Below are 54,379 nucleotides of genomic sequence, written 5' to 3'. Positions count from 1 at the left end.
CATGGCGTACCTCCCGGTGCGGGCCGCTGTAACTGGTCGAGCCGGTTTGGCACGGGATCACCCTCGTAGATGCCCCGTGAGCCGGCGGCGCGAGTGCTATGGCGCTGGATGATCGCCATCGGCGAGTTGTTGGCGAGTTCGCGGCGCAGTTCGAGCTCGGTCTTGAGATTCAGGATCTCCCGATCGAGCGTGTTGCTTTCTTGATCGACGGCGGCGACCGCCAACTGGTTGGCCGCGACGTTGGGTTCCTTCCTCCCGGTCAGTAAGGTGCGTTGCAGCAGTAGCGCCTTCTCCAGCACGGAGGCCAGTGCCACTTCCGAGGCCAGGCGCTGCGCCAGGATGTTCTGGTCGGGTTCGTCGCGCAGCGCTTCGATGACGCCGCGCGTGATCGGCAGCGAGTTGCTACCGGCTTCGCGCAGGTTATCGAACGAGGTGTTGCGCGCGCCGCTGACCAGCTCCTGCAGCACTTGGAGCTTGGTGTCGTACTCTTCCTGAATCAGCGGCGTCAGGCCTACGCCGGGCACGGTCTGGGTCTTGGTGCAGGACTCGCAGGTGCGTTGCTCCTGCTCGCCCAGCACGCGGGTAGCCCATTCGACCGCTTCCTGCGGCGAAGCCCAGGTCTGGCAGGCCAAGCTGTTGCAGCTCGCGGGTGCGATCGACGAGGTGTCAGTTACGCTGCGGCCGTTCACCAGGTTGTAACCGGCTCTTGTCACGTCGCCCACCACCTTTATTGAGTTCTGTCCTGCGCCGCCCGCATTGCTGCCGCCGACCCAGGGAACACCATCATTGCCTCGGCTGGTTTCAGCTTGCTCGATCGCCGAGACGGCATCGGTGCTCGACACCGCCTGGCGCAGGGCCATGCCTTCGGCGATCTGGTTCCAGCCAAGCTGGCCACCAGCTGCGTCGGCCATCCGCTCTGCCATTGCGCGGCACGTGAGTTTGGAGCGGTCGAAATCAAGCCGGGCCTGCAGCACGCCATTGGTCAGCAGGTTGTAGAGGCCTGGATCGGCACGTTGGATGATCAATGCGGGCAGCGATGCGACCGCGCTCGTCGCGCTCTGGATCACGTTGCTCATGATGTTCTGGAATCCATTGGTCAGCCCATTGAGCTGGTTCTGGATCGTGGTACTGATGCTCATGTCCCCGCAGATCAGGTTGCTGTTCCAGCCGACGCCGACGCCGAGGGAACGCATACCGGCGGCACCGCTCATCGAGACGGCATTGCCGCCGCCGATCGAGTACATCACCTCGTCGCCGATCACGCTGCCGCTGTTCTGGAATCCGCCGCTCTGGGCGTATGCAAGCCCGCAGCCAAGCGCGAGCGCGCAGGCCAGTGCGCCGGAAGGCCAGGCGCGGGCGAGGCGGGCACGCGGTTTCGTCAGGTCGGGATGGTTCATGGTCATGCCCTCAGTTGAAGTCCACGCTGCCGAGGAACACCTGGCCGCGGCGTTCGCAGCAGCTGTACGGACGCCACAGCGCCCAGGCGTAGTCGCCCTGCTGTGCCTGCTGCAGCGGTCCGGCGTGGGGGAATACGGCGCAGGTGTTGGAGAGGCGTGGGGCCAGTTGCTGCCATTTCCCAGTGGAAGCGTCGCTTTCCACCAGCGCCCCGGCTGGCCAGTAGCCGTCGCGCGAGTTCGCCAGCAGCGGCTGGTACACGTGCAACTGGCCGCGACGGGTCACCACATCGCCGGCGCGCTGGGCGCCCACCGCGCCGGCCTTGAAGTCGTCGGTCTGGTGCAGGAATCCGCCCCTGGGGTACACGTTGCCCCAGAGGTTAAAAGCGGTACGTGTGCCGATTTCGCGCATACCGGGAATCAAGGCCTCGGGATACACCGCTTCGGGCACGTTGTAGCGCCACGCCAGGGTGTCCAGTGTGCTGAGCAGGTACGGCATGAAGGCGGTACCCGCGCCCTGGCAGATGTAGCCGGAGGCCGAGGAGAACTGGCTGAACACCTGGCCGCCAGGATGACCGATCACGTCGGCGTTCTTGAAGCGCGCCAGATTGTTCTCGTTGTCGTGATTGGTCGTGCCGTCGCCGCCGCCCTGTGCGGTCGGGTTCGAGGTGCTCATCGCGCGAACTTCGATCCACGGGCTCTCGCCGGTGTTGCTATACGAGGACACCACGGCATCGGGCACGTAGTGCCGAACCTTGATTGATGTACGTACCGAACAGCCGAACTGCGTGCAGAACAGCCAGTAGCAGATCCCAACCACTCGGTATTCGAGACAGTCGGGAGACAAGGTCGAGGCGACAATGGTGGCGGTGTTGAGGGCGAAGCTCGATGTGGCCCCGCACAGCAGCGCAGTGGCGGCGGCAAGCCACAGGCGACGGGAAATCATGGCTGTTCCCTGCGGTGCTGCGCGATACGTACCAGCGCCTTGTCGAGATCGCTTTCGCCATAGACGATGTAGCGTTGATCGACGACCACGGCTGGAATGCTGGTGATGCCGAGGCTCCAAGCGTTGGTCACGCCCTGGTACGAATCGCGTAGGCGCTGCTGCAGCGCCTGACCGCCGTCGTGGAGCCGCTTTTGGACGACCGCAGCGGCCTGCTGTGGATCGGCAGGCAGCTTGGCGGACAGTTCTGCTTCGATGGCCTGGGGGGCATCGAGCCTGATGATGCGGCTCGCCGCCTGGGCGCCGGTCACGGGGTGCTGGGCATCGGTCACGATCCAGACGTCGGCCGCGTCAGCCGCGCCCGTGATCAGCAGCAGCGCCGGTAAGGCAAGGATCTGGCCAAGGTGTGCAAGAAAGGTTCGCATGCGGTTCGCCACTGGTGGGTTGAATGACCCTGATAGTCGAACGCAGGACGCAGGCGCGCACCACGAACAATGCGGATTGCCGCTTTCCCTATTTTTCGGTGCCGACTGGATCAGGTTCCAGCGCGTTGATCGTCAGGAGATCCAGCGCCGAGAGCAGCGCGTCGCCTTCGACCGGACCTTGTAGCAGCAGTGACTGACCGCTCTGACGGTCGATCAGGCGCAGGCTGGGCGTGGCGGTGACGCCGGCATGTGCGCTTTCCTCAGCCTGGGCGCGCACGACGGCCCGCGATCGGTCGCTGTCCAAGCAGGTCTGGACCGCTGGCGTCATGCCGGGATAGCGCAGGCCATCGGGCAGGCCTTGGCCGTCGCTGCGGGTATGCTGGTACAGCCAGTCGATAGCCTCGAAGAAGGCGGCATGGCCGCGGGCCTCACCGAGGCATTCGGCAAGCCGGGCCAGCTCGGTCGCCATCGGTTCGTGCGCAGGCAGCGGCAGGTGGTGCCATTGCAGACGGGCCTCGGGCTGCCCGGCGATCCACGCTTTCAAGGTGGGGTAGTACGCCTTGCAGTACGGGCATTCCAGGTCAGCGTAGAGCACGATGGTGAAGCGCGCGTCGGCCGAGCCTTGTTGCCACGGTGGTCCAGGCTCTTGGCGGGCTTCGGGTGTTGGCGTCGACAGGGCAACATCGTCCTTTGGCATCACCCAGAGCAGCATCAGCAGCACGATCAGCGCTGCGACGGCGAATAGAATCCGCCGCGCGCGCTTGCGGCGGGTAGACAACGCATGGATGGGCAGTCGTGAAAGGGTCATGGCAGACTCCGGTGGTCAATAGAACACGCTGTCGTAGGCCGGGGGTTCGATGCCGCGGGCGCGGTCGATCTTCTCGGCGACCTTGAACGCCGCTTCGAGTTCGCCGACGCCGTGCTGCTGCATGAGCTGATGGCGCTCGAACTTCTCTTCGGGCTCGGTCTGTGCAAGTGCTAGGTAGAGGCTAGGCGGCACGGCACGGAACAGCACTTCCATGCTCTTGGAAAGGATGACGCCCTCGGAGAACTTGTGGGCCTCTTTGCGCGCCGACAGCATCAACGCTTTCTGCGCGGGTGACAGCTCGCGGAAGCGCGCGATCTTCTCGACTTCATCTGGCGGCATCGACAGGCAGATCCACCACTCGATCATCGACAGCATCGGCTCGGCCGCCTTCGGCAGGTCGTCGATGTTTTGCGTGGCCAGCCAGAACCATGCCCCCAATTTGCGCCACATTTTTGTAACCTTGACGACGTAGGGCGCCAGCAATGGGTTCTTCGTGATTACGTGGCCTTCGTCGGTCACGTTGAGGATCGGCCTGCCGAGGAACTGGTCGCGTTCGGCGATGTTGTTCACGGTGTTGATCAGCGAGACGTAGGCGATTGAGAGCTGCGCGTTGTAGCCCTCCCGGGCATACGTCGCCAGGTCGACCACGGTGATGTCCGCCTCCGGCCAGGGTGTGCCTGGGCGGTCGAACATCTCGCCGTCGCTTCCTTGGCAGAATATATCCATCGCATCGGCCATCTCCAGCAGCCGCGTGCGCCGCGTCTCCGGCAAGGTCGTATCGCGGCCTCGCTCGCGCAGCGCGTCGCGCACGTCGCGCGTCAGCACGGTGCGGTCGTCGGCGACACAGTGCTGTGCAGCGTCCAGGATGCACTGGCGGATCAGCGAGCGGTCGGCGCGCGTCATGCGCGCTTCTTCCTTGTCTTCGCCGCCGGTGATCATCAGGCGCGCGGTGATCTCCAGTTCACCCAGCACATCACGCTGCTCATCCGTATCGGTGGTGGCCGGATCGGCCGGCTGCTCTTCGTCCAGCGTATCGGCGTCCAGCGTTTGCACGTCGCTGGGGGTCTCGATCAACCGACGCGCATCCGCGAACGGCGCCAAGCTCACCCCCGAGCCGGGCGCCAGCTTGACCCGGTTTACCGACAGACCCAACTGCGCGGCGAAGTCGCCCAGTAATCCGAAGGAATTGCCCGCTTCGACAATGAACATGCGCGGTCGGTAGATCGCTGCGACCTGGTTGAGGATGTTGTTGAGCGTGGCGCTCTTGCCGCTGCCAGTCGGCCCGAACAGGAACAGATGCGCGTTCATCTGCCGGTCCAGGCGGTTGAACGGGTCGAACGTGATCAGCCCGCCACCGCGATTGAACACCGTGATCCCGGGATGGCCCGTGCCCTGGCTGCGCCCCCAGGTAGGCGAGAGGTTCGCGGCATGCTGCGCGAACATGAGCTGGGTGTACCACTGCCGGCGATCCTGGCCGGGGTTATAGACGCACGGCAACCAGCGCAGGTAGCTGTTCAGGGGCGCCACTTCATCCTCTTCCCGCACCGGCTGCAGCCCGGCATTGAGCATGACGTTGGCCAGGTGCAGGCCGCGCCGATCCAGATCATCCTCGTTGTGGCCGCGCAGATAGAAGGCCAGTGTGCCGCGGTAGAGCTTGTGGGCGCTGCCGATCAGCGAGCGTGCTTCCTGCACGTCCTTGAGCGTCTGCTCGGACGCGAGCGTTTCGCCGACCGCCTTCTTCGCCAGTTGGTTGAGGTGTGCCTCCAGGATGTCCTGCGGAGTCGCCACCATCGTCAGGCACATCACCGTGTCTTCGGGTAGTTGATCAAACAAGGTGTTGATCGCATCGCCCTTTCGCGTTTCTCCCGTCAGGTGGCCCACGGCGGGCGGCGTGCGCAGGCGGTCGGTGACCATGACCCGGTGCGGCAGGCCGTCGAAGTACCACAGACCTTGATCGACATCCGAGCGAGGTTGGCCGAAGAACAGCCGCCGCGAGAAGTCTTTGCCGCTGGCGAGTTCGATCTCGTCGGGCTCCGGCGTCTGTGGATAGGCCGCCAACTTGTAGAAGCGCTCGCGATCTTCGGCTGATGGTCCCAGCGAGGTGGGGTGCGGGTTGAACCAGCGCAGCAGCCAGTCATGCACCTGGCCAGCGTCCAGGCGACGGGTCTGGATGCCGGCATTGGACAGCCCGCCGACCAGGCGGTCGCAGACGGTATTGAGCGCCTGCTCGGGTGTCTGGCCCCGGCGGCTGGATTGACCCGTGGCACGGCGATAGACCACCATCCGCACGCGCCGGCTCTGCCCGCGCCATGCCAGGCGCGTGACCACGGTGTCCTCGAACAGGCCGCCGGGTTTGGCGACGGCGCGCAGGTGATGGACGAACGAGTCCAGGTAGAACTCGGTGAAGTACGAGCCCTGGGCTCGCGGCTGGACATAGCGGCGCAGGGTATCCAGGTACTGGTCGAAATTGGCCTCGTCCTGCGCGTAGAGCTGGAGCACCCACGGGTTTGCGTCGAGCTCTTCGAAGCTGTCCTGCAGCGCATTCTCCAGCGCGTCGCGCGCCTGGGCCAGCCACGTAGCCTCGCGGCCTTCGGTGCCCAGCGGTGTCAGTTCGAAGAAAGCCGCGACCGAAATCCCATCCTCCAACAGCATGCACTGGGATTGCGGCAGGTATTCGACCCAGGGCAGCAACTCGACGAACGATGGCGGCGCGTCGTAGAGCGACTGATCGTCGGCCTGCGTGGCCGGACGGTCCTTGTCGAGCGCAGCGCCGGGTTCTGGAATGCCGGCCTCGCGCAACGCACTGATGTGGCGCTTCCATCCGTCCTGCGGTTCTTCCCCTGCGGGTGCGGTGTCGGCAGGCGCGGGGCGACGCCAGGGCAGCGTCCAGGCCATCAGTAGTCCTCCACACGCTCGCCAGGCATGGCGTACTGAACTCGTTGGTACAAGGGGAACAGCGTCGTATAGCCAGGTACTGGCACCGGGTCCGTGCCTGCGAGATGCGGAAACACGTACATGGCGAGATCGGGGTTGGGCAGCCGCTGGAACTGGCTGCGCACCTCATTGGCGGCGGTACGGGTGTAGCGCGCCTGCTCACTGGGCGCTGCCTGCACGTCGGCATCGGTCAGCGGTCGGCGCAGGCTCTGGCGCGCGTCGAGCAACTGGCGGCGCGCCACCTGACCCGCGCTGCCGCCATCGCCGGCCGCCTGGTGCCAGATGTCCTGCATGGTGCGGCCGTTGTGTGGCAGCAGCTCTTCCTTACTGGTGGCGCAGCCTGCCAGCGCCGTTGCAGCGATCGCCAGCAGCAGCGGTTTAGTCCAGTTCGAGTGCATGGGAGTCTCCTACGCGGTGATCGACACGGCGACCTTCGGGGTCGAAGTCGATGGCAAGGGGTTTTTCGAGATGGACGGCGACCTGGGCACCCGGCTGCACGTAGACCGCCGCGAAAGCCTGGCCATAGAGCTTGTTGACCCAGTCGGACATATCGCGCACGCCACCGGCCAAGATGCGGCCCACCGCCTCGTTGCTGTTGATGCCTACCGTGCCGATGGAGCCGTCGGAGCCGGCATACGACATCTGCCCGCTGTCTGAATCGATCAACGAAGCGGCGCCTGCGCCGGCGGCGGTGATCAGCGCCTGCGTACCCAGGTACTGCTGCGCATTGCTGCGGCGTTCGCCGCTGACGCAGGGAATGCCGAACGGGTCGCTGATCCAGCCCAGCCCGTCCTGCTGGTTGCTCTGCTGGTTCCCGCGTTCGCTGTCTTCTGGGATGGTGCGGATCGTGCCGTCATGGAACACGAATGTGATCGAACGCACTTGTCCCCTGACACACGAGAGCGTCCAGTCGCCGCTGGCGGTACCGCTGAACACGGCGCCGGCCACATCGGGAATGTCGATGCCATTCGCCGTCAGATTGTCCGGGCCGACCAGGACTTTGAACGGGAACGGGTCGTTTACCGTCCCGTCGATGGGTACGCGACCGATCAGTGCGGTCATGGCGACCGAGCCCATCAGGGTCGAATTGGTCGGCACGGTATAGACCGGCTTGGCCGTCTTGACGCCCGTGGCCTTCGCACCCGCGTCGGCGACTTGCCCGACGGTGGCTTCCAGCGTCTTCTGTGCAGGGCCGAAGCTGGTCGGGAAACTCAGGGACGAACCTGTGCCGCTGCGTTCGTCGGTTTGCCGGGCATCCTCCGGCTCCACCCAGCGGATGCCAGCTCCGCTGGCCAAGCCATCGCCGTCGCCCTCGCGCAATCCGAGGCCCACGGGCAAATCGGCATGGCTGCCGCCACCGATGCCTTCCAGCCGACGTTGCAAGTCCTGCAACAGGCCTTCGGTCTGCTGGCGCTCGCCGGCAAGCCGTTCCTGGTCGCGGCGCAGGGCCGTGCGCTCTGATTCCAGCGCGGTGCTGATGCGCTGATCGATCGCGCCTTCGCGCTGGCGCAGGCGCTGATTTTCATCGCGATGGGTCTTGTTGTCGGTCATGGCTGTCTGCAATTCCGTGCGCAGTTGCTTGACCTGCGCGACCAGTGTCGCCACGGTGTCGCGCGGCGTGTCACCCTCGATGCCGAGTGTCTGCATCTCCTCCGGAGTGAGCTGAGTGCCCGCATCGACAGTGGTGCGAGGTGAATCGCTGCCACCGGAAAACAGGCGGATGCCGAATAACAGCACCAGCCCTGCGACCGGAAGCACCAGCCACTTGAGCAATCCGTTACTGCGCATCGTTGCGCTCCTTGTCGTCGTGGCCGTCCGAAGCGGGACGGACTTCGGGCAGCAGCGCCGCCGGGTCGAAACGCTGAATGGCCGGCAGCAGCGACTGTGGCAAGCCGCGCCCGCGTGTGACCAGATACAGCACCGTGGTGTCTTCGGGTGTGCCGCGCGGGCCGAGCGCTGAATGCTGAAAGGTGGCGGTGAGGAAATCGCCTTGCAGTGCGCGCGGATCGAGGTCGAGCCAGCCGCTACCGCCGTGGCTCAGCCGCACGGCGGTGACCCACTGATCGTCCAGGCGCCATGCGGCGAGCGCCGTCGCCGTCACTGGCAGCGTGGGCAACAGCGTGTCGAGCGCCAGGTCGCGACGCAGGTTCACACGCATGATCCCCGGCACAGGCTCCACGGTGCGCAGCGGCGCATACAGGTTCTGTACGGCGTAACGCGTCAGCACCACGGCCACTGGCGTATCGCGCCTGGGCGGCCGGGCCTGCTCCGTAGCCGGTGCTTCGGTTCCCGTGTTCTGCTGCTGGCCGTAGCGCTGCGGCGCGGCGTCACCTTCGACGATGCGAACCGGCTCCAGCGGCGGTACGCCGTCCCGGGCCGGCTCGGCAGCGATGTCGAGCAGGATCAGCGCGCCGCTGTCGGCGTCCTGCAATTGCAGTCGCGTTGGCTCGATCGGTTCGCTGGCTCGCAGGTAGATGGCGCCGCCCGCGCTCTGCACGCGCAGCCGCTCGCCAACACTGGCCGGTACGCCGACGCGCACGTTGCGATCCACGAACACAATGCGCTCCTGGCCGACCGCGAGCGGTACGGCCAGCGGCAGACGCTCCCAGCGCAGAATCTCCATGGCCTGGGCTACTGGAGTCAGTACCAGGGCCAGCAGGCCCAGCCTGGCGAGACGGTGATGTTTCATGGTCTTCATGGCGTCTCTCCTTGCGATCCCAGACCGCCGCGGGCCGGTGCCTCTGGCGTCGGCGTGGCGATGCGTTGCGGCGCACCGTCGTAGCAGTCCAGCACCAGGCCGAACGGATTGCGCGTGGGATCGACGTCCACGCGTGTGACCTTGATCGGGTAACGCACCAGGGCGCGCTTGACCTGTTCGGCCGCGTGGTACTCGTCGGCGCTCAGGTCGAGCGTCACCACCCAGTCGCGGTCGGACACAACCCGGACTCGTGCGGCGGGGTTGTCACCGTAGCCCCGGCCCGGGATCTCGTAGATGCCGCGCACTCGTTGGCGAAGTTCGCCAGTGCTGCGGCGGTAGTCGTAGTCCGCCTGCAAGAAGGCCCGGCAGGCCGGGGTGAAGTACGGCGACAACGCATGCAGGTTGCGGCTGTAGTCCTCTTCTCCGTTCGTGGGCCAGCGGTTGAGCTGCTGGAACACGTAGAAGGTGAAGGCGTAGACGCTTTCCGGCGGGACCTCCCACCACTTGCGCGTGCTGCCAGAGCGCAGGTCAGGCGGGACATGGATGGTGAGATCGCGCGGGGCGCTCCACCAGCCACCGCCCATCACCAGGGCGACCACCAGCAGTGCGAGCACGCCCAGGCGCAGGGTCTTGATGTGCGACTGCAGGTGCGCGACTTCGTTTTTGAAACGGCTCATCGCGCAACCCTCCGATTGGACCAGTAACCGGAGCGCGCGATCAGCATGTGGCCGCCGATCCAGCCTGCGGTCAACGGGTAGCGGGTGGAGAACCGCCATTGCAGTTCGCGGTACAACCACGTGTCGGGTCTACCGCGCTTCTGGCGGCGCAGGATGCCGCCGCCGACGAAGATACCGAATGCGACACCCAGAACGATGAAGGTCGGTGCCAGCGCGATGGTCGAGAACAGCCAGGACAGTGGCGTGCCGACCAGTAGCCCGCCGGCACCGGACAGGCCGCAGCAAAGCCAGAGCTCGTCCGCCGTCAGCCCTCGCACCACCACGGGATGCCGGTTGAGTCGATGCGGAAGAAACGCTACCGTGCCGTCCGCCCGGACGTGCTGATACTCGGCCATGATCCGGTCCTCAAAGGATGCCGGTGGCTTCGGTGAGCAGCCAGATGCCGATCACTAGCAGCACGGCGCCGATTGCCACGGTCAAGCCGAATTGGCCCCAGGTTTTCTTCCCGGTATGGATCTCCGCATAAGTGCCGTAGGCGTGGTAGCAAACGCCGATGAACATGCTGGCGACGACCAGCAGCGCTACGAGCAGAATAATGTCGTAGCCATAGTTGCGGATGGTTTCCATGATGCCGTTGCCCGTTCCGCGCGAGGGGTTCTCCAGTTGCGGAAGGCCCTGCGCGAACGACAGCGCGGGCAGCGTGGCGAGGCCCAGCGCCAGCGCGGCGCTCCGGGTTGAACGGAGACGGGAAAAGCGAGTGGTTGCCATGATCTGACCTTTCTGGTTACGAGAGGAGGAAGAAAGTCAGCACCAGGTACATCGCCAGAAAGCGGACGACGACACCGAGGAACTGACGCTGATTGAGGTTGTTTTCCGCCCAGCCGACGTAGGCGGTGCGGATGGCCCAGGCGCCCCACAGCAGGAGCACCGCGAACACCACGCCCACGAGTACCGACGCCATTGCACTGGGCGCGATACTGCTGTTGGCCTGGAACGCGCTGGTCTGGGCGGGAGTCATGGTTGCGCCTCCGGTGTCTGGGACGCGTCGGGCGTGGACTCGTGGCGGTAGTCACCGCTCAGCGCGGCTGGATCGCGCGGCTGGGCGCGGGACGGCGCGAGATGGGTCTGGATGCCAGCGCGCACGCGCGCCAGGTCATCGAGTAGCCTGGGGTAGTCGAAGTGGTAGCGTTCGCCTGGCGCCAGTGGTGCATTGGATGCGCTCTGCGCGACGAAGCGCTCCAGTGCGTCGAGCTGGCGCAAGGCTGCGGCCAGTTCCTGGCGCTGGGCCGGCGCATCGGCGCGGGCGGCCAGCGGAAGGCCCATGCCCAGAACCATCAGGAGCAGGGTGACCGGGCCACAACGCGTGCCGCGGCACTGAATCGAAAACACCATCGCGCCATTCCTCGGGTCGATCTGCAATGGCGTGATGGTGGCGAGGTAGGCCGATTCGGGCCGCAAACAATGGGAACTGGGGCGCAACCGTTTTTTAGTCTTGATGGCACCGACCAAGTCGACTCGCAAGCTATGCCCGACCACCATGGCATTGGTCTGGGATGGGAGACCTGCTGCGCAGCCGGTAGCCTAGGCGACGAACGAGCGTTTCTTCAGCGACGGAAAAGTGCCTTCCGCGCCGCAGGACGAGCGCACAGCAATACCGTCACCACGTTCATCGGTCGCTATGTGCTGACGATGGTGGCGCGCTTTCTCACGGGTGTGTCGGCCGGGTTGCTGCTGGCTGGCTATGCCGCGCGTCTGGTACCCGAGCATCAGAAGGGCCGCGCCATTGCCATGGCGATGATGGGTAGGCAGTACCGCCACTCACGCATCACGCCTCAATAAAACCGTCGCAGCATTGGTCAGTCTCGAAGGCCGCGCAGATTGAAACGACCCTGCCCGGCGCGGCGGGCGGCCTCGATGAGCGCCGCACTGACGGGACTATCCTTGCCGGCGAAAGCGTAAAAGCGCGCCGTCGGCAGTTCGGGCAAGCCGTCCTCGCCGCCCAGCACGCGCAAGCCTTCGCTACGCTGGCTTTCGGCAATGACCGTGATGGCGAAACCCGCACGTGCCGCCGACAGGCACCCGGCCATGCTGCTGCTTTCAAAGACGATGCGCCAAATGCGATCGGTCTTTCCCAATGCTGTGACTGCCGACTCGCGATAGACACAGCGCTCGGGGAAGACAGCTAGCGGCAGTGACTCGCCAGCCGGCAGAGGCTGATCCACCGCAAACGCCCAGATCAGCGGTTCTTCCCACAGCAACGCGCCGATGTCCCCAACGCGGCTACATTGCTTGCCAAAGACAAGATCCAGGCGGCCCCGTTCCTGCTGCCGCAGCAGCTCGGCGGTGATGCCAACCTTCAGCTCGATCGTGGCATCCGGATGCCACTGTCGAAAGCGTTGCAGCACCTGCGGCAGCCAGGTACCGGCGAAGTCCTCGGAAGCACCGATGCGCAGGTGCCCGTGCAGCGGGCTACCCCGCAGCTTGGCGCGGGCTTCGCGCTCCAGATCCAGGATGTTGCGGCCGTAGGCATACAAGGTGTCGCCAGCCTGGGTCAGTTCCAGGCGGCGCGTGGTGCGCGCCAGCAGGCTGGCGCCCGCGATCTGTTCCAGTCGCCGGATATGCCCGCTGACGGCAGAGGGGGTCAGCGCCAGCCTCTCAGCGGCCGTTGCGAAGCTGCCGCTGTCCACGATTTCGAGGAAGGTGCGCAGCAGCACCGTATCCAGTGGTGGGCCGTCTGTGATGAGAGAGGAATTCATTTGGGCATTAAACGCAAAATATCATCAATGATGGATGATTATTTGCTAATCGAATGGAGTCGTCCAGCTACGCTGCATCATCTTCAAAGGCACGAGACAACCCCATGAACAACTACCGCTTTGCTTCGACCGAACGACTCGACATTGCCTATCTCGAATGGAACCCGCAGGGAGGCCGAACGGCCATCCTGCTTCACGGCTGGCCGGACAGTCCTGAGTGCTGGAAGTCCGTTGCTCCTGTCCTAGCCGATGCGGGCTACCGTGTGCTGGCTCCGGCGCTGCGAGGCTTTGCGCCGACGCGGTTCCGCAACACTGCCACGCAGCGCAGCGGCCAGTTGTCCGCCCTGGGCCGCGATCTGCTGGAGTTCATTGACGTGCTTGGGCTGGCGCAGCCGGCTCTGATCGGCCACGACTGGGGCGCCCGCGCCGCCGCCAATGCCTGCGGCCTGCGCCCAGGCGTGGCGTTGCACCTGGTGATGCTGTCCGTGGGCTACGGCACCAACGCGTCGGATCAGCCGCTATCACTGCCGCAGGCGCGCAACTAGTGGTATCACTGGTACATGGCCACGCCGCGCGGAGAGCAGGTGGTGCGTGACGAGCGCGAAGCCTTCACCCGCATGATGTGGGACACCTGGGCGCCGGCCGGCTGGTACAGCCAGGTCGACTTCGATGAAGCGGCGCAGGCGTTCCAGGGTGACGACTGGGTCGACATCGTGCTCCATTCCTACCGCCACCGCTGGGGTTTCACCGAGGGCGACCCGGCCTATGCGGAGGACGAAGCACGTTTGAATCCTGCGCCTGTACTGTCGTTGCCAACGCTGGTCCTGCATGGCGGCGCAGATACCTGCAACCACCCCGACAGTTCCAAGGGCCGGGAGACGTTCTTCCAGGGCAGCTACGAGCGGCAGGTGCTCGATGGGATAGGGCACTTCCCGCAGCGAGAAGTGCCGCATGCTGTCGCTGAGGCCATCCTGACGTTCTGTCAGAAATGGTCAAGGTAGCTACAGGTCTTGCCAAAGCGCTGGCACCGCTGCGCCTGGTGGTAAGCCTAGTTCCGCCAGTAAGATCTGTTTGTCGGGCCATTCATCCATATCACGCACTGCGATGATCCAGCGTGCCAGGGCTACGCAGGGTTGAGCGAGCAGCGCCTTGAAGTACACGGCATCGACGGCTGACAGCGAGTGGCCGAGCACGACCATCTGTTCGACGGTGTCCAGGGAGTTGAAGAAGTCGGCGTTCTGGGCTATGAGCTCGGCCGAGCGCTTGAAGGTCGCCGAAAAATAGTCGTCGATGATGCCGTTGGCTTCCATCAGGCGCGTGTCAATTTCTTCTATATCGGGGCGATCATTCAGCGAGCTCCGGGTCGAGGGGCTCCAAGCATGGCCTAGTATCAGCGCATCGTCTGGTTGTGTCGCACAGCCATGGATGAACAGTACCTGTTGGAGGGCGACGTTATAGACGGCATTCAATGTGCTGGTGTAGTTAAAGCTCAGGAACAGCGCGCGCCGATCCAGTTTTGACAGCCGTCTCGGTGTGGTATCGCGTGTTGGAATGGGCAGCGCACGAACCCAGTCGGCGAAATGCGCCTGCAGTTCCGTCGAGAGCCGACCAACGACGTTCTCCACCTCATACTGGAAATCGTGATGCCCTGAATCGCTCCAATCCTCATCACTGTAGGACGCCATGAAATGGCCGAGGTTATCGATCAGCATATCCGCATCCAGCTCGGCCAGCGCCAGTTCCAGTCCGTTCCAGTTTTCTCCGGCCGGAAGGTACTCTTCTACTTCACGGTAGACGTCGCTGGCTGTGTCTTGCACATACTCCTTGAAGTCTACTAGACCTGATGGGATGCCGTGCCAGAGGTCAAAGCCGTTTCCGATGATGTAGAGCGTGGTGGGCGCCATCTTGTTTCCTGTCGTTTTTTGTGTTGATGGGTTATGAGCCGGAAAGGCATTCAATCTATATTAGCAGCGCAATGCGGGATATCTGGCATGGGCAGGTGGTGCGCTGTCATGCTCGAGGTAGTGACGGTATTTGATGTGTTAAACATTTTGAATTTGGGGAAACAATGAACTGCCTGATTAAGCACAGCCTTAGTTTTGTTATTGATAGTGCCGTCAAGCGGTTGATCGAGGATATCAATGATTATTCTCATTTGCTGACAACGGAAGATTGGCGTCTGCTGATGAACTTGGGTAAGGCTGTCGGTGATAGGCAAATTTGCCAACAGGAATGCCTGGGGTGTTTGGAACTCGCCAGGATGGAGCGTATGCTTTTCAATTTCATCAATGGTATTTCAAGAGCAAACAAAGAAAACGAAGGGATAGTCACTGAGTTGTGCCGTATATTTTCCGTTCCGAACGATTTGAATTCCATTGTTCTTGCACTGGATTTGGTTGTTTCCCCTGACTATGTAAAGTCAAAAATTCCTGAAAAATCCATCCCGTCCTACGAGAAATATGTGGATGCGGTCAAGGGCGAGATTTCTCGTTTGGCGATGGATCATTTTTACCATGAGCAGGCAAAGTGTCATGACGCCATTCTCGCGCACGGAAGGGTGGAGAAAAAACAAGTTATTGCTTATAAGCCAGTAGAAATATCTGCCGGTGTAGAATTGTTTTACGTTGATCAGAATGTGGTTAGCAAATATGGGAGCGATCAAAGTTTCAGCAGGCAGGTTGAGAGCTTCAAAAAGAAGGTTGGTTGCAGGTTTGTCTATAGTCCCTATGTAATTGAAGATGGTTTCAAAATGAGCCGCGTTCGGCTTGCTGAATACTTTGAAGCGATTGAGGTGTTTACAGAAAACACCATGCTGGTGCGATCCGAGGATGGAGTGATGCTTGCCAAGGAAGATGTCCAGGTCACGTTTGATCGCGTTTTACTCTGGAGAAATGCAACAAGGGCTGCTGAGGATTTGAAGGTACAGAAGATGTACTGCAATCACTGGGGATATCCTCATTATTCAAGGGGATCAAGGCTGTCGAAGCGGGCCAATGAAAATATTGATGAATTCTTGGATTCTCTACGCCCCTATCTTGATGACAGAAGCGGGGAGGTCGATTTCAATGACTATGAGAGCGATCGTGCCTTGTGTCGGAGACTCAGTGCGGCAACCATCGAGAAATCATTTTCCTTGCAGGAACTTGTTGATAAGTCGATTAAGTATGATGGAGATTCTGAATGCATGAGTCATATTGAGCACCTTTGTGACTTTCTGGACTTAATAAACTTTCAGACAGAGCCTCTTTCTGAGCTGAGCAAGATTCGGAGCAGCCTTCAGGATACAGAACACTTGAAGCATGCCTGGAAGGCCGATTATTTCGTGACGGATGATAAGAGGCTGCGTATACGTGGTACTTTTATTTACTCAGCGCTCGGGTTAGGTACAAAGTTCATAAGCATCAACGAACTTAAAGAAAAAATCATTAGTGAATTCAAGAAGTGATTAGCCCAGACGTTGGCTGCGGTCGAAGCTCTGTATTGGAATGATGTCGATCACAAATACTTCTTGAAGCTGCTTGCCGTCAGCGCCACGGCAAGCCCCAGTAGCGCGGCGCTGGGCAGCAGGATCAGCAGTGGATGGGCCGAGATTGGCATCGCCAGGTAGATCACCCAAGGCAGCACGGCCAGCGGCATCAGCGTGGCCTTCGCACGGTGATAGACGAATCCAGATTCGCGCCCGGCGCCGAACCGACGCACGTCGCGGCGCACTAGGCCATCCACCAGACCAGTGAACACGGCCGTGAGCATCAACGGCAACGTCAGCACCAGGATCAGCAGACGCACAAGGAAGGTTAGCGTGGTGAAGCCGGCGGCGATCAGGTAGCGCTCGGTCCAGACGTACGCTTGGCTGATGAAGTAGCGGAAGTCGCGCGTTTGCACCTGGCTCGGTGCGCGAGCCTGCTCGGCCGTTCTCTCGATCCGCTCCAGCAGTCCTGTCCTGACGAAGACCCATTCGTGGCCTGCATCCACTAATTGGTGTGCCGTGCGCCCTGGTTCCTGCACGACGACGCTGCGCGTGAAATGGTTCGATAGATGGCCTAGTTCGTACTGCAGCATGGCTTGTGAGTGGCGCCAACCTTGATCCTTCCAGAACAGGTGCATGCCGACACACTCTACGACGATCGAGATCAGCAGCGAGCCGATCAGCACGCCCAGCAGCCGAAACGGCAGGCTGATGGCACCGGCGATCAGGCCCTGTCGGCGGTTCTCCTGCCGCTGAGCGGTCGATGCCGGATCACTCATGGCCTGCCAGCCTGGTCGACAGGTGCCGCCGCTTCATCATCAGCCAGGCCTTCCGGCAGCGGCTTCTCCTGTAACGCCGGAGAACCGATGTTCTCCCACCACTGGCTGCTCTCGGTGTAGCTCTGGCGCATGTAGCCCGCCAGTTGCTGCAAGTCCTTGGGCATGACTTCGTCTGGATCCGGGGCCGGCAGCGGCATACGGATTTTCCAAAGATTGCCACCTTGCATCAGCGCGAAACACTGTCCCTTGGGCAACTGCACGATGTGTGCAGGCTCGATCATCGGCACGCTGGACATGCTGATCCGATCCTGCGTGTTGCTGGTGAAATCGGTCGCGCCGCGGATATCGGAACTGTCGGTTGCACCGGACACGATGGTGGTGGTGTAGACCTCAACCTTTGGTAGTTGCCGCGTGAGAAGCTCGGCGGTGGCTGTTTCGCGCACGCGCAGCATGAACACGTTGTTGAAATTGCCGACCACTTGACCCGCTTTCGCGCGATTGCCGATCCGAGCCTCAATGTCCGAAAGCGTCTGGGTGTAGGCCGTGACCTGGATCCCGGCACCGCCGCCCTTATTGATCATCGGAATGAATTCATTCCCCATGAGTTCGTTGAACTCATCGGCATGCACGTTGATCGGAACCTTTGAGTCGGCCGTGGCGTCGGGCAGTCCGTCGTCGATGCCGAACTTGTAGATGTGACCAGCGACCGACACTAGGTCGCTGAACATTGAGTTGCCCACTGCAGCGGACACCTCGGCGTCGGACAGTGCATCCAGGCCGACATAGACCACCGCGCGCTTCCTGATGATCTGCATCCAGTCGAAAATAGGCCTGGGATCGGCCAGGTCCGAGTAGTTTGGCGCCAGGAGCTGTGCGATCTTGCCAGTGGTCAGCTTCTCCAACAATGGCAAGAGGCTCGCAACAATCTTGTCGAAATAGGTCTTGTCGTAGCGCACCGCAGAGCGCAGACCATCCAGCACCGGGTCATAGTTGCGCACTTGGCTCAGGTACTGTTCCAGTGCGACGACGCGCTTCTCGCGCCCGATCATGTTGCGGGGGATGTTCTTCTCGTTGAGCTTCGCCTCGATCTGGACGATGACTTCCCAGGCTTTCGGCTCGGTCTTGGCGAAAAAGTGCTGGGCGTACTCGATGAACAGGTTGTCGATGTTGATGACGTGCCGCTGGATCAGCAGGTAATCCGGCCGCTGCCCCAGTTCGATCAGAGCCCTGGCGATAATGTTGACGAAGCGCCACGCGAACTCCCTGAAGGCGGCAGAGTTGCCCTCGCCGGAGAGTTGGCCGGCGATGCGGGTGGCGACCTCGCTGATGCGACCGAAACGGCCCACCGCGTTGTAGCGCGAGGAAATTTCCGGCCAGCCAAGATGGAACACGTAGAACTCGTTCTCGCGGCCCGCGCGCCGGGCCTCCACGTACATCCGCTTCAGGAGGTCGGCATCCCCCTTGGGATCGAAGACGATCACTACTTCGTGCTCACCATGGATCTTGCGGCGGATATCCTGGGTGATGAACAGTTCCGCCAAGCGGGTCTTGCCGACGCGGGTGGTTCCCAGCACCAGTGAGTGCCCGACGCGCTCGCCCAGCGGCAGGCTCACATCGATCTCGTCCGGCTCGATGCCGTGCAGACGCGGCAGGCCGCCGACCGGTGGCAAGGGGCGCATCGGATTGAACGGGACGTCCCAGCGGGTCAGATGCGGCAAGCGCGACAGCGGGAACGGCGCAAACTCCAGGCGCTCCTCCAGCCGCCGGGCAAATTGATAAGCCGGTGTCGGCTCAACATAGGGGCGAAACTCCGGCCGGTACGTCTGCATCAGTCGGTGGGTGTGCTTTTGTTCCCACAGGAAGCCCTTGCCGATAAACAGCCGCTGCCCGCTGACAGGCACGTCGCGGCTGGTCATGACGTAACGCGGTAGGCGCCGGATGTTGCGGCGGTAGCGCACGATCACCCACGCGTCGTGCAGGCGCAGCGCGCCGTAAGCCGAGAAGGCCAGCGCGCTGCCGATCCCCATGCCTGGGCTCAGCGCGAGCGACCACGGTGCCACGATGGACAAAAACGCGGCGCCGGCGCAGACCGCCACGGTGTATAGCTCCACCGCAGGGCGCAGTAGGACTTCAACCGGCTGTGCCCGCGCCATGGCGTCATTGCTCGATGCCGGTCGCCGTGATCAGCGCCGGGTAATGCTGCAGGCCCAGGCGCTCGGCCAAGTCGTCGGCAGCTACCGGCGCCAGGGTGATACCGGGTGCAAGCGCACGCAGCTGCGCCAGTGCCTGCGGTGTCTCGACATTGACCACCAGACCTGCCGCGCTGCGCTCGCGCAGCGCGGCCGCGTGGCGGCGTAGCCAGGCCCTTGATGCATCGTCGTCGCCGACCAGGAAGAATGGTTGTAGGCCCGGTGCTTCGATGACACGACGCGCGACCATCCCAGGGGACAACCTAGCGCTGCGCACCGGCAGCATGGCTGCTTCATTGGCGGCTGCGGCGGGGGCTTGGGGAACAACGATGGCCGGACGCGGTAAGTTGGCGGCGCGTGGTTGCAAGTTCAGCGCTTCGTAGTACGGCAAGGCGGAGGTACCACCGCGGTCTTCCACCATGATTGGCGGATCTGCTGCATGCAGGAGCGGTGAGGAGCCGGCAAGCAGCAGGAACAGGCCGCGCGCGACCGGAGTGTGGAGGGTCATGGATAGGTTTCCTTGCGTTCTGCGCGTGAGGGCGTACCGGCTTGTTGTGGTCCTTGCACGCGCTGGAGGTGTTGCGAGACGCTGCGCCGGTAGCGAGCGGCAGGTGCGCCGCCGGCAGGCCGGTGGTAGCGACCGATGGCCAGCAGCCAGTCTTCGCCGGGCTGGTGCTGCTCTTTAAGAATGTCGGCGGCGATGCGGAGGTTGCTGTACGGGTCCAGTAGATCGCAGGGCTGGCGGTAGCGCTGGGCGTGGTAGCCGAGGTTGATCTGGCTCAGCCCGACGTCGATTCGGGTGGCCGGCGCTTCGCGAAGTGCCTGGCGCAGTCCCTCGCAGGCCTGCACACGCGTGGCGAAGCGGCGCGAGGCGCCTGCCACGTTCAGCGACCACGGCCAGGGGACGATGCGCCCGTCCCGTCGCACGCCGCTTTCCTGCAAGGCGACGGCGTAGAGCACGGTCGAGGGAATTCCGGCCCGCTGCGCCGCCAACTGGTAGGCGGGCGGCGGGATCTCCTGGGCCAGGACCAGGCCAGCGGTTAGAACGACTGCCAGCATTACGCCACGCCGCATCGCCATCAAGGTAGTCGCTGCCATTGGCCGTTCACCTGGCGTACGACTGCGGGCAGCTCGCCGGGCAGGCCCAGTGCCAGCCAGTGACCTCCATCATGGTTCAGCGTGATGGCGCCGCTGCGCACCTTTGCCGGGTCGATCTGAGCGCGCTTTGCCCAGCCGCGGATACGTGCGTCGTCCTGTCGGCTACCAACCATGTACAGGTCAAACGCGGTACCCGCGCGTTGCAGGTTCTGTACCACTGCGCCGCAAGGCGCGCAGCCGTCCCGGATGAACACTGCGGTGCGGCCGCTGCCGGTAATGGCTGTACCGCCGGTGGGCTTGGCGTCGGGCAGGTTCACCCGCTGAGCGTCGGGATGCAGGCTCTGCCAGGCCTCGTCGTAAGCACGCTGGTAGGCCAGCAGCTTCTCGACGCGGCGCGCCTCGGCCTGGACTTGCAGTTCGGCGTAGCGTCGACGCTCGTCGTCGCTGCGCGCCTCGATCCCCAGCGCCGACAGCGGATCAAGGCCGGGCGACTGAATGCCCAGTGGACCTTCCATCACTTCGCGGTAGCGTGTCCATTCGTCGTCGTGCAGGCCCCATTCGCGCGCCACGCGTACATCGCGGGCTTGGTCGACCTGGCTTTGAGCGATCCGAGACGGCTGTACGGGTGCCTTCTGCGCCGGGGACTGTTGGGCGAAGGCCGGCACATGCAGTGCGGCCAGCAGGGGCAGAACGAGAAGCGTCTGGCGTGGCATGGCGCACCCCATCAAGGAATCGCCAGCCGGCGCGTCTGCTCGGCGGACTGGAACGTGGCGGTGTTGCCGTCGATGCCTAGCAGCCGCCAGCAGCCGATGGCCTCGCCGGGCAGGAGCACCTGGATCTGGTCGGCCGAGAATTCGCTGGTGGTTGGTGCGATGGACACACTGCGCTGCCCTGCGCGTAGTTCCGCGCCGATAACCCGGAACGCAAACGGCACTTGCTGGGGTTTCGCAGGCGTTGCCTTGGCCGCGCGCGACGGTGGGGACGTGCGGGCAGCGGCCTGGCGCAGGCTCTTGAGCTGCTCGACCTCGGTGCGCAGTGCTTGCACATCCGCCAGGGCTGCATGATCCGCCTGTGCCTGTTCGAGCTGGGCAATGCGTGCGTCGATCTGCACACGGGTGTCGCGCAGGGTCGTTGCCGTGGCCGCTTGTGGCTGTGCGCGCAATGCCTGCGTGTCATCGGCCAGTTCGCGCACCCGGGCTTCGAGTACCTGGAGCTGCCGTAGGCCGGAATCGAGGTGTTCGCGATCAGCGAGTTCCGTCATGACGCGGTAGCCCAGTCCGGCGCACACGCTCAGACCGATCAGCCATGCCCACAACAGGAGCTGCGTGACCACGGTGGCGGTGGAGCGCGAAGCCGATGGCGCAGCGTTCATGGCTGGCCTTCCACGGCGACCGGGAAGGTCTGCGCCGCGTCAGTTGTTGGGCTATCGGAACTTGGCGTGGTATCGAGACTTTCGCTGGCAGCAGGTCGGGTGAAGCACACCTGCCGGGTGCGGTCATCCACTTGGAGATCCCAGGCCGGACCGGCCAGAGTCAGCAGCGCGTCGCGTAACGTCAGCGGTCCCAGGTGGAGGTGGGCCACGGGCAGCGGCAATGCGTAGAGCGCGATGACCGCGTGTGCCGTCTCGCAGAGCTGGTAGCCGCTGCGCTTGAGGGTATGACGCAGGCCATCACCGACGGTGGCGCGAGCGCCTTCCGGCATCGCCACGTCGACCACTTGCAGCAGCAGGTCGCGCTGCGCCACCGTGGGCACCAGCTCGACCAGGGTATAGCGGCCGTTGCGTACGACCAGAATCGACTCCTGCTCTTGGTAATCAGGGGCGGGGTCGACCTCTTCGAGCGGCGGCGCGTTCAGTGCGGTGGTTGTCGCGCAGCCGCTGGCCAGGGCTGCTACGACCAGGAAGCTGCTTACGAACAGTTGCCTGGATGAGTGGGTTGCTGACATGGATCGGCTCTCTGTTGCGATGAGCCGATACCATGGATGGACACTGCTTTAAGGGCAGCCAAGAATACGCATTGGCTAGAAACCGTATTAACGGTACTCCCGCCACTCACCAAGCCTCTTCGGGGTCAGGGACCGCAATTAGTCGTTGACAATGAAGCGCTATACAGCACTCTAATGGAAAACAAGCGTACTTAATTCACTCCAGCTGTCCACGTTCAATGGAATGTGGACAGCTGGAGGCAAAACTCAAGCGGTGAGCATTGTAGATAGCAATTCTGATCAGAAAAAAACGAGAGCACTTACGAATTTATATTTTAGTATCTGAAAATGGATTCGAATCCATTTTTGCAGGATTAGCTACCTCTCTTGAATATCCTTGGGATCCACCGAGCAACCTGCCCCCTGCTCCTCGCGAAGCCTTGCCAGACGCGCACCCTCTTGGGAGGTCACTGTGTAGAGCTTTTCAGGATCATGAACACGTAAATGCAAAGCCATCGCTTCCATGCCATCGGCCACAGGTATTTCCCGGCTGTTGCTTTTCAGTCCGTTCAGAATCAGATCGGCGGCAGTCCCCACAGACATGCCGTTTTCTATATTGGCATCGGATCGGCCTCGCAAAGTGCCATTGCCTTCCAGTGAGTTAACAGCAATCGATGTCCGAACCGACCCCGGCAGGATGACGCTCACCTGTATGCCATAGGCTTCTTCGACTTCTGCACGCAACGCATCAAAATAACCGACAACCGCATGTTTGGCTCCGCAATAGCCGGCACGCATTGGTGCGCCGACTTTCCCAGCAACCGAACTCACCACTGCGATTTGTCCGCTGCGCCGCTCGACCATCAGCGGCAACAACTGCTGGGTCAGGGCCACCGGCGCAAGGTAATCGACCTCAATGAGTTGACGATAGACGTTCAGCTGAGTATCGAGTGCCAGGCTTCTTTGGCTGACACCAGCGTTATTTATCAAGCGGTCAACTCGACCCTGCCAGCGCCATGCGCGTTCGACCAAATCGGGAAGGGCAGCATAGTTGGTGGTGTCAAACGGCAGCACCAGCGACCGATCCGGGGCTTGAGCCGCGACCCTTTCGAGTTCACTGCTTCGCCGCCCAGAAAGGATCACGCGTGCCCCTTCGCGCAAAAAGGCAGTGGCCAATGCTTCGCCTATCCCCGAGGAGGCGCCGGTGATCCATACGACATTTTCTGCGAATAACATAGTTGACTCTCTTTGGCTAAAATCAGGATGATTGTTCGGCAAGGGTTCGACTGCGCAACATGACCAGACCGCCCAACGCCATGAGAGCGGCGACGGCGTAAAAACCCGGCGTGAAGCTTCCCGTAGAGGTTTTGATCAGGCCGATTGCAGCGGGACTCACAACACCGGCGAGGCTGCCCAGACTGGTGATTACTGCGATACCTGCTGCAGCGGTTTTTTTAGACAATTGCGCAGTTGCGGCAGCCCAGAACACTGGATAAGCGGCGACGATGCCGGCGGTGGTGATCGCTAGCAACATCAGCGAAGTCCACAAGTGCCCGATGGCCAAGGTGCTCAGCACCAACCCTGTCGCAGCGCAGAATGTTGCGATCGCAAAATGCCAATGGCGCTCCTGACATCGATCAGAGCGGCGGCCATACCAGACCATTGCGACAGCACCGAAGGTATAAGGGATTAACGAGTACAAGCCGATCTGTTGGGCGTCGCGAATCCCGAGGTCTTGGATCATCGAAGGAAGCCAGAAACTCAGGGCATAACTGCCAAAGTTGATTGAGAAATAGAGCACGGAGAATAGATATACCTTTGGGTCTTTGAGGGCAGTAGCGAGGGAGTGATCAGTGGCAGCAGCCTCGGTCGGCGTGTCCTGCAAGGCAACCTGAATCAGCTGGCGTTCCGCCGCATCGAGCCACTGGGCATCGCCTGGGCGGTCGACAAGGCGCAAGTAGACAACAATGCCGAGCAATGAGCTGGGTAGGCCCTCTAGCACATATAGCCACTGCCAGCCGCGTAAACCGTTGAAACCGTCGAGGTTCTGCAGGATCCACCCCGAAACTGGGCCGGCGATAATCCCAGCAGACACCGACGCCGTCATGAACAGCGCAATCACCCGACCGCGTCGTTCCATCGGATACCAGTAGGTCAGGTAAAGTACGATGCCGGGAAAGAAACCAGCTTCGAATGCACCCAGCAAAAACCTCACGGCGTAGAACTGGATCGGCGTCTGCACGAACAACGTGGCGGCGGATACTAATCCCCAGCAAAGCATGATGCGCAGCAACGTTTTGCGCGCACCGATCTTTTGTAGGGACAGATTACTCGGCACTTCAAAAATGAAATAACCGATGTAGAACATACCCGCACCGAAACCATAGACCGCATCGCTGAAGCCGAGGTCGGCACGCATCTGCAACTGGGCGTAACCGATATTGATGCGATCCAGGTAGTTGAGGACGTAACACAAGAAAAGCAGGGGGATTAGTTTCCGGGTGACCTTGCGATATACCGCATTAAGGTTTTCGGTAAGTCCCGCACCGACAACACCAGGAGTATCGAATAGAGTCGTCTTCATAAAGTCACTGGCGGCCGAAAGCGTGGTGCGTTCATGAGCTATATCTCGTTATTGTTAGAATGATTGATCATGATGTTTCTTGCAGGGTTATGTACGGTAGTCGCTGCCCATCCGATCGAGCTTGCGCAGTAGCGCTGGCCAAACAAATCCACCGCCTTGACCCTCGGATTGCATCTTCGCCACCTGCTCCACGCTCTCGATAATGGAGCGATCAACCTCAACCAAATCGCCACCGGCTTGAGCGGCCAACTGGATCTGACATGTGGTCTCAAATAGGTACATCGCTAAAAACGTATCCGGAATTGACCGCCCTACGGTGAGTAAACCGTGATTGCGCAACATCAGGAAACTCGAGTCGCCGAGGTCTGCTTGTAGGCTTGATCTCTCCTCATCTCGCACCGCCACCCCTTCATAGTCGTGGTAGCCCAATGAATTCAGGACGAAGGTGGACTGCTGGGAGATTGGTAAGACACCGCACTTCTGGGCACTGACTGCGACACCGGCGCGAGTATGGGTATGCAGTACGCACTGAACGTCATCGCGAACCGCGTGAATGGCGCTGTGAATCACGAAACCGGCACGGTTCACCGAAAACTCCGAGTCGTTGAGCTTGTTGCCCAAATGATCGACGATGATCAACGAAGACGCAGTGATTTCATCGAACAGCAAACCATAGGGATTAATCAAGAAGCGATGCTCATCACCGGGCAGCCGCGTACTGATGTGGGTGAAAACGAGATCAGTCCAACCGAAATAGGCCACCAGTCGATAGCAAGCGGCCAAGTCACAGCGCAGTTTCCACTCTTGGCTGCTAACGAGGTTTTTTAGCGAAGGTATGTGCATGGGAATTCCTTATTTTTGTTTGATATATGGAACGTCGAATCGAAGTGCTACTCAGTAACCTCAGCAGGCATGGCCGAGCTGTAGAGACTGCGCAACGGTTGGCGAAAGACATTACGGAGCATGGGCTCAAAGGCTTCGAGAGGGAGAGTGTCGTAGTCACGGTCGAAGGCGGGGCTGTCATACAGTTCGCAGAATTGCGCCGTGTAATCAAAATGCTGACTGCCGACGAATTGATCACGCAGATCGCGATCTAGGCCGAGATAATGAAAGAAGTAGTGGCCTTGGAAGATCCCGTGGTGGGCGACCATCCAGTGGTTGGCCTCGCTAACGAAAGGCTTGAGGATAGCGGCCGCAATATCAGGGTGGTTGTAGGCACCGAGCGTATCGCCAATGTCGTGGAGCAGGGCGCAGACCACATACTCCTCGTCGCGTCCGTCTCGCAGTGCGCGTGTCGCGGTTTGCAATGAATGCGCATAGCGGTCGATTGGAAAGCCGCCGAAGTCACCCTCCAGCAGTTTCAAATGGCTGATCACTCGTTCAGGTAGGCCTTGGGCATAGGCCATGAATTCTGAACCAATCAGCCTCCAGTCTTCGCTGGTGCTTTCTTGAAAGCTTTTGAATGTCGCGTGGTTATGGTTGCTCATGATTTCCCCCGTGAGTCGTTGCTCGGTGCTTGAACGACGAACAGGAGCAGCTTAGAGTTTTGTGTCACCGCAAACTGCAAGGGATATTGCATTTGACTAAGCTTTTCGGTCTATAAACGTAGTTATTCGTGTTTTGATGCGGCCCCATAATGCAAGCTGACTAAAGGGGGTGGAGCCAATGTTCGTCAATGATCAGCTCCTGAAGAGGATGAACGCCAATCCTTGGTTCGGGTGCATTGAACCCGCAGTGCAACGAGAAATGCTGGCCGACAGTCGAACCCAGCGACTGAACCCAAAGGAGTTTCTTCTACGAAAGGGCGATGCACCCGGCAGTTTTTACGGGTTGGTTCGGGGGTCGCTGAAGATGTCGACATTGCGAGAGGATGGCAAAGAGGCCATCTTGACGGTATTCGAATCTGGTAACTGGTTCGGCGAGACCTCATTACTTGATGGTCTGCCCCGGATGCATGACGTGAGCGCCGTTGATGCAGTGGAGGTGCTTTGCATCGACCCACATGTTTTCGAGAGCCTAATGTGCAACAACGGCTTCGCTCGGTCGATCGCGGTGCTGCAGGCTATGCATGCTCGGCTCCTCCTCAAAGTGTTTGAGGACATCATGCTACATTCGACCCGCACACGCATCGCCCGTCGCCTGGAACACTTGGCCCATGGAGATACTACCCTTTCGCTTACTGGGCGCCACGAACTCAAGGTTACCCAGGAAGCTTTGGCAATGATGTTGGGTATTACCCGCCAAACCCTTGCGTTGGAACTAAAAGCGATGGCCGCAGAGGGAGTTGTGATACTCAAGTACGGGCAAGTGCAGATTGATTCACTGGCGAAGTTGAAAGTGATGGGATCGGGATTGTGAATCGCCTTAAACTTCGTCATCACGTTGAAGGGCTGCTTTTGGCCGATTCTGTTGAAAAGTCGGATTTTTAGCTCTCCTCAACTCAGGCGCGACCACCACTGGAGAACCTGCTCTGTTGGCGCTGATGCGATCTTGAACCCAGGCTGCCGGAGTTCAATGATCCACCTGAATACTCAGCCATCGATAGCCTTGCACGGGATTTCAGCGGCTGCACATGGGCCAGTCAAGATAAGCAGCTTGGGTCAAAATCGCATTAGCGCGAACAGCTTGGTGGCTTAGAGTACCAGCGGCAGAAAAACGAGGCTGATCCTGGCTCAGATTTTCAGTGAGCGGAAAACACAATTCCCCTGAGCAGGTTTTTCTTTCGCTGTAGTGCGGATAGCCTCTCACTACCGAATACACAAATAACTCTAAAAAAAGGTAGATGCCATGCAACACGGTGATCAGGCCACGCCTCGCTCCCAAGCCAAGATTCTTTGGCGCGTAGCTGCAATCGCTACAATGGGCTCCCTTGCATTCGGATATGACACAGGTGTCATCTCTGGTGCTCTCCCTTTCATGAGCCTCGATCCTGCCCAGGGCTGCCTTGGATTAACCCCAGTCATGGAAGGTGCTGTTGCATCTTCATTGATCTTCGGTGGCGCCTTTGGCGCTTTTTTCGTTGGCCAGCTTTCAGACCGTTTCGGCCGGTTGGTAATGCTGAAATTATTGGCTCTGCTGTTTGCTGTCGGAGCCATCGGAAGTGCACTGGCACCCAGCTTTTGGGCAATGATCCTGATCCGATTCGCGCTCGGTTTTGCGGTTGGCGGTGCCTCCTCAATCGTGCCGGTATTCATTGCTGAACTCGCAGGGCCAAAGCATCGAGGCCGGCTGGTGTGTCAGAGTGAGCTGATGATTGTTTCTGGGCAGTGTCTTGCCTACGTGTCCAGTGCTTTGCTCGCACATCTGTTTGATAGCCCGATTGTGTGGCGCTACATGCTGGCCATTGCCTTGATCCCAGCCGCTCTGCTTTACGTCGGGGTGAACTTTGTTCCGACCTTTCCACGTTGGCTTGTCGCCAAGGGCCGCGTCGATGAGGCGAGAGACATGTTGGTCAACCTTCGTGATAGTAAGGATGAAGCCGAGCAAGAGGTTCGTGAAATCGTCGAGCAGTGCTCTTATGAAAAGACGCACTCCGGGATGTTCAGTAAGCTAAACGAACCCTGGTTGATCAAACTGCTGTTGGTGTACGCAGCAATTTCGGAAAATCCTTCACTGAAGGCTGCATGTTTGAAACCAAAAGTACGGTCTATCTCCTCCTCGGGCCAGGACTGAGAAAAGAGGCCTGCATTGGTACTGCTTTTTCGATGAAAGCAGGGTAAGCGAAGCTCGCAGACAATTTAGACAGAATCGTTTTGGAGCTTGGGTTTGATGCCTGAAGTAACTGAGTTGGAGTTCCACAGTAAAGATTTAAGCGACTTTCAGCTGAGTCGCTTGGTGCAAGCAAGCCTTCGAAAATACACGGCGCCAGTCACTGCTTTCATTAGTGACGCTGTCATCGCGGATGACACATGCCTGGGCGTTTCCTTCGACCACTCTGAGCGTGACGATGCGTACCATAGGGTGGATGGTTCTATTCTCCGGACAGGTAAAATTCAGTCAGCGAGGAAAGAAGGGCGGTTTTGGCTGCTTGAAACCCAAGACGGTAACTACGTCATCGCTAGTTTCAAGCGAGACCTCGGCAGAGCGAGCTTTCTCAAGCTACTCGATTCCGCCGACCGTTTTTAACTGTGGTGATAAGGTGCCTTCGTGCCTGAGGCGCGCTTCAACACAGAGCGTGTTTCAGTAGCCGCACTCGTTCAGCAGTTTTTGCAAAAACTCGCGCCGCCGTTGGACAATGCTCAAAATGAGATAGTCGCGGTCGGTATCTCTTGTCGACAAATGCCCCGCGTCTACAAGACCGTGGATGTAGCCTTCGGCTTTGCCCCTTGCTTCGAGCAAAGTATCGATGGATGTGCTTTTGTAGATGTCTTCAGCGATGAGCTGCCACCGCTTCTTTTGTCGCCGTCCAATCAGGTCGTCCGAAAATTTTGGCGCGTTTAACCCAATGATCAATCGGGACCAAGCCAGGCAACTACTCTGCGGCAGTCTTCAAGGAAAAGACTGACTTCCTTGCGAAGCCAGGCCTCAACTACGGCGACGGGCCCGCTGGGTGTGCCCTGGCTGACGAAGACGTAGGCGGCCGGTGAAGGAACTCCGATCCCGAACACATCGATCAGTCGGCCATTCAATAGGTCGTCGTAAACAAGTGCCAGACGCCCCATGGCGATGCCTTGGCCGTTTTTAGCGGCAGCCAGGGCAAGTTGGGAGAGGTTGAAGAAATGTCCGGACGATAACTCTTGCGAGGGTGCATCGACCTGCTTGAACCAATATGCCCACTCTTCAAACTGCTCGGCCCCCGCCCAAGGGCTTGAGTCATGCAGCAACCATTCGGGCCTGAGGTCAGCAGGCGATTCGAGTACCGGATGTGCCGTTAGAAAGCCAGGGCTGGCGACAGGAAATAGCCATTCGTTCAGAAACGGACGGGCAACCAGATCATCGTAGTGCCCCAAGTCGTAGCGAACGGCCGCGCTCAATCCTTCGCGCATCAAGCTAGATCGGTCAAGCCAATGGAATTCACCGTGAATCTTGAGATGAATCGTTGCGTGCTCGCGGAAAAAATTCCCCAGCCGGGGCGTCAGCCAGCCCATGGCGAAGGACGGAGAGCAACTCAGGGCAATGTCTTGATTGTCCCTTGGCCGTCGCAGTTGCGCGAGAGCGTCCTCTATCACTCGTAATGAATCCCGGGTCGCTCGATGTAGCTTTTCCCCATCATGCGTCAGCGCCAAAGAGCGCGCACGACGATAGAACAGTTGGCATCCCAGGGAGGATTCCAAATGTTTGACCTGTTGGCTGAGAGCGCCCTGGGAAACGCAGAGTTCGGAAGCAGCTCGCGTAAAACTGCTGTTTCTGGCGACGGCATCGAAACTGCGTAGCCATATCATCATTGATGAGGAGAGCATCACCGATTCGCTTTGCTGGAAGGATTGATCGGAAGGCCGTGATCGACGGCACTGACGTCCATCATCACCTGCTCAATAGGGACTACCGTGCTGTTTGCAGCCCCTCTTGCATTCCGGCCAAGCCTGTAGCCGCCGGTGGCGCGGCTTCAGATCGGGCTTGAAGATTGCTCCAATCTGCTTTCGCCTTCTTTGAGGTAGGCTGCATATTCCTCAGGAGGAACCATCCCTCCCCCGGTCGCCCAGACCAAATGTATCGCGTTACTCCACGCGCTGTCATTCAGCCCCAACCGATCACGGTACTGCGCAGCATCATCAGCGAGCACGCGGACGAACCCGGGAGCTCCGGCCAAAGCCGATGGTTCAAGCTTCAAGCCCTCGGTTTGCTGCATCAATGCCAGCAGTGAAAACATCTCTTCGTCGGTCAGCGTGTAGAAGCCATCGATCATCCTTTGCATCGACTTGCCGACGAACTCTGATGGACTTCCCACTGCCAGGCCATCAGCCGCGGTTTTGTTGGTGATTCCAAAGTCACCAACCGACAACTGATGATGCAGACCTGTGTAGACCCCCATCAACATGCAAGGCGACTGGGTGGGTTCGGCGAAGATGCAATGCACGTGATCGCCAAAGGCAAGCTTGAGCCCAAAGGCAATTCCACCAGGGCCGCCGCCGACGCCGCACGGGAGATAAACGAACAACGGGTGTGTGGCATCCACGACAATACCTTGCTGTTCGAATTGAACTTTCAAGCGCTCACCCGCTACAGCATAGCCGAGGAACAGGGTGCGCGAATTTTCGTCATCGACGAAATGGCAGGTAGGATCCTGCTCTGCCTCGCGGCGTCCTTGAGCGACCGCTTCGCCATAATCGCCGGTGTATTCCACCACCCGCACGCCACTGTCCCTGAGCCTGCTCTTTTTCCACTCACGCGCATCTGCGGACATATGCACGGTCGTCTGGAAACCTAGACGGGCGGCCGCAATACCAATGGACATCCCAAGATTGCCGGTGGAACCGACTGCGATCTTGTGTTGCTCGAAGAGAGCCAGACACGGCGGCTCGGCGAGCTTTCGATAGTCGTCCGTAATGGTAAGCAGACCATGCTTCAACGCCAGTTGTTCTGCGTGGAACAGGACTTCGTAAATCCCGCCGCGGGCCTTGACCGACCCCGAGATAGGAAGGTGACTGTCCTTCTTGATCATCAGCCGCGGGACGGCACCGGGCAACTGATAACGCGACGCCGCCGCGTGAGCGAAGGCGTCCAGAGAAGCCAGTTCGGATTCGATTATCCCGTTTACCGCATCAAGTTCCGCAAACGCCTTCACGAGGAAGGGGGCGAAACGTGTCAGTCTCGCGCTGGCGTCGTCGACGTCGGCAGCCGTCAACTCGATATCCATCAACGCTTGGCTCAACGGAACCACCGCAGGATTAAACCAGGCCACCGGTTCGCCGCGCATGAGTTGATTTAACAAGGGGTATTCGGACACCCATTGTTCTATCGTTTTTCCATGCACAACGTGATGACCGTCATGATCGGGAGCAATTATAGGCTGAAGGTTAACAACTGACACTTTTCTCTCCTGAAAAGACTGATTACTTCAAAAGACGTCTAAGCGCCGCGAGGAACAGTTGGGATTGGAGCCGTTCGGAACATGCTTGCTCAGCCACGCATGCTGCCAATTCGGGAGCGACCGGCGTCAGAGGCAAACCTGTGGATCGGGCGATCACTTCCGTTTGGCAGGCTCGCTCGAGGTAATACAAATCGTCGAAGGCGTAATCCAGGCGATCACCACACACCACCACGCCGTGATTGCCCAGGAAAGCGATGTCCGCCCCCTGCATCGCATGGGCGATACGTTCGCCCTCGGTATGGTCTTGAGCCAGGCCATTGAACTGGCGGTCATATGCGACGTTGCCGTGAAAGCGCATCGCGTTTTGCGAAAGCGTCGTGTCCAGTCCGCCTTTAGCCGTCAGGCAAAGTGCAGTGGCGTAAGGCATATGGGTATGCAGCACTACGTTCTTTTTGGCGATACGGTGAATGGCTGCATGGATGAACATCGCCGACGGTTCAACGTCGTGGCGCCCTGCAAGCTTCTCGCCGTCAGTGCCCACGATAAGGATGTCCTCGGCGCGAACTTCACTCCACATCAGGCCCCGTGGATTGAGTAGAAACTTATCCGAATGATCCGGAATCGATACACTGAAATGATTGCAAATACCCTCGCCCAGACCGTGAAAAGCAGCAGCGCGGAGTGTAAGCGCCAGGTCTTCGCGAAGCTTGGCGATGGCCGGAGCATCGTAGAGGGCCTGGATCGTGGATGTCGTTGTACTCATGCGTCCTCCTGATTTGATAGTGCACCCCGCGTCGACAACTCGCGGGTAAGTTGACAGGCACTCTAAAAGTAGCTGCTCATCAGGCGTGAGCCTGGAGCAGCTACACAGAGGCCAGAGACCTCAGTTGTTATGGCCGCCCAGCAGATGAAGCAGCGTTGAGGCGAGCCGTATCTTTTCGCATTGAGGAACCGACCATTGCCGTTCCTATTGCAGACATGATCAAGAACGCCGCCAACACCCAAAGACCCATGTCATAGCTGCCCTGAACATCTTTAGCGGCACCCATGATGAAAGGCCCCAAGAAGCCCGCGAAATTCCCCATCGCATTGATCAAGGCGAGGCCCGCCGCTGCGGCGACGCCCGTCAGGCACTGGGCAGGTATTTGCCAGAAAATACTTTGCGCCGCCAACACACCGGCAATGGTGATACTAAAGGCGACAATCGCCGAGGTCATACTTCCCGAATTAACCGCGAAGATAATGGCCACGGCGGCGACAACGGCCGGAATAATGGTATGCATGATGCGCTCGTTCTTTCGGTCAGACCGAAAACCCCATGCAACAATGACGATCGCTGCCACCAGATAAGGAATAGCACCCAGCAAGCCGACCTCAAATACACTCAGCCCTGAAGCGTAACGCAAGTTCAGAGACTCAATCATGAGGGGCAGGAAAAACCCGATTGCATATTCGCCAAAGACAAAGCCCAAGAAAATAAGACCAAGCCCGATTACCAGCGGTGAGAAGGCTGATTTAAGGCCTTGTTTACCGCCTGACTCAAGCTTGATTTTTGCCGTCTCGGTATCGAGTTGAACTTGGAGTTGAGACGCTTGCTTATCGGTCAGCCATTTAACATCAGAAGGACGATTGGGCATCCGGTTGAAACACCACGCGCCTAGAATGATCGCCGGAACGGCTTCAATAATGAACATCAACTGCCAGCCGTGCAGACCCGCGTGGCCATCTGTAATTTCCATCAACCATGTCGACAGCGGAGCACCGATAAGCGGCGACGCTGAACCTGCAACGACCAGCATGGCTATAATGCGGCCACGTTGTTGCAGAGGGAACCACAGAGTGAGGTAGTAAAGAAGGCCTGGGAATAGCCCCGCTTCTACAGCGCCCAAGGCAAATCGCAGGATATAAAACTCCTGAGGGCCTTGTACTGAAGCCATTAACGCAGCAATGGTTCCCCACAGCATGGCGATGGTACCAATCCAGCGCCGAGGGCCAAACTTGACCAGGGCAATATTTGAAGGCACCTGAAACATCACGTAACCAACAAAAAAGATCCCTGCACCTAAACCGAATGCCGTGCTCGACAAACCAATATCAGCGTTCATGCGCAACGCGGCATAACTAATATTGGATCGATCCAGAAAGCAAATAAAATACAGCAGAAGAATCAGCGGCGTAATTCTCAATGCCACCTTTGCCGCGACCACCTTATCAAGGTTGAGCGGGTCTCGTGTCGGGTTTGCGTTGTTGCTTGGAGTCTTCATTTGCATCTCCTGCAAAATGTAATTTTGTTTTTGAAGGCAGTGAGATATTTGGCCACTTTGACGCTCTTGATTTTTATACCGAGCGTTCTAAATTCCCTGTCGATCGTGATTCATTCAGTGCAGCAGAAACAGCGCCCTTACTACCTGGCACACTTTAGGTCTGCCTTATTTTTAGTGCGTTCAGGTAATCAATCCATTGGGGCTTATTTGACTGATCCCTCACTGACTGAACGCCAGTGAAATACCAGAAAAATAGTCCGATGATGGAAGACGAAACCGTCTCTACTGCTAGTTGAGTAGCGTGGCGTCATGACTATTTCTTATGTAGGTAGCCCGCGCAACCCATTAATATAGATAGATATATTAGTTAAACGAATACGTTGAGATGTGCGCGGCAGAGGGGCCGACTGAAGGCGCGGTCGCCGTTTGGCCCTTGGGAGCAAGAGCCTGCGCTGCGACGACCGCAATTGAAAGCGTGGAGTAAGGGGTCAACCGCGCGTTGTGTTTTCCACGTCAGCTATTAGCCCAGGGCCCTCGGGCTACCGACCGATGCGGATTGAGTCGTATGGAGGGGGCGCCGGCCATCCCCTGCGCATATCCGGTGGAATCAGCTTTTCAACTGCTAGGGTGTCTGGTTGATCGCAAGCGTTAGTGCTCAATCATTATGTGTCGGATGGCGGTGTAATCTTCAAGCCCATACACGGACATCAGAGTGAGTGATGTTGAAGGTATAAAGCTCGTAGCCCTTTTCCTCCACTAACCTGAGATGCTCCAAACTCTGAGGATACCCACGGGTTCGCCTGCCGTTCTCAACCCTCCATTTATCGCTAAGGATTAACGTCCGACCGCCATTTTTATTGATATCCCAACCTCCGAAAATGATCCTTTGCTCCGGTTCGTTCACAAATGACCAACTCCACGTCCAATTTCTGCACGTGGGTAAGCGACCAGCGAACACACCTTCAAAACCCCGGAATTAAGGGCGATGGTGTCCGCGTATTTTTAAACGGACGCGATCACCCTTAATCGCCAGGATTTCCATGCGCCAACGAAGCTCTTATCCAAAATCGTTCAAAGCCCAAGTCGTTCAAGAATGCCTGCAACCCGGGGCGTCGCTGTCCAGTGTCGCCATCAGCCACGGGATTAACGCCAACGTCATTCGCAAGTGGCTGCCGCTCTTTCGAGACCAGCCGCCCGCCGTATTGCCCGCCTTTGTTCCTTTAAGAGCCAGCCCCAAACGAGCGGAGCAAGCGTCAGCAACTATCGAACTGCCGCTTGGCGAGCAAACGCTCTCCGTGAATTGGCCCACTTCCGATCCTGAAGGCTGTGCCCGCTTTGTCCGTGGACTCATCCAATGATCCGCATCGACGCTATCTGGCTCGCGACCGAGCCCATGGATATGCGTGCAGGCACAGAAACTGCGCTGGCCAGAGTGATTACGGTATTTGGTGCGGCGAAGCCGCACTGCGCTTATCTGTTTGCCAATCGACGGGCTATACAACTGCCATTGGTGAGCGTTACGGTATCTGTGGTGGGGTTCTACTTCCTGAGCCCGCTGATCGTCCTAGCGGGTCACTTGGTGACCTTGCGCCGGCTCCCAAAAATGTTCGCAGCGCTTAATTCTCGTCCACGGGTTTTGCCTGCGCCATCTTCTGATGCCGTATGGGCGTCTGGCTGGACTACCGCTACCGTTCCCCCTTTCGGTGGCGACTCAACGAGTCAGTGATCGGCTGCTGAAACAAACCGGAGACGAACTTTTTGGGCAGGGTCATCCGTACAAGGTTATCGACCTGGGGCGGCATCGCCGCTCCGTGCTCAATCGAAACAGTATCGCTTGGACAAGCGAGGAGGAGCTGGCCGCCTGGGCCGAGGCCTACGAGAACTCGCTGCGTGACGAGGGCCTGATTGACTACGATGACATGGTGGTCTATGGCCAGCGCTTGATCGTCGAGAACGATTGGGTAGCGGGAGACCATGGGGGCGTCTTGATCGACGGCCATGGTGTTGGATTGCCGGCTGGCCTCGTCGATTTCGCCCCAGTCGCCACGCACATGGCGCTGCACATAGGACAAAGGGTCGATGAGGCCTTTGCTGGCCAACCAATGCACCTTTTCGCTCAACTGCAAAGAGCCGAGGGCGAACAGGGGGAGCGGCTGCGGTTTGCGGCGCGGGAAGAGTCGTTGAAGCATGGTGGTTCTCCTTCTGGATGAGCAAGAGGACGGCGGGCCGTCCGGGGGATCAGTGGATGGTGAGAATCCGGCCGAAGGTGGCCGAGTCCGGGGACAGGTCCCAGGCGCGGATTACGGGCACGAACTTGTCCGTCAAGATGCGGGTTTCGGCGATGGAGCCGTCGTCGCGCCCGCGGTATTCCGCGCTGGTGGCCTTCTGCTTGTAGGTGTCGCCCTTGACGGCCAGCGTTCGGCCGCTTTTGGACTGCACGACACCCGAGATCGCGCCGGCCGCGAGGGCCAAGGCGAGGTGCCACTGGGACAATGCGCGCGCCGGTGGACGCAGGGACTGTTGGGCGGCGCCGAGATGGGTCTCGAACGACGGCCACAGGCCCAGCAGGCGGTGCGCTTCGTCGGCTAACTGCGCCGGCTCGATGCTGATGCGATAGAAGTGCTCCGGCTCGGCCGGTGTGACGGGAACGACATACGGTGGCAATGGCCACTCGGGCGGTAGCTCATCCGCTTCGATCTCGCCCAGGCCGATCTGCATCAGCCTGGCACGGGCGGACTTCGTGTCCTCGCCCGCCAACTCACGCTGGCGAATCCGGCGACCGAACACCACCACCTGCCTGAACTGCGTGTCCACCGCACGGTAGGCGCGCAAGTCGGCGAAATGGTGCGTCAGCCACCCGACCATCTCCTGATCCAGGACATAGGACGGGACGATGAAGACCAGGATGCCGTCGTACTGCAGCAGTTGCAGCGTGCGCTGGTAGAACAGCTTTTCCAGCCTCGCACGGCCCTTGCCGTCATACCCGATGTTGCCGTTCGCATCCTTGGACAGGTCGCCATACGGTGGGTTGAGCCACAGCAGGCCGAAGCTCTGGCGCGAGATCACGGTGTCCATCAAGTCGCTGTGCAGGCAATGGTCGGCCATCAGGCGCACATGGTTGGCACGCTCCTGGTCGTACTCGACCGCATAGGCGGCTACCTGCTCACGCCCGAGGGCATGCGCGGCTTCCGCGATGGCGACACCTTCACCTGCGCAGGGATCGAGGATGCACAAGGGCCCGTCGCCGGGCGCGAGTGCGTTGAGCGCTCGTTCGAGCGTGGGTTCGTCGGTCGGGAAGTAACCGGCTTTTGCGAAGTTCCGGGCGAGCCGGGGGAACATGAGTGCCATGGGAGTCTCCTGTCTGGCGGGAATGAAAGAAAGCGGATGCGCGGCGGTTGCGCGCATCCGTGGTGAGTTCAGGCGACCCGTTCCGGTTGCCAGATGCGGGCCGGATACGGGTAGGCCGTAAGAACCTCGCGGCGGATGAGATCACCCAGTGCGTCGGTGAGCACGGGAACGTCCAGTGCCAGGCGAAATCCTTGCAACGGCCCGAAGGCCGCCGGCAGGTTGCGCAGCATGTCGCGCTCGCGCAGGAGCGCCAGCACGGTGCTCTGCCAGTGATCCAGCAGCGGCAGCGGGCAGGCGTCCTTGACCAGTTGCCACAGGCGTGGCGTGGGATCGACCTCCGAGCGCGGCAACAGCGCGAGCGCGCTGGCCGAGGCCTTGTCGGGCCGGATGCAGCGTTGGTCGAACAGCCACAGATTGACCATGGAGCCGAACAGCGTGCGGCGATAGCTGCGGGTCAGGCGCTTTTCCAGGCGCTCGACCGAGGGGATGAACACGGGCACCGAACCGCCCTGGTCGGTGATGAGGTGAATCTGATCCAGTCCGTGGTCAGCACGGCCCAGGGTGAGCCGGGCCAGGAACTGCTGGATGGCGGTGTCCCGCGCCCAGACCGAGAGAAAGACCAGGTCGCCCTGTTCGCCGCAGACGCAGGCATCGGCCATGAGGTCGCTGCACTCGTCGATGCGAAAAAGGGGGTGTGGAGATGAAGATGCAGGCATGGTGAAGTCCTCGATGGTGTGAGGGGCAGCACCGCCCGCAGAGGGCGACGGACGCCCCGTTAGGGATGAAGGAGTGCGGACTACCCAGGATTCAACTCGGTGAAAGAGCCGTCGGCCTGGTGACTGGCAACGCGGTTACCGGCGTTGTTTTCGGCGTCGCGCTGGACCTCTTGGAACAGGCTGTCCGGCACGACGATCTGAAAATGCCGCAGTACCTCGCGGTAGTAGTTCAGGTCATGGCCGAACGGATCACGCTCGTGCAGATTGCTATAGAGAAAGTCGTCGTCCTCGACCAGCATGGTCTCGTCGACCAGTTCGGCGGGCTTCTTGATGACCAGGAAGAAGTACTGCATCGGCCTGTCCCAGCCAAGCATGACGGTGATGGGAATCCCTTGTGGGAGGTCTCGAAGTGGTGCTGGCTCATGGTGAAGCTCCTCGGTTGAAGTCGCCGGGAGCTTCCCGATCGGGTTGCCCCGACGGGTTTGCGAAACAGCCTCAGGCCGCCACGAATGTGCGCCGTTGTGCGTGGTAGGCGCGAACGCCTTTACGCCAGTCGGCTGACTGCTCCGGAGCGAGCTCCAGATAGGATGCGGGGCAGGTGTAGTAGTACGGGTGCATGGACTCATCCAATGGCTTGTAGCCCCATTGCCCGCCACTGCGTTGAAGCAGATCGCAGCGGATGTAGCGCAGGGACTGACCCGGTACGAGGTCACGATGCACGCCTTCGACCTTGGCGGTCAGTTCAGCAACCGACCAGAGAACGTTACCCCGCAGCGCGTGGGCGATGACCTTCACGCTGGCGCGCTCGGTCTCCTGCGGTGCGATCAGTTCGGCGATCAGTTCAGACCGCGCTTGATGTGAGAAATACCAGCCCATGAGAGGCTCCTGAAAGAATGAACCGGAGGCCTCCCCGTGGGGAAGAACCCCGGTGGGTGGATGAAGTGCCGCGGTTGCGGCCGGACGATCAGGCGACCAGCGTTTCGAGCTGCTGGTTCCATTGCTGGGTCGTCGCGTCGAACGCATAACCCAACTGGTTGAGCCGCGCGATCTGCAGGCGCAGGGTACGGCGGTCGATGGTTGAATCCAGTTTCACCGACTCGCCCAGGGGCCACAGGATGCCGAACAGCACCGCGTCGTCGCTGTCGGAGCCCACTGAAGCGGCGGCGGCGGATGGTGCCTCCACACCAAATGGCGTGGTATCGACCAGCGAATCCCGGGTGGTCTTCGCGGTGGAGGACTCCGGTTTGGATTTCGACGCGGCTTTCGACGGCGTTGCCGCCGGCGTCGTACCCTGTTCCTCGTCGAGCGGATCGACGTCCTGCGTGGCGAAGGCGCGAGCCTCTGCCTTGCTGAGTTTGTCGATGCCGAACAAGGTCAGACCTTCGAGGTTGGCGCGGATCTCGAAACGCATTCCGTCGCCGACCGGGTAGGCCTTGGGGTAGATGTAGCCGAGGATGAATTCCCCGTCGTACTTGCCTTCGGGGTATTGCTCCAGCTCGGGATCCTTCACATGGAACAGACCACGGCGGGTGGTGAGGCGCCCGACCGTAAAGGGGCCGTTGCGCCCTTGTATGGATCGGATTGCGAGTTGGCCCCGCACGATGAGGGGCGGACCGGATTGGTGTGTGGCGGCATCCATGATGAATCTCCTGATGATGAGTGGAATCCGCCGGCCTATGGCACGGCGCGGGGGAAGAAAAGCTGGACCTGCCCTTGCGGGCGAGGTCCGGTTGACTGCTCAGGCTTTCAACTGGCGCAGGCCATCGGCGAGCATCCAGAGGGCGCGGTTCAGACGCAGGTTTTGATCGATCCCCTGTACGGGGCGGGTGCGCTGGCGGCGGCCGTTGGTGGCACGTCCGTTCAGCCCCCCTTTGACGAGGTTTTCCTGGACACGATTGAAGACGGACCAGAGGTCGGTCTTACGATCGTCCCAGCGCCTGGGAAGCAACAGCTGACTTTCCGTGACAGGCGTGGGCTTGTCAGGATCGTCGTACTTGAGCGCCAGTGCCGAGTGGGCAAACACTTCGTCCTCTCCGGCCTCCAGCGTGATCGCGCGCATGGCATCGCGCGAATCCTGCACCCGCTCGAAGCCCCTGAGGACTTCGTAGGCGCCTTCGATGACCTGGCCCGAGACGTCGCCCTTGTGCGGGACGCGAACGTCCGCAAAGGTGTCGCCGCAGACCAGGCCGTTCTGGCAGACGAAGCGGAACATGCCCGCAAGCATCTGGTAGCTGCTCGTGCCGTCATGGCTGTTGAGCAAGATGACTTCATTGGCCTCTGAGCCATTGATCTGGCTGGCGTGGCGCAAACGGATCATGTGCTTGGTGTACTCGCGACGGTCTTCATTGCGAACGCGCGTCTGGCACACCATGAAAGGCATGAAGCCCTCCTGGCGAAGCTCGGAAAGCACGTCAGCCGTTGGGATGTAGCTGTAGCGGCCGGATCGGCTTTCATGAGGGGTTTCCGCGTAGATCGATGGCACTACGGCGCGGATCTGGTCGTCCGAAAGTGGACGGTCCGAACGAAGTACCGGCGAGCGCGAAGCAAAGCTGGATGCGAGGGACATGGTGTTTCTCCTGGGACAGTGATGCGGCCGTCCTCGCGAGTGCGGGGATGGGCTGCTGGGATGAAGGAAAGAGCGCCTGCAGGCCACGTGAGTGACTGGCGGGCAGTTAGCGAGGGAAGGACAAGACCCCGGGAGCCGGGGTCTTGTGGGTCAGATCAGAACGAAGCTGCGAGTGCAGCGGGTTCCTCTTCGACCTGTGGAGCCGTCACCGGCTCGTCCTGGACGGGCGCAGCAGGCGGCGTTGGCGCCGTATCGCCGGTGGCATCGGTTTCCTCGGGCGCCTGAACGTCTTCGGTTGCCGATGTCTGCGCGGCGGCTGGATAGACCTGCTGGCCGTCGATCTTGATCAAGCCGATCTGGGTCAGTTTGGATTCCAGGCTTGCTGCCGGCTCGCCGGCGTGCTCACCCTTCTTGCGCAGGTACGCATCGACCTTCATGTCGGAAAGCTGGAAGGCGACGAACACCTTGCGCTCGGCCTGGATGGCCTGCATGCAGCGGCGCACCAGGTGCTGGGCATCGGGTGCGGTGACGATGGTGTTGAAGTAGCGGTATTCGCGCTGCTCTTGGGGATCGAGCTCGATCTGGCCTGTCAGTGCGGAAATGCTGCATGCCAGGAACGGATCGCGGTCCTTCGGAGAAACTTCCGCGGGGCGGCTCAGGTAGCCGATGCCGCGGGTGATCAGTTCGAACTGATCGATCTGTGCGAGTTCGGCACGGTCGAGCACTTCGGCCTTGAGCAGTCGGCCCTTGATGCTGGCCGCCGGCTCACCCTTGCGCTCTCCGTTGGTACGGATGAAGGCATCGCCCCAGATGTCGCCGATACGGAAGCGGACCAGCGGGCGATTCTTCGGGTCATCGACGCCGAGGTAGCCCTTGACCAGCTTCTGGGCTTCGGCACCCGAGACTTTGACGTCGAAATAGCGATAGACCGGATCCTTGGCGGAACCGACCAGCGCTGCGATGGTGCAAGCCAGGAACGGCTGCGCACGGCGGCCTCCACGGACGGGGACTTCCCGGGCGCGCTGCAGGTAGCCGATGCCCGAGGTGTGAAGATCGAAGTATTCCTTCGTGTTGGGAATGGTATGGCTCATGGTGAATCTCCAATGATTAAAAGCGGAGACACACCTGGCCCGACAGCGCGGGGGGTGCGTAACCCCGCGGTGGGTTGAGGATGGCTTGTGCATCGCCACCGGAAGAACCGGCGGCCGTTCGCGCGAGGATGCGGTGCGAACTGGCTGGTCATACGGCTTTCACCGCACCGCAACCTGAAAGACCAGGGTTGCGTGGCATGTCGCTGACGACGTCAGCAAGCATGGGGTGAAGCCTCACACCAGACGGGTGTGCAGGCCACGGTCAATGGGTTCCTCTGCTTTACCGCATTCAGAGGCTGTGCAAGCGGGTATGCATCGGTGTCGTTGGGCAGGTCGGCGAGGTCGGCCATGACGGCCGGAGACGAACGCACACCCGCGGGCGATGGTCGCAGTGAAAAAAGAGAGCCCCCGTGATGGGGGCTGCGAGGATCACTACGCTGACGGTACTGCCTCCAACGTCAGTTGCGTGGCGGTGGCGGACAGCAGCAGGTCGTCTGTACTGTTCAGGATGCGTGTGAAGACGCCGTCCTTCGGATCGAAGAACTCGCCGAAGTCGTCGCCACCGAGTTCGGCGCGTGCCAGCTCCCACCAGGCATCAAACGGATCGATGTCCGGGTTGCATCCGATGGCATAGGCCAGCAGTTGCATCCGTCCATCAGGGCGCCGTTGTCCGTGTTCGGCAAGGAAGTACACGCCTTGATCTTTGGCGAGGATGAGGTGTCCTTGCCTGGCGATTGCCTCGGCCAGCACGGGACGCAGGTCGGAGCCTTTGAATCGTAGGGACATGTTGCAGTCTCCTGTAGGGGAAAGAAAAGGCCTCCCACCTGGATGGGTGGAAGGCCATTGGGTCATGCAGCGGATACTGTCTGGCGCTTGGAGGCGGCCTTGGCATCGATGACGCTCACGTCGATCCGGCGCCAGCGACCGTCGTCGATTCGACGTTCCAGCACGCCGCCGAGGCCGTCGAAGTACACCTCGTCGATGCGCTCGACAAGCTCATCGCCCTGCCGCAGTTCGATCACGTACACGTCGCCGGCACGGTCGTAGAGCACGGTAACGCGCCCCTCGAACTTCGTCGTCGAGACGGAAAAGCTGATCGCAGGTGGCGTTTCGATGATCTTGCTCGGAACAGGATCGATCCAGGTGAAGTCCTTCGCGCCCGCATCAACCAGCATGTGGGTGATCTTGCGGAAGCGATCCGGGGCCGGCAGTTCCTCCAGTTGCTGGATCAGGTCGCGCAACTCCGGGCATTGCGGCTCGGGGATGGGCAGCTTGGCCGGCGCGGAGCCGAGGATGTGCGTCTTGACGGTGTAGGGCTGGCCATCCGACGTGTAGTCGGTGCGCACCTCGGGCGTGTCCGCGCGCAGTCCGTCGAAACGGCGCCGCGCATAGGGCTCCACATGCACCTTGGCACCGTCCTTGGGGACGGTGGTCACCAAATCTCGATCAAGCACAGCGAACTCGCTGGGCTTAAGTTTGATTACAATGGCCTCGTCGGTCGTTGCGACAACCTTGCCGTCGAAAGGATCAGGGTCGATGCAGAACCCCAGCATGGATGGCTGCGGCAGCCCGTCGAAGATGCGGTACTTGAACGAACGCACGTTGCGCGGAACGTGGGGCGTGACGAGCGAGGAAATCTGGCTCTCGATGATGGAACGATTCATGGAAGTTCTCCTTGAAAAAATTAAGGGACTTCCAGCCCGCAAGGGATGGGTCCCTTGCGGTGAGGTGTAGAGACGCGGATGCGTCCAGTGATGAGGATGACCAGTGCCTTTGCACCGCAGTCATGAAGGTCTCGACTGCCTGGGAGTTTGCCGGCTACGCCAGCGAACACAGTGCAAGCATGGAGCAGGTCGTTAGGTGGTGCGCTGGACAAAACGCATCAGCGCGTCCCCGCTTTGGTCTGTGGCTTGGCCAGAAAAAAGCCCCTCGATAAACGAGGGGCTGTCGGTGAGGCTAGAAATCCTCGTAGACGAAGTGATGCATCCGCTGTGCGGGAAAGAACACGTGCTTCCAGCGGTCGCCGTGGGTGTTTCCTCCGTCGAACAGCACCAGCTCGTAGGCTTGGATGTCTGTGTCGACCAGGCTCAATGCTTCCACTTCTCGCATGCGTAGACTGCCGTCGCAACGGTCGAACACCAGGGTCTGGCCCATGGCATCGTCCTGAGACATCGCATTGATGCAGACGCCAAGATGATCGTCGTAGTCAGACTCAAGGCCATGTTCGCGCAGCAAACCATCGACGATGGCATCGAGGTTGAGGTTGTCTAGCAACCTGTGCTTGTCGATCTGGCGCTTGCACAGGTCATGGGCGAGTGTCGCGAGTTGCAGCAACAAGGTGTGCAAGGTCACGTTCTGATGAGGCATGGTGATACTCCAGTGCCTCCACTGAATCCGAAGGTCGTCGTAACTTTTCCGTAGGGTTGTTTCAGTCCTGAGTAGCTGCCTGCTGCTTCAGCACCAGATCCAGCAGCACGGGGAGCGTCTTGCCACGGCGCGTAGCCCGCAGAAGAATCCCCGCAGAGGCCAGCGCGCTCAAAAAGTACCTCGGCGGGATCGAGGTCGTCTCGACCACTTGCCACAAGAAACACGCGCTTGCGGCGCTGGGTGACGCCGAAATGTTGAGCGTCGAGCACCCGCCACGCGATGCGGCGGCGGGGTCCAGACACGTGACCTGCGTACGCCCATTTGGGCCCTGGCGGTTCGAGCGCGCAGCAGGCAGCCAAAGGCGTTGGAGCGGTCGCTGAGGACGCCGGGGACGTTTTCCCAGACGAGCGTGGCGAGCGGGTGGTCGCTTTCGCGGCGGGTTTGGTCGATGGCATTGGCTAACTCCACATAGGCAAGGGTCAGGGCTCCACGCGGGTCGTCCAGGCCGCGACGTGCGCCGGCGATACTGAACGATTGGCATGGTGTGCCGCCGACCAGGACGTCCGGCGCATGTACGCGGCCGGCGCGGATCTGGCGGGCGATCCCGGCCATGTCGCCCAGGTTGGGCACAGCCGGGTAGCGATGGGCGAGCACGGCGCACGGGAACGGCTCGATCTCGGCGAACCACGCGGCTTGCAGGCCCAGTGGTTCCCAGGCAAGGCTGACCGCCTCGATGCCGCTGCACACGCTTCCGTACTGCAAGGCCCACGTTGAAGGCGGGGAGTTGGGTAAAGGCATAGGGGTATCTCCTGTTGTTGGCCTGGCCGCATGCCGGGCCGCACGTTTTTGGCAAGCAGAAGAAGAAGAAGAAGAAGAAGAAGAAGAAGAAGGCGCCGAAGGCCCGCAGGCCTCCGGCTTGGGATGAAGAAACCACCCGTGGGCTGTGTCAGGATGCGGTCGTCGTTAGAACCGTTCGCTGTCGCAGCAATCGCACCCGGCCGTTTTCGTGGTTGTGGCCGGTAACCTCTGGCGTGCATCCACACACAAAGGGAGCCCAGTTTTTCGCCGTTGGGCACGGCAATGAATACCGTCACCCCAGAAGGGTCTCCTGATGGCTTGCCTTGCTGGCTGACCAGGCATCAGGAGACCCTTCGCAGAGGACGGAAAGCATCGGAATGTCAGGGAGTCATCAGTGCGATCCGGTGAAAAGCAGCCTTCTCGCCTCGCCGCCGGGTCGGCATGGCGAGGCGCGCGTACGGTCACAGAAGGGGGCGCACGCTGGAACTCCCGCGGAGTGGCGGGAGGACGGCCAGGTCGCCGCAGGGCGGCCGACATGGCAACGGGGTTCAGGGCATCAGGATGCCTTCGTACTTCCGCCACGCTTGCGCGGTGCGCTGCGCTTGGGTGCGCCAGACTCGACCTGCTGTGTTCCCCGGCATTCCGGGTATCGGCTGCAGGACCAGAACGATCCGTTCTTCCCTTGGCGCTGACGCATGGGCGCGCCACATTCGGGGCACGGAGGCCCCTGGGGAACCTTGATAGACAGGGACGCGCCGCGGTACTGCTGGACCAGTTGGCCGATCCAGGCAGACTGCTTCTCGATGAAGGTGTCGAGCGTGAGCTGACCCGCTTCGATCATGTCCAGTGCTTGCTCCCAGACCGCCGTGGTGCCGGGATCGGCAATCGCCGATGGCACGGCGTCGATCAACGTGAAGGCTGCGTCCGATGCGCGGATCGCCCGGCCTTTTTTGAGCAGGTAGCCGCGCGCGAGCAGGCCAGTGATGATGTTGGCGCGGGTCGCCTCCGTGCCGATGCCGGTGGTCTCTTTGAGCTTCTGCTTCAGTCGCGGATCATCGACCAACTTAGCGACGCCCTTCATCGCCTTGACCAACTCGCCCTGCGTGTAAGGTTTGGGCGGCAAGGTTTTCATGGCTTTGAGATCGGCTTGTGTTACCCGGCACTGCATGCCGTTCGAGAGTGCCGGCAGTATTTGAGTCCTCTGGGCGGGCTCATCGTCCAAGGTATCGGGGCCGCAGTTGATGAGCGCGAGACGCCAACCAAGTACCACGACCTGCTTGCCTGTGGCCTGCAGTGATTCCCCGGCCGACGACAAGAGCGCGACGGTGCGGTCAAACTCATGGTGCGGCATGAACTGGGCGAGGTAGTGGGCTCGAATCAGTCCATAGACTGCCTGCTCCTTCTCCGACATGGCCGACAGCTTGGCCGGCTCCATGGTGGGAATTATCCCGTGGTGAGCGGTGAACTTGCTGTCGTTCCAGGCGCGGGAGACTTGGGTAGGATCGAGCTTGGAGACTATTGCACTGAGTGTCTGGTCGGTCGCGACCAACGCCTGCAGGACGGCAGGCACCTCGGCCAGCATGGATTCGGGAAGATAGCCCGAATCAGAGCGAGGATAGGTGGTGGCCTTGTGGGTCTCATAGAGCGCTTGTGCAATATCCAGCGTCTCCTGTACGTCAAGGCCGAACCGTCGAGAACAGACCTCCTGCAGCGTGCCCAGATCGAAGGGCAGCGGAGGAGCCTCCTTGACGCGCTCGGTTTCCACTGCGCCAACCTGGGCCGAGCCTGTCGCGCGGATACGCGCCAGTGCTTGCTGGGCGCGAGCCTCTTGAAGGCAGCGGCCATTCTGATCACAAACCGCAGAAGGTGCCTGCCAACTGGCCGTGAACGTGGCGGATGAAGCGCCGAGCGAAACCTCCACAACCCAGTAGGGAACAGAGACGAAACGTGCGATCTCGTGGTCGCGATCGACGACGAGCCGCAGCGTTGGTGTCTGGACTCGGCCCACCGACAACACGCCGTCGTAGCCCGCCTGCCGGCCGAGGACCGTGAACAGGCGGCTGAGATTCATGCCAATCAACCAGTCGGCCCGGCTGCGCGCCAGGGCCGAGTAGTACATCGGCAGTGTCTCTGCCGATGGCTTGAGCGCGGCGAGCGCCTTGCGGATCGAGGCGTCGTTCAGCGCGGACAGCCACAGGCGTTGGACTGGACCGCGATAGCCGCACAGGTCGAGGATTTCGCGGGCGATCAGCTCGCCTTCCCGGTCGGCGTCGGTCGCGATGACCAGTTCGCTGGCCTGGCATAGCAACTGCTTGACGATTTTGAATTGCGAGGCGGTCTTGGGTTTGACCTCGACGCGCCACTGCTTGGGGACGATGGGCAACTGCTCGATGGACCAGCGCTTGTACTGCTCGCCATAGGCTTCGGGAGGTGCGGTCTCCACGAGATGCCCGATGCACCAAGTGACGGTGACGCCTGTACCGCTCACGTAGCCGTTACCGCGCTGCGTGGCGCCCAGGATGCGCCCTATGTCTTTGCCTTGCGAGGGCTTCTCGCAGAGAAATAATCGCATGCTGTTCCATCCGAATCACGTTGCCGTTTTGATTGGTTGGCAGCATGTCCGGCGGGCAGGATTTCGACCGCAAACAAGCAGAATCCATACGTACCCGGTTTGATTCGCGGCGTGGTACGCAGGTCGTGCGGGACTTCCTCATGGCAAGAGGCCTCTTGCGCGGGGGCCGCACGAAACTCCTTGGACGTCAGTGGAATCTAGGGCGATCCCGATGGAGATCGCCCCAGCGCAGGTTTCACTCGGTGGGTGGTGTCGGATCAGTTGGCCCCGACTTCGGACTCAGTTCAATCGACTCAATGCGGTACGGAAGAATGCCGACGCTGCGCGCGTTGACCCGGTAAGTGGTACGCGAATTGTTGTTTTCGTCCGTCCAGTCATCGCGTTCCACGCGTCCGCCGACCGTGACCCGCATACCCTTCTGGAACAAGGTGGCGAAGTGCTCCGCGTCGCGGTGCCACCAATCGACCGGCCGCCAGAAGCCGCCGCGGTCTTCAAAGGCACCGTTCTTGCCGGGGACTGGGTTGTCGAAGTAGACGTTGAGGCGCAGGACGCGACGCGGCTCCTCATTGCCATTGGGATATTCGTGGAACTCGGGCGCCGAGCCGATGTTGCCTTCGCCGGTGAAATGGGTGCTCATGTGAATGCCTCCTGGTGGGTGAACAATGTCCGCTTCGGGTAAACCCGATGCGGGCGCTGCGGGTTGGTGAACGATCTGTTCATGCCGATGCTCCGTGATGGGACTGGCTCCGATCGACCGGTGAACCAACCCGGCGCAGATACGCCTCGTCGGCCTGGGCCAGCTTGCTGGCGCATTCCCGCGCTTGGCGCGCGAGCGTGTGCAGCAGGCTGATCTGCATGTTCAGCACGGCGCGCTGGACCTCCATCGCATGAAGGTCGCCAACCAGGCCGAGCGGCGTGGCCGGGTTTGCCACCATTTCCTGCCACAGGGCCACGCCCATGCTGCTGCGATCGAGGTTGCGCCAGCGCAGAAAGGTGGTGCCTGCGCCAGTGACTTGCTGGGCCAGTTGAATGGGTAGCAGGTTGAAGGGGTGGCCGCGTACCTGCGCCAGGACCTGCCGCTGCGCCAGCGCGATGAGATCGTCGCGCAGCGCCTCGCACTGGCCGGCCCAGACGTTGAGCGCCCCTTTACTTTTAAAAGGTTTTAAAAGGCCTTTTAGGTAGCCTGCGTGTTCCAGCCGTTGGAAGGCAGTCTGTTCCAGCGCCTCGAAACGAGTGACGCTGCTCATGCGCTCGCTCCATCGCCATCGGGCGCATCGGCGTCTTCGTCCGCCAAGCCCGTTGCGTCGGCACTTTCGTCCGCCGGAGCTGGCGTGGTACCGCCATCGGTGCTGCGTGCGTTATTGGCTGAAAGGCGCGAGCGCCTGGCCACCGGTGGGGCGAACCGCGAACGGCGCGAGCCCTCCAGTACGTCCTGCGGCAGTTCTCCATACTTTTCGACTGCGGCACGGGCTGCGGCATTCATGCCCGCGAAGTCATCGCGCTGGGTGCCGGAGTAGCGGTATTGCTGGGCCAGGGAGAAAAGACTGCGCAATGCGTGCGCGCCATCGTTGAGCCAGCGTTCAAGGGTGCTGCGGTCGATCAGTGCAGTGTGATGGGCCAGGATCAGGCGGCGGGCCAAATCATCGTAGTCGGCCAACAGGTAGACGGCCATGAAGCCCAGTTGCGAGGAGATGAACAGCGGAAGCTTCACCGGCTGTACGTTCAGGTTCTCGCCCAGGCTCAGTGCCGGCGGAACACCGGCCAGTGCCTGATCGACCTGCTGGCGCAGCGTCTGCAACTGCTCCTTCGCGACGGACAGCTTGTCTTCGATGCGCAGCATCCACCAGTCGCTGTAGGGGTCGTCCTGCTCGGCGCCGCGCCGCAGCTTGTTCATGATGGAGACGAAGCCGTTGAGGCCGATGATGCCGGGCTTGCCTTCGGCGGGAGCTCGGCCATGCCAGATACGCGAGGCATGATGGGTGTGCAGGGTCAGTGCCATTGCGCTGCGCAGCGACCCGAGGTTCAACTGGAGGGATTCGGAAGCGTTGTTCTCATTGGCCATGGTGACGACTCTCGATAACGAAACGAGTCGCCAGCATCGGTGCAGGTCGGAAGGCCGTCAGTCATCAAACCGCATTGGGGCCAGCCCGGTTTGCCTGATCCGCCCCCGCCTGGTCACCGCGAAGGTGTTGCGCCCGGAAGGCTGCGTGTTGCGCTATACCCGGGGTATAGGCGTCTATGGAACTCGGTGGATGCTGCGACGGATGTGCGTGGCGTTGGCAAAGGAAACCATGCCGGGAAGGCTGTGTGTTCCGCTATACCCGGGGTATAGGCGACCATGGAAGTCCATGGACACTGTGCGGGCGCATAGGTGCTCTTCATGGCGAGCGCAGCAGTTCGCGTAGGCGGGCGACGTGGGCTTTGGCTACCTCCGGATCGACGGGTGCCGCGGGCGGTGGGGCGGGCGGTGACTCATTGCGGGCTGGCGCCGCAGGCGCCTTCTGTCCTGCCCACGCTCGGAACTCGCCGCGCATGGCCTTCTGGATGATGCCGAACAGGTAGCCCGCCGGGTTGCGGATGGTGCTGGTATTGCAACGCGCATCCCATTCGTCCAACAAGGCCTGGTGCAATTCGAGATCCACTGACTTGATGGCCGTCAGTGCACCGGACTGCTGTTCGGCTTTCAGCCGCAGGAAGCGCTCGGGCAGTCGCAGCATTCCCAGCGTCCCGCGCTGTACTGTACGTACTTCTTTTATATTTTCTTCTTTTAGTACAGTACTACTGGTCTTCGGATTCCGAAGAGAGGTGTTTTTCGCGGGTTCCGGACCCGCTTCGGATTCCGAAGAGAGGTCCGTCTGATTCCGAAGAGGGGCGTCGGCCCCGTCTTCGGAATCGTGTCCGACCTCGTCCTGTGGATAACTCGATGCGTTGCTCCAGCCCTGTGCGGCAAGCCGCTGCGCCAGGATATCCAGGCGGCTCGGCAGCATCTGCCCACGCAGCATTGGGTCTTGCGCCAGCTCCTGCAGGGTGACTGTTCCCACGCGCTGGATGGACTTGCTGGAATGGGTCAGGGCCTGGCCAGTCAGCTCCAGGTAGTCGGCGTCGAGTTGGATCGCCTCGAAGGGGGTGAGCGGTTCATCGTGCAGGACGTAGAGATTGCCCAGGACGCGCCCGGTGCGCGGATCTCGTCGGCGCCGCACGAGGCTGATCCAGCGCGTCAGCCGAAGCATGGTCAGCGCACGTGCCACCGTTTCGTGCGAGGCCCGTCCGGCGCATGGCATGGACGTCAGCCAGGGCGCGAGCTGGTCGTAGGTGGGCATGGCGGTGACGCCGTCATCTGTCAGCATCAGGCGGAACACTTGCCAGGCATTGCGTTCGAGCGGCGTGAGCCGGCGGTCGAGCAGCAGCGCACGCGGCACGCTGTCGTGCCGGTTGCCGCTGAAAAGAAAGCTGTCGGTTGAGGTGCTTGGCGCCGCGGCCTGGGCTGGGGTCGGTTGCGGCGGTACCGGCTGTTGGGACTGCGGAGGCTGCGGGGGCTGCAACTGGTCGAGCGCTCGGTCGAACAGGTCGCTCAAAATGACCGGACCGCCCGTGCGGTGCTGCCCTCGGCTCATCAGCTCAATCCTTCATCGATCCATCCGCGCAAGGCATTCCAGATCACGGACAGCGGCAGGCCGGTGGCTTCCGCAAGCTCCGCTGCGATGCCCAGCATGCCCATGTCGTCGTTGACGTCGATCTGCTGCTCCTTCACGGCGGCGGACCAGCGCTTCCACAGGTCGACATCCTGTTCTTCGGTCAACACGGGATGTCTCCCCTTGCGCTTGGGCAGACCGATGACGCTGCGGCGCAAGGCGATTTCCTGGTGGGTCAGGCCGAAGAACTTGCTGATCAGCTCGGTGCTAGCCCCCAGGCGCAGCAGCCGGTCGATCTTCACTACCTCCTGGGTCACGTCGTCGATCTGTTGCAGCAGGCGACGTAGGACATCGCGGTTGACCACCACCGAGCACCACGAGACGTTGGCGTTGGCCAGGACGCTGGTCATTGCCGGGTGCTTGAGCGCGTCAAGGTCTTCGTCATCGAACCCCATCGACTTGGCGCGGCGCAATTGACCGTTGCGCAGATCATGGAGCGCTTGTGCGATGACGGCCTGGTTGAGCGGGTGCGGTCCGGTCATGATTTCGCCCCCTATGACCCAGATATCGCGCGGTCGCCATTAACTGCGCCGATCTCGATGTCCCGCAGGCTGCGAGCCAGTCGCAATAGGCGGAACAGCTTCACCAGGCCGTTGTCGCTGAGCCGGTTCGGCGCACCTTCTTGTGCAGCAGCTCCCAGCAGCAAAGTTCCCAGAGATTCAGGCAGGATGGAGAGGTCGATGGCGGCGGCGGGAGAGTTTGTCGCCAGATAGGGAGCGCTCAACGCCTGCAACAAAGCCAGCGTCGCCTGCGCGTATTGATGGGGTACGGCGTCGGGTTGTTGGCAGAGGAAACCTATGCCGTGCGGGCAGGCTTCGATCGCGCCCTGCTGATGGACTTCCCCTGCAATCTCACGAGCGAACTGCGCGATGTGTGCGCGCAGGCGTTCGACATCATCCAGGGCGGGCTCGATGTACCAGACATCGGTGATCGGGTAGAGGCTGCCCACCTGGATTGGAATCGACTGCAAAACATTGCGCTCGAAATCCGGCAAGGTCTCGCCGACATGGTCGGCGACCAGGCGCTGAATGGATTGCAGCCGTTCGGTCGTACCGGCTGGCGAGACGATGTGCTCCTGCAATAGGGCGTTTTGCCCGTCGTCAGCGGAGGCGTCGGGAACTGGCGAAGTTCGCGCTGTTGTTGCCGATCCAGCTTCCGAAGGCGGTGATTTGGGTCGTGTCGTTGTGGGCGCCGAAGCGTCTGGTGCAGTCTGGGGTGCTGTCGATGCAGGCAGTGTCGGCGTGACCGGTGATGTTGGAGCAGGAGACTGCTGGGGTTCACTGCTGAGCGCCTGCCAGCGTTGGTCGGAATCCGTGACCTCGAAGGCCAGCGTGTCGTATTCCACACCGAGTAGGTCGGCCATCTGGCCGATCAGTTCATCCTGCACGCGCTGAACACTGAAGGTGCCCGCAGTCCCATCGAAGACGGTCAGTACGTCCTGAAACAACATAGGGAAGTCGATCCCCGGATCGGCGTCTCGGTTGCGGGCCGACCAGATTCGTTCGGCGGCACGGCGTAGGCTGGTCAGTTGCTCGACTTGATGCCGCCCCAGACCGGCGTACAGCACGGTTGGGATGGCCGGAAGCAAGTATTGGATAGCCTCCTGCATGCGACTGATGTGCGGTTGTGCAATGGGGTAGCCGTCCGCCTTCAGGCGACGCGCGAGTTCAGATTGGGACAGAGGCTTGTCGGTTTCCTGCTCATACAGCTCGCGGGCTTTCTGCACACCCAATGCGCGCTCGATGAACGACAGTCCGCCATGCAGTTCGTTCTCCGCGAGATGGCCAGTCAGCGAAATGATCTCGCCGCGCTCCGGCCAAGGCCTGAACAGGCAGGCGATGCGGAAGAATCGCTCGTCCCGCGTCTCGCTCCACAGCTCTCGCAGGATGGCCAGGCGCGTGTTGCCGCCATTGCGGATGATGTAATGGTCTGCACCTGGGCGGCGGGTAATGGATGGTGGCGCATCCAGCCCGCGCTCGCGGATGGACGCTTTGATGTCTTCGTAGAGCGGGTTGCGCGTTAAACGAGGATCGAGTTCGTAGGGACGCAGCTCATCGAGCGTGACAACCATGGGCGTGTCTGCGATCGGGTCACTTAGGCTGTTGGCCACTGGCCCGCTGCGGCTGAAACCTTCGCTCAGCAGCTTGTTCGCGACATCCTGTGGGGAAACATCAGGCATCGTCATCCCCCTCTTGTGGCAGCGCTTCGGCGACGTTGTCCTGACGCTGGGCGCGACGCAGCATGGCGCGGGCGTTGAGCCCAGCGCGGTGGTCGCTCGCGGTGGAGCTGGTGAAGATCGGCGGCAGTCCGGCTCTGGTGAACTTCAGATGCCCGCCGGGCGTGCGCACGACCTCCCATCCTTCGCGCAGGGCGTACTCGATCAGCGGCAGCAGCCGCTTGTGGCCACGGGCCAGCTCACGGGCGGTCGACATGGGCTGACCTCCCTGCGGTCTTGCCGGTGACCTGGTCGAATGGCTCGCGCCACTGCGGGCACAGTTCAATCGCCAGGTCGCGCACAACCTCCAGTGCGGCCAGCGCCTTGCGGCCGGATGGCCGTCGGTATTCGACGCGATGGGCGGGCAGGCCTCGGGTGGCCGCGCGTGGGAACGCCTCGATGGCCGGGATCTCCGTGCCAAGCACCTGGATGCTGGCCTGTTCCTGGAAGATCAGGCGCAAGGTTTGCTGGATCAGTCGGGCGTTGGAGGAAACGGCTGGCACCCGGTTGATCAGCAGGTGCAGCGGTGGCGGTTCGATGCCCAGCTTGCTGTAGGGGGCTATATCCTGGACCAGCTGCAGGGTTCCCCGTCGCAGCTCGCGTGCAGCGAGAATTTCAGGCGTGACGGGCGAGACGGCCAGCTGCGATGCCAGCAGCGCCATTTCTAGCAACACGCTACGCGCGCCCTGGGTGTCGATAAGCAGCAGGTCGTAGTGCGGCTGGAACGTCGGCAGCAGGTTGCGCAGTCGCAAGCGTCCGTCCGGGGCGTGAAGCAGCAAGGTGTTGAGCTGTCGGTGCTCGTCGTTGGACAGCATAACGTCCAGGCCATTTATGGCCGTACGCGACACCAGGCAAGCGAGGTCACGCTCGTTGAAGGCGAGCAACTCGTAGATGCCTCCTGGCGCGCGGTGCCTCAGCTCGTAGTAGGACGACAGCGTGGGCTGCATGTCCAGGTCGAGCAGCAAGACGCGCAGGCCCGCATCGGCAACGAAGGCACCGAGGTTGGCGGCGATAGTGGTTTTTCCCACGCCGCCTTTGGTGGAAATCACTGAGATCACATGCATGACGGACTCCTCATCTCTGGTGACTGGGGAGCAGTCAGGCAC

Annotated in this window: 59 protein-coding genes and 4 pseudogenes (3 of these 63 only partly in view); 10 read left to right on the top strand and 53 right to left on the bottom strand. The window is 60.9% G+C overall.

All coding sequences use genetic code 11. The features are described 5' to 3' along the window. Positions 1 to 3, bottom strand: partial view of a hypothetical protein gene (locus AC0IYN_RS00850; protein WP_471840241.1) — the beginning only. Its footprint begins 348 nt before the window's first position; only the first 3 of its 351 coding nucleotides appear in the window; the start codon lies at positions 1 to 3; the stop codon falls past the left edge of the window. Then, a protein-coding gene (locus AC0IYN_RS00845) for an integrating conjugative element protein (protein WP_471840239.1) crosses the window boundary here: on the bottom strand, positions 1 to 1,397 show its 5' portion. It extends 1 nt beyond the left edge of the window; 1,397 of the gene's 1,398 nt are visible here — the first part of the coding sequence; it begins with the start codon at positions 1,395 to 1,397; its stop codon straddles the left edge of the window (only 2 of its three bases are visible, at positions 1 to 2). The genes AC0IYN_RS00850 and AC0IYN_RS00845 overlap by 4 nt, the downstream gene beginning before the upstream one ends. A 10-nt stretch (positions 1,398 to 1,407) precedes the next feature. Further along, the gene (locus tag AC0IYN_RS00840) at positions 1,408 to 2,340 is read right to left on the bottom strand and encodes a TIGR03756 family integrating conjugative element protein (RefSeq protein ID WP_471840238.1); all 933 of its coding nucleotides are present in this window, start codon (positions 2,338 to 2,340) and stop codon (positions 1,408 to 1,410) included. Then, a complete protein-coding gene (locus AC0IYN_RS00835) occupies positions 2,337 to 2,762 on the bottom strand; it encodes a TIGR03757 family integrating conjugative element protein (RefSeq protein WP_471840236.1) in 426 nt (141 codons plus the stop codon). Before AC0IYN_RS00835 ends, AC0IYN_RS00840 begins: the two co-directional genes overlap by 4 nt. 88 nt (positions 2,763 to 2,850) lie before the next feature. Beyond that, on the bottom strand, positions 2,851 to 3,459 hold the full coding sequence (locus tag AC0IYN_RS00830; protein ID WP_471844725.1) for a DsbA family protein: 609 nt from the start codon (positions 3,457 to 3,459) through the stop codon (positions 2,851 to 2,853). Positions 3,460 to 3,585: 126 nt separating this feature from the next. Next, positions 3,586 to 6,465 (bottom strand): conjugative transfer ATPase, encoded by a 2,880-nt coding sequence (locus AC0IYN_RS00825; protein ID WP_471840235.1) that lies wholly within the window; start codon positions 6,463 to 6,465, stop codon positions 3,586 to 3,588. Beyond that, positions 6,465 to 6,902, bottom strand: coding sequence for a TIGR03751 family conjugal transfer lipoprotein (locus AC0IYN_RS00820; protein WP_471840233.1), 438 nt, complete (start codon positions 6,900 to 6,902; stop codon positions 6,465 to 6,467). The genes AC0IYN_RS00825 and AC0IYN_RS00820 overlap by 1 nt, the downstream gene beginning before the upstream one ends. Beyond that, positions 6,883 to 8,292: a TIGR03752 family integrating conjugative element protein gene (locus tag AC0IYN_RS00815; protein WP_471840232.1), complete on the bottom strand. Its 1,410-nt coding sequence runs from the start codon at positions 8,290 to 8,292 to the stop codon at positions 6,883 to 6,885. Before AC0IYN_RS00815 ends, AC0IYN_RS00820 begins: the two co-directional genes overlap by 20 nt. After that, complete coding sequence (locus tag AC0IYN_RS00810) at positions 8,282 to 9,193, bottom strand: TIGR03749 family integrating conjugative element protein (protein ID WP_471844723.1); 912 nt, start codon at positions 9,191 to 9,193, stop codon at positions 8,282 to 8,284. The genes AC0IYN_RS00815 and AC0IYN_RS00810 overlap by 11 nt, the downstream gene beginning before the upstream one ends. A 5-nt stretch (positions 9,194 to 9,198) precedes the next feature. After that, positions 9,199 to 9,879: a PFL_4703 family integrating conjugative element protein gene (locus AC0IYN_RS00805; RefSeq protein WP_471840231.1), complete on the bottom strand. Its 681-nt coding sequence runs from the start codon at positions 9,877 to 9,879 to the stop codon at positions 9,199 to 9,201. After that, entirely contained in the window at positions 9,876 to 10,274 is a 399-nt protein-coding gene (locus AC0IYN_RS00800; RefSeq protein WP_471840230.1) for a TIGR03750 family conjugal transfer protein, read from the bottom strand. Before AC0IYN_RS00800 ends, AC0IYN_RS00805 begins: the two co-directional genes overlap by 4 nt. A gap of 10 nt (positions 10,275 to 10,284) precedes the next feature. Next, positions 10,285 to 10,647 (bottom strand): TIGR03745 family integrating conjugative element membrane protein, encoded by a 363-nt coding sequence (locus AC0IYN_RS00795; protein WP_471840229.1) that lies wholly within the window; start codon positions 10,645 to 10,647, stop codon positions 10,285 to 10,287. Between the two features lie 16 nt (positions 10,648 to 10,663). Next, complete coding sequence (locus AC0IYN_RS00790) at positions 10,664 to 10,897, bottom strand: TIGR03758 family integrating conjugative element protein (protein WP_471840228.1); 234 nt, start codon at positions 10,895 to 10,897, stop codon at positions 10,664 to 10,666. Further along, entirely contained in the window at positions 10,894 to 11,388 is a 495-nt protein-coding gene (locus AC0IYN_RS00785) for an integrative conjugative element protein, RAQPRD family (RefSeq protein ID WP_471840227.1), read from the bottom strand. The genes AC0IYN_RS00790 and AC0IYN_RS00785 overlap by 4 nt, the downstream gene beginning before the upstream one ends. Positions 11,389 to 11,511: 123 nt before the next feature. Here AC0IYN_RS00785 and AC0IYN_RS00780 point away from each other — a divergent pair. Next, positions 11,512 to 11,682 (top strand): annotated as a pseudogene (locus tag AC0IYN_RS00780) (MFS transporter); the annotation flags it as partial. A gap of 53 nt (positions 11,683 to 11,735) precedes the next feature. Here AC0IYN_RS00780 and AC0IYN_RS00775 read toward each other — a convergent pair. Next, on the bottom strand, positions 11,736 to 12,635 hold the full coding sequence (locus AC0IYN_RS00775) for a LysR substrate-binding domain-containing protein (RefSeq protein ID WP_471840226.1): 900 nt from the start codon (positions 12,633 to 12,635) through the stop codon (positions 11,736 to 11,738). 104 nt (positions 12,636 to 12,739) lie between these two features. On the opposite strand from AC0IYN_RS00775, the pseudogene AC0IYN_RS00770 reads away from it, so the two are divergent. Continuing rightward, positions 12,740 to 13,636: pseudogene (locus tag AC0IYN_RS00770) on the top strand (alpha/beta fold hydrolase). Here AC0IYN_RS00770 and AC0IYN_RS00765 read toward each other — a convergent pair. Next, positions 13,637 to 14,539 carry a bacteriophage abortive infection AbiH family protein gene (locus tag AC0IYN_RS00765; protein ID WP_471840224.1) on the bottom strand — a complete coding sequence of 301 codons (903 nt, stop codon included), beginning with the start codon at positions 14,537 to 14,539 and terminating at the stop codon, positions 13,637 to 13,639. It abuts the pseudogene before it with no gap. 164 nt (positions 14,540 to 14,703) lie between these two features. Between AC0IYN_RS00765 and AC0IYN_RS00760 the strand changes: the two genes are divergently transcribed. Further along, positions 14,704 to 16,080 (top strand): hypothetical protein, encoded by a 1,377-nt coding sequence (locus AC0IYN_RS00760; RefSeq protein WP_471840223.1) that lies wholly within the window; start codon positions 14,704 to 14,706, stop codon positions 16,078 to 16,080. Positions 16,081 to 16,130: 50 nt separating this feature from the next. Here the strand turns inward: AC0IYN_RS00760 and AC0IYN_RS00755 are convergent, their stop codons facing one another. The 11 genes from AC0IYN_RS00755 to AC0IYN_RS00705 form a co-directional block, all read right to left on the bottom strand. Continuing rightward, complete coding sequence (locus AC0IYN_RS00755; RefSeq protein ID WP_471840222.1) at positions 16,131 to 16,880, bottom strand: TIGR03747 family integrating conjugative element membrane protein; 750 nt, start codon at positions 16,878 to 16,880, stop codon at positions 16,131 to 16,133. Next, the gene (gene traD, locus AC0IYN_RS00750) at positions 16,877 to 19,033 is read right to left on the bottom strand and encodes a type IV conjugative transfer system coupling protein TraD (RefSeq protein WP_471840220.1); all 2,157 of its coding nucleotides are present in this window, start codon (positions 19,031 to 19,033) and stop codon (positions 16,877 to 16,879) included. Before traD ends, AC0IYN_RS00755 begins: the two co-directional genes overlap by 4 nt. 4 nt (positions 19,034 to 19,037) lie before the next feature. After that, entirely contained in the window at positions 19,038 to 19,577 is a 540-nt protein-coding gene (locus AC0IYN_RS00745) for an integrating conjugative element protein (protein ID WP_471840218.1), read from the bottom strand. Continuing rightward, positions 19,574 to 20,167, bottom strand: a complete 594-nt coding sequence (locus AC0IYN_RS00740; protein WP_471840217.1) for a transglycosylase SLT domain-containing protein — start codon at positions 20,165 to 20,167, stop codon at positions 19,574 to 19,576. The genes AC0IYN_RS00745 and AC0IYN_RS00740 overlap by 4 nt, the downstream gene beginning before the upstream one ends. Next, on the bottom strand, positions 20,149 to 20,880 hold the full coding sequence (locus AC0IYN_RS00735) for a TIGR03759 family integrating conjugative element protein (protein WP_471844721.1): 732 nt from the start codon (positions 20,878 to 20,880) through the stop codon (positions 20,149 to 20,151). Before AC0IYN_RS00735 ends, AC0IYN_RS00740 begins: the two co-directional genes overlap by 19 nt. A gap of 11 nt (positions 20,881 to 20,891) precedes the next feature. After that, positions 20,892 to 21,539, bottom strand: a complete 648-nt coding sequence (locus AC0IYN_RS00730; RefSeq protein ID WP_471840215.1) for a hypothetical protein — start codon at positions 21,537 to 21,539, stop codon at positions 20,892 to 20,894. Then, positions 21,536 to 22,111 (bottom strand): PFGI-1 class ICE element type IV pilus protein PilL2, encoded by a 576-nt coding sequence (gene pilL2, locus AC0IYN_RS00725; RefSeq protein WP_471840214.1) that lies wholly within the window; start codon positions 22,109 to 22,111, stop codon positions 21,536 to 21,538. Before pilL2 ends, AC0IYN_RS00730 begins: the two co-directional genes overlap by 4 nt. A 357-nt stretch (positions 22,112 to 22,468) precedes the next feature. Beyond that, complete coding sequence (locus AC0IYN_RS00720; protein WP_471840212.1) at positions 22,469 to 23,326, bottom strand: SDR family NAD(P)-dependent oxidoreductase; 858 nt, start codon at positions 23,324 to 23,326, stop codon at positions 22,469 to 22,471. 22 nt (positions 23,327 to 23,348) lie between these two features. Next, positions 23,349 to 24,674 (bottom strand): MFS transporter, encoded by a 1,326-nt coding sequence (locus AC0IYN_RS00715; RefSeq protein ID WP_471840210.1) that lies wholly within the window; start codon positions 24,672 to 24,674, stop codon positions 23,349 to 23,351. Positions 24,675 to 24,761: 87 nt separating this feature from the next. Then, positions 24,762 to 25,517 carry a class II aldolase/adducin family protein gene (locus AC0IYN_RS00710; RefSeq protein ID WP_471840208.1) on the bottom strand — a complete coding sequence of 252 codons (756 nt, stop codon included), beginning with the start codon at positions 25,515 to 25,517 and terminating at the stop codon, positions 24,762 to 24,764. A 47-nt stretch (positions 25,518 to 25,564) separates the two neighbouring features. Beyond that, positions 25,565 to 26,161, bottom strand: coding sequence for an HD domain-containing protein (locus AC0IYN_RS00705; protein WP_471840207.1), 597 nt, complete (start codon positions 26,159 to 26,161; stop codon positions 25,565 to 25,567). 178 nt (positions 26,162 to 26,339) lie between these two features. Between AC0IYN_RS00705 and AC0IYN_RS00700 the strand changes: the two genes are divergently transcribed. The 5 genes and pseudogenes from AC0IYN_RS00700 to AC0IYN_RS00680 all read left to right on the top strand — a co-directional run bounded on the left by AC0IYN_RS00700 (position 26,340) and on the right by AC0IYN_RS00680 (position 29,114). After that, a complete protein-coding gene (locus tag AC0IYN_RS00700) occupies positions 26,340 to 27,032 on the top strand; it encodes a Crp/Fnr family transcriptional regulator (RefSeq protein ID WP_471840206.1) in 693 nt (230 codons plus the stop codon). Between the two features lie 429 nt (positions 27,033 to 27,461). Next, positions 27,462 to 28,196 (top strand): annotated as a pseudogene (locus AC0IYN_RS00695) (MFS transporter); the annotation flags it as partial. 101 nt (positions 28,197 to 28,297) lie between these two features. Next, the gene (locus AC0IYN_RS00690) at positions 28,298 to 28,393 is read left to right on the top strand and encodes a hypothetical protein (RefSeq protein ID WP_471840205.1); all 96 of its coding nucleotides are present in this window, start codon (positions 28,298 to 28,300) and stop codon (positions 28,391 to 28,393) included. A 49-nt stretch (positions 28,394 to 28,442) separates the two neighbouring features. Further along, positions 28,443 to 28,799: a hypothetical protein gene (locus AC0IYN_RS00685; protein ID WP_471840204.1), complete on the top strand. Its 357-nt coding sequence runs from the start codon at positions 28,443 to 28,445 to the stop codon at positions 28,797 to 28,799. Between the two features lie 21 nt (positions 28,800 to 28,820). Further along, positions 28,821 to 29,114, top strand: coding sequence for a hypothetical protein (locus AC0IYN_RS00680; protein ID WP_471840203.1), 294 nt, complete (start codon positions 28,821 to 28,823; stop codon positions 29,112 to 29,114). 8 nt (positions 29,115 to 29,122) lie between these two features. On the opposite strand, the gene AC0IYN_RS00675 is transcribed toward AC0IYN_RS00680, so the two are convergent. From AC0IYN_RS00675 to AC0IYN_RS00660, 4 genes are all read right to left on the bottom strand, one after another. Further along, entirely contained in the window at positions 29,123 to 30,073 is a 951-nt protein-coding gene (locus AC0IYN_RS00675; RefSeq protein WP_471840201.1) for a LysR family transcriptional regulator, read from the bottom strand. A gap of 146 nt (positions 30,074 to 30,219) precedes the next feature. Then, a complete protein-coding gene (locus tag AC0IYN_RS00670) occupies positions 30,220 to 31,644 on the bottom strand; it encodes a D-serine ammonia-lyase (protein WP_471840199.1) in 1,425 nt (474 codons plus the stop codon). 22 nt (positions 31,645 to 31,666) lie between these two features. Further along, positions 31,667 to 32,407 (bottom strand): aldolase, encoded by a 741-nt coding sequence (locus AC0IYN_RS00665; protein WP_471840197.1) that lies wholly within the window; start codon positions 32,405 to 32,407, stop codon positions 31,667 to 31,669. A gap of 127 nt (positions 32,408 to 32,534) precedes the next feature. Further along, the gene (locus AC0IYN_RS00660) at positions 32,535 to 33,908 is read right to left on the bottom strand and encodes an MFS transporter (RefSeq protein ID WP_471840195.1); all 1,374 of its coding nucleotides are present in this window, start codon (positions 33,906 to 33,908) and stop codon (positions 32,535 to 32,537) included. A gap of 1,040 nt (positions 33,909 to 34,948) precedes the next feature. Here AC0IYN_RS00660 and tnpA point away from each other — a divergent pair. Continuing rightward, positions 34,949 to 35,266, top strand: coding sequence for an IS66-like element accessory protein TnpA (gene tnpA / locus AC0IYN_RS00655; RefSeq protein WP_471840193.1), 318 nt, complete (start codon positions 34,949 to 34,951; stop codon positions 35,264 to 35,266). Between the two features lie 327 nt (positions 35,267 to 35,593). Here the strand turns inward: tnpA and AC0IYN_RS00650 are convergent, their stop codons facing one another. The 12 genes and pseudogenes from AC0IYN_RS00650 to AC0IYN_RS00595 form a co-directional block, all read right to left on the bottom strand. After that, positions 35,594 to 36,097 carry a hypothetical protein gene (locus tag AC0IYN_RS00650; RefSeq protein WP_471840191.1) on the bottom strand — a complete coding sequence of 168 codons (504 nt, stop codon included), beginning with the start codon at positions 36,095 to 36,097 and terminating at the stop codon, positions 35,594 to 35,596. A gap of 49 nt (positions 36,098 to 36,146) precedes the next feature. Continuing rightward, positions 36,147 to 37,256 (bottom strand): DUF6094 domain-containing protein, encoded by a 1,110-nt coding sequence (locus tag AC0IYN_RS00645; RefSeq protein ID WP_471840189.1) that lies wholly within the window; start codon positions 37,254 to 37,256, stop codon positions 36,147 to 36,149. A 68-nt stretch (positions 37,257 to 37,324) separates the two neighbouring features. Beyond that, positions 37,325 to 37,972: a hypothetical protein gene (locus AC0IYN_RS00640; RefSeq protein ID WP_471840187.1), complete on the bottom strand. Its 648-nt coding sequence runs from the start codon at positions 37,970 to 37,972 to the stop codon at positions 37,325 to 37,327. An 80-nt stretch (positions 37,973 to 38,052) separates the two neighbouring features. Continuing rightward, entirely contained in the window at positions 38,053 to 38,325 is a 273-nt protein-coding gene (locus AC0IYN_RS00635; protein ID WP_471840185.1) for a hypothetical protein, read from the bottom strand. Between the two features lie 142 nt (positions 38,326 to 38,467). Further along, positions 38,468 to 38,848: a hypothetical protein gene (locus AC0IYN_RS00630; RefSeq protein ID WP_471840183.1), complete on the bottom strand. Its 381-nt coding sequence runs from the start codon at positions 38,846 to 38,848 to the stop codon at positions 38,468 to 38,470. A gap of 88 nt (positions 38,849 to 38,936) precedes the next feature. Further along, positions 38,937 to 39,611, bottom strand: a complete 675-nt coding sequence (locus AC0IYN_RS00625) for a DUF3275 family protein (protein WP_471840181.1) — start codon at positions 39,609 to 39,611, stop codon at positions 38,937 to 38,939. 99 nt (positions 39,612 to 39,710) lie between these two features. Further along, entirely contained in the window at positions 39,711 to 40,538 is an 828-nt protein-coding gene (locus tag AC0IYN_RS00620; protein ID WP_471840179.1) for a DUF932 domain-containing protein, read from the bottom strand. Between the two features lie 155 nt (positions 40,539 to 40,693). Continuing rightward, entirely contained in the window at positions 40,694 to 41,629 is a 936-nt protein-coding gene (locus AC0IYN_RS00615; RefSeq protein ID WP_471840177.1) for a DUF3577 domain-containing protein, read from the bottom strand. Positions 41,630 to 42,061: 432 nt separating this feature from the next. Further along, positions 42,062 to 42,415, bottom strand: a complete 354-nt coding sequence (locus AC0IYN_RS00610; protein ID WP_471840175.1) for a DUF3085 domain-containing protein — start codon at positions 42,413 to 42,415, stop codon at positions 42,062 to 42,064. Positions 42,416 to 42,477: 62 nt separating this feature from the next. Continuing rightward, positions 42,478 to 43,293, bottom strand: coding sequence for a LamG domain-containing protein (locus AC0IYN_RS00605; RefSeq protein ID WP_471840173.1), 816 nt, complete (start codon positions 43,291 to 43,293; stop codon positions 42,478 to 42,480). A gap of 292 nt (positions 43,294 to 43,585) precedes the next feature. After that, positions 43,586 to 43,996 (bottom strand): hypothetical protein, encoded by a 411-nt coding sequence (locus tag AC0IYN_RS00600; RefSeq protein WP_471840171.1) that lies wholly within the window; start codon positions 43,994 to 43,996, stop codon positions 43,586 to 43,588. Next, a pseudogene (locus AC0IYN_RS00595) lies at positions 43,996 to 44,794 on the bottom strand (DNA cytosine methyltransferase); the annotation flags it as partial. The gene AC0IYN_RS00600 and the pseudogene AC0IYN_RS00595, both read right to left, overlap by 1 nt. On the opposite strand from AC0IYN_RS00595, the gene AC0IYN_RS00590 reads away from it, so the two are divergent. Further along, a complete protein-coding gene (locus tag AC0IYN_RS00590) occupies positions 44,781 to 44,921 on the top strand; it encodes a hypothetical protein (protein ID WP_471840169.1) in 141 nt (46 codons plus the stop codon). The pseudogene AC0IYN_RS00595 and the gene AC0IYN_RS00590 overlap by 14 nt on opposite strands. 429 nt (positions 44,922 to 45,350) lie before the next feature. Here the strand turns inward: AC0IYN_RS00590 and AC0IYN_RS00585 are convergent, their stop codons facing one another. From AC0IYN_RS00585 to AC0IYN_RS00540, 10 genes are all read right to left on the bottom strand, one after another. Continuing rightward, positions 45,351 to 47,366, bottom strand: a complete 2,016-nt coding sequence (locus AC0IYN_RS00585; protein WP_471840167.1) for a DNA topoisomerase III — start codon at positions 47,364 to 47,366, stop codon at positions 45,351 to 45,353. 235 nt (positions 47,367 to 47,601) lie between these two features. Further along, positions 47,602 to 48,003 (bottom strand): single-stranded DNA-binding protein, encoded by a 402-nt coding sequence (locus AC0IYN_RS00580; protein ID WP_471840165.1) that lies wholly within the window; start codon positions 48,001 to 48,003, stop codon positions 47,602 to 47,604. A 79-nt stretch (positions 48,004 to 48,082) separates the two neighbouring features. Further along, positions 48,083 to 48,613 carry a DUF3158 family protein gene (locus AC0IYN_RS00575; protein ID WP_471840163.1) on the bottom strand — a complete coding sequence of 177 codons (531 nt, stop codon included), beginning with the start codon at positions 48,611 to 48,613 and terminating at the stop codon, positions 48,083 to 48,085. Next, complete coding sequence (locus AC0IYN_RS00570) at positions 48,610 to 49,428, bottom strand: PFL_4669 family integrating conjugative element protein (protein WP_471840161.1); 819 nt, start codon at positions 49,426 to 49,428, stop codon at positions 48,610 to 48,612. The genes AC0IYN_RS00575 and AC0IYN_RS00570 overlap by 4 nt, the downstream gene beginning before the upstream one ends. Positions 49,429 to 49,744: 316 nt before the next feature. Then, on the bottom strand, positions 49,745 to 50,980 hold the full coding sequence (locus AC0IYN_RS00565; protein ID WP_471840159.1) for an STY4528 family pathogenicity island replication protein: 1,236 nt from the start codon (positions 50,978 to 50,980) through the stop codon (positions 49,745 to 49,747). After that, positions 50,980 to 51,540, bottom strand: a complete 561-nt coding sequence (locus tag AC0IYN_RS00560; RefSeq protein ID WP_471840157.1) for a DUF2857 domain-containing protein — start codon at positions 51,538 to 51,540, stop codon at positions 50,980 to 50,982. Before AC0IYN_RS00560 ends, AC0IYN_RS00565 begins: the two co-directional genes overlap by 1 nt. Before the next feature lie 11 nt (positions 51,541 to 51,551). Further along, positions 51,552 to 53,237 (bottom strand): ParB family protein, encoded by a 1,686-nt coding sequence (locus AC0IYN_RS00555; protein WP_471840155.1) that lies wholly within the window; start codon positions 53,235 to 53,237, stop codon positions 51,552 to 51,554. Beyond that, positions 53,230 to 53,490, bottom strand: coding sequence for a type II toxin-antitoxin system HicA family toxin (locus AC0IYN_RS00550; RefSeq protein WP_471840153.1), 261 nt, complete (start codon positions 53,488 to 53,490; stop codon positions 53,230 to 53,232). The genes AC0IYN_RS00555 and AC0IYN_RS00550 overlap by 8 nt, the downstream gene beginning before the upstream one ends. Next, a complete protein-coding gene (locus AC0IYN_RS00545; RefSeq protein WP_471840150.1) occupies positions 53,474 to 54,337 on the bottom strand; it encodes a ParA family protein in 864 nt (287 codons plus the stop codon). Before AC0IYN_RS00545 ends, AC0IYN_RS00550 begins: the two co-directional genes overlap by 17 nt. Before the next feature lie 34 nt (positions 54,338 to 54,371). Continuing rightward, on the bottom strand, positions 54,372 to 54,379 hold the 3' portion of the coding sequence (locus AC0IYN_RS00540; RefSeq protein WP_471840148.1) for an AlpA family transcriptional regulator. The gene runs 205 nt beyond the window's last position; the window shows 8 of its 213 coding nt (coding positions 206-213); the start codon falls outside the window, past its right edge; it ends in the stop codon at positions 54,372 to 54,374.

The sequence above is a fragment of the Pseudomonas sp. AC112 genome, assembly GCF_979253545.1.
Note: the sequence above shows the minus strand (reverse complement) of the source record. Positions and strands in the feature narration are given on the sequence as shown.

Excerpts from the sequence above, each read along its gene's own strand:
- AC0IYN_RS00840 (WP_471840238.1), bottom strand. The coding sequence starts at position 2,340 with ATGATTTCCCGTCGCCTGTGGCTTGCCGCCGCCACTGCGCTGCTGTGC.
- AC0IYN_RS00835 (WP_471840236.1), bottom strand. The coding sequence starts at position 2,762 with ATGCGAACCTTTCTTGCACACCTTGGCCAGATCCTTGCCTTACCGGCG.
- AC0IYN_RS00830 (WP_471844725.1), bottom strand. The coding sequence starts at position 3,459 with ATGCCAAAGGACGATGTTGCCCTGTCGACGCCAACACCCGAAGCCCGC.
- AC0IYN_RS00825 (WP_471840235.1), bottom strand. The coding sequence starts at position 6,465 with ATGGCCTGGACGCTGCCCTGGCGTCGCCCCGCGCCTGCCGACACCGCA.
- AC0IYN_RS00820 (WP_471840233.1), bottom strand. The coding sequence starts at position 6,902 with ATGCACTCGAACTGGACTAAACCGCTGCTGCTGGCGATCGCTGCAACG.
- AC0IYN_RS00815 (WP_471840232.1), bottom strand. The coding sequence starts at position 8,292 with ATGCGCAGTAACGGATTGCTCAAGTGGCTGGTGCTTCCGGTCGCAGGG.
- AC0IYN_RS00810 (WP_471844723.1), bottom strand. The coding sequence starts at position 9,193 with ATGAAACATCACCGTCTCGCCAGGCTGGGCCTGCTGGCCCTGGTACTG.
- AC0IYN_RS00805 (WP_471840231.1), bottom strand. The coding sequence starts at position 9,879 with ATGAGCCGTTTCAAAAACGAAGTCGCGCACCTGCAGTCGCACATCAAG.
- AC0IYN_RS00800 (WP_471840230.1), bottom strand. The coding sequence starts at position 10,274 with ATGGCCGAGTATCAGCACGTCCGGGCGGACGGCACGGTAGCGTTTCTT.
- AC0IYN_RS00795 (WP_471840229.1), bottom strand. The coding sequence starts at position 10,647 with ATGGCAACCACTCGCTTTTCCCGTCTCCGTTCAACCCGGAGCGCCGCG.
- AC0IYN_RS00790 (WP_471840228.1), bottom strand. The coding sequence starts at position 10,897 with ATGACTCCCGCCCAGACCAGCGCGTTCCAGGCCAACAGCAGTATCGCG.
- AC0IYN_RS00775 (WP_471840226.1), bottom strand. The coding sequence starts at position 12,635 with ATGAATTCCTCTCTCATCACAGACGGCCCACCACTGGATACGGTGCTG.
- AC0IYN_RS00765 (WP_471840224.1), bottom strand. The coding sequence starts at position 14,539 with ATGGCGCCCACCACGCTCTACATCATCGGAAACGGCTTTGACCTCTGG.
- AC0IYN_RS00760 (WP_471840223.1), top strand. The coding sequence starts at position 14,704 with ATGAACTGCCTGATTAAGCACAGCCTTAGTTTTGTTATTGATAGTGCC.
- AC0IYN_RS00755 (WP_471840222.1), bottom strand. The coding sequence starts at position 16,880 with ATGAGTGATCCGGCATCGACCGCTCAGCGGCAGGAGAACCGCCGACAG.
- traD (WP_471840220.1), bottom strand. The coding sequence starts at position 19,033 with ATGGCGCGGGCACAGCCGGTTGAAGTCCTACTGCGCCCTGCGGTGGAG.
- AC0IYN_RS00745 (WP_471840218.1), bottom strand. The coding sequence starts at position 19,577 with ATGACCCTCCACACTCCGGTCGCGCGCGGCCTGTTCCTGCTGCTTGCC.
- AC0IYN_RS00740 (WP_471840217.1), bottom strand. The coding sequence starts at position 20,167 with ATGGCAGCGACTACCTTGATGGCGATGCGGCGTGGCGTAATGCTGGCA.
- AC0IYN_RS00735 (WP_471844721.1), bottom strand. The coding sequence starts at position 20,880 with ATGCCACGCCAGACGCTTCTCGTTCTGCCCCTGCTGGCCGCACTGCAT.
- AC0IYN_RS00730 (WP_471840215.1), bottom strand. The coding sequence starts at position 21,539 with ATGAACGCTGCGCCATCGGCTTCGCGCTCCACCGCCACCGTGGTCACG.
- pilL2 (WP_471840214.1), bottom strand. The coding sequence starts at position 22,111 with ATGTCAGCAACCCACTCATCCAGGCAACTGTTCGTAAGCAGCTTCCTG.
- AC0IYN_RS00720 (WP_471840212.1), bottom strand. The coding sequence starts at position 23,326 with ATGTTATTCGCAGAAAATGTCGTATGGATCACCGGCGCCTCCTCGGGG.
- AC0IYN_RS00715 (WP_471840210.1), bottom strand. The coding sequence starts at position 24,674 with ATGAAGACGACTCTATTCGATACTCCTGGTGTTGTCGGTGCGGGACTT.
- AC0IYN_RS00710 (WP_471840208.1), bottom strand. The coding sequence starts at position 25,517 with ATGCACATACCTTCGCTAAAAAACCTCGTTAGCAGCCAAGAGTGGAAA.
- AC0IYN_RS00705 (WP_471840207.1), bottom strand. The coding sequence starts at position 26,161 with ATGAGCAACCATAACCACGCGACATTCAAAAGCTTTCAAGAAAGCACC.
- AC0IYN_RS00700 (WP_471840206.1), top strand. The coding sequence starts at position 26,340 with ATGTTCGTCAATGATCAGCTCCTGAAGAGGATGAACGCCAATCCTTGG.
- AC0IYN_RS00690 (WP_471840205.1), top strand. The coding sequence starts at position 28,298 with ATGTTTGAAACCAAAAGTACGGTCTATCTCCTCCTCGGGCCAGGACTG.
- AC0IYN_RS00685 (WP_471840204.1), top strand. The coding sequence starts at position 28,443 with ATGCCTGAAGTAACTGAGTTGGAGTTCCACAGTAAAGATTTAAGCGAC.
- AC0IYN_RS00675 (WP_471840201.1), bottom strand. The coding sequence starts at position 30,073 with ATGCTCTCCTCATCAATGATGATATGGCTACGCAGTTTCGATGCCGTC.
- AC0IYN_RS00665 (WP_471840197.1), bottom strand. The coding sequence starts at position 32,407 with ATGAGTACAACGACATCCACGATCCAGGCCCTCTACGATGCTCCGGCC.
- AC0IYN_RS00660 (WP_471840195.1), bottom strand. The coding sequence starts at position 33,908 with ATGAAGACTCCAAGCAACAACGCAAACCCGACACGAGACCCGCTCAAC.
- tnpA (WP_471840193.1), top strand. The coding sequence starts at position 34,949 with ATGCGCCAACGAAGCTCTTATCCAAAATCGTTCAAAGCCCAAGTCGTT.
- AC0IYN_RS00650 (WP_471840191.1), bottom strand. The coding sequence starts at position 36,097 with ATGCTTCAACGACTCTTCCCGCGCCGCAAACCGCAGCCGCTCCCCCTG.
- AC0IYN_RS00645 (WP_471840189.1), bottom strand. The coding sequence starts at position 37,256 with ATGGCACTCATGTTCCCCCGGCTCGCCCGGAACTTCGCAAAAGCCGGT.
- AC0IYN_RS00640 (WP_471840187.1), bottom strand. The coding sequence starts at position 37,972 with ATGCCTGCATCTTCATCTCCACACCCCCTTTTTCGCATCGACGAGTGC.
- AC0IYN_RS00635 (WP_471840185.1), bottom strand. The coding sequence starts at position 38,325 with ATGCAGTACTTCTTCCTGGTCATCAAGAAGCCCGCCGAACTGGTCGAC.
- AC0IYN_RS00630 (WP_471840183.1), bottom strand. The coding sequence starts at position 38,848 with ATGGGCTGGTATTTCTCACATCAAGCGCGGTCTGAACTGATCGCCGAA.
- AC0IYN_RS00625 (WP_471840181.1), bottom strand. The coding sequence starts at position 39,611 with ATGGATGCCGCCACACACCAATCCGGTCCGCCCCTCATCGTGCGGGGC.
- AC0IYN_RS00620 (WP_471840179.1), bottom strand. The coding sequence starts at position 40,538 with ATGTCCCTCGCATCCAGCTTTGCTTCGCGCTCGCCGGTACTTCGTTCG.
- AC0IYN_RS00615 (WP_471840177.1), bottom strand. The coding sequence starts at position 41,629 with ATGAGCCATACCATTCCCAACACGAAGGAATACTTCGATCTTCACACC.
- AC0IYN_RS00610 (WP_471840175.1), bottom strand. The coding sequence starts at position 42,415 with ATGTCCCTACGATTCAAAGGCTCCGACCTGCGTCCCGTGCTGGCCGAG.
- AC0IYN_RS00605 (WP_471840173.1), bottom strand. The coding sequence starts at position 43,293 with ATGAATCGTTCCATCATCGAGAGCCAGATTTCCTCGCTCGTCACGCCC.
- AC0IYN_RS00600 (WP_471840171.1), bottom strand. The coding sequence starts at position 43,996 with ATGCCTCATCAGAACGTGACCTTGCACACCTTGTTGCTGCAACTCGCG.
- AC0IYN_RS00585 (WP_471840167.1), bottom strand. The coding sequence starts at position 47,366 with ATGCGATTATTTCTCTGCGAGAAGCCCTCGCAAGGCAAAGACATAGGG.
- AC0IYN_RS00580 (WP_471840165.1), bottom strand. The coding sequence starts at position 48,003 with ATGAGCACCCATTTCACCGGCGAAGGCAACATCGGCTCGGCGCCCGAG.
- AC0IYN_RS00575 (WP_471840163.1), bottom strand. The coding sequence starts at position 48,613 with ATGAGCAGCGTCACTCGTTTCGAGGCGCTGGAACAGACTGCCTTCCAA.
- AC0IYN_RS00570 (WP_471840161.1), bottom strand. The coding sequence starts at position 49,428 with ATGGCCAATGAGAACAACGCTTCCGAATCCCTCCAGTTGAACCTCGGG.
- AC0IYN_RS00565 (WP_471840159.1), bottom strand. The coding sequence starts at position 50,980 with ATGAGCCGAGGGCAGCACCGCACGGGCGGTCCGGTCATTTTGAGCGAC.
- AC0IYN_RS00560 (WP_471840157.1), bottom strand. The coding sequence starts at position 51,540 with ATGACCGGACCGCACCCGCTCAACCAGGCCGTCATCGCACAAGCGCTC.
- AC0IYN_RS00555 (WP_471840155.1), bottom strand. The coding sequence starts at position 53,237 with ATGCCTGATGTTTCCCCACAGGATGTCGCGAACAAGCTGCTGAGCGAA.
- AC0IYN_RS00550 (WP_471840153.1), bottom strand. The coding sequence starts at position 53,490 with ATGTCGACCGCCCGTGAGCTGGCCCGTGGCCACAAGCGGCTGCTGCCG.
- AC0IYN_RS00545 (WP_471840150.1), bottom strand. The coding sequence starts at position 54,337 with ATGCATGTGATCTCAGTGATTTCCACCAAAGGCGGCGTGGGAAAAACC.